This is a genomic window from Pseudomonas sp. NPDC089918, from assembly GCF_050280605.1.
Taxonomy (GTDB): domain Bacteria; phylum Pseudomonadota; class Gammaproteobacteria; order Pseudomonadales; family Pseudomonadaceae; genus Aquipseudomonas.
In genome coordinates this window covers 1-55,347 of sequence record NZ_JBNNVP010000005.1, presented here as the reverse complement: position 1 = coordinate 55,347, position 55,347 = coordinate 1, and the positions used below count along the sequence as shown (strand labels likewise).

57 protein-coding genes and 2 pseudogenes (1 of these 59 only partly in view) are annotated in these 55,347 nt (G+C 58.9%); 30 read left to right on the top strand and 29 right to left on the bottom strand.

The window, feature by feature from the left end:
* The 9 genes from ACQKPC_RS05435 to ACQKPC_RS05395 form a co-directional block, all read right to left on the bottom strand.
* Positions 1 to 1,260, bottom strand: the 5' portion of a protein-coding gene (locus ACQKPC_RS05435) for an isocyanide synthase family protein (RefSeq protein ID WP_427623473.1). It extends 501 nt beyond the left edge of the window; 1,260 of the gene's 1,761 nt are visible here — the first part of the coding sequence; the start codon lies at positions 1,258 to 1,260; the stop codon falls past the left edge of the window.
* A gap of 27 nt (positions 1,261 to 1,287) precedes the next feature.
* A complete protein-coding gene (locus tag ACQKPC_RS05430) occupies positions 1,288 to 2,004 on the bottom strand; it encodes an HAD family hydrolase (RefSeq protein ID WP_427623472.1) in 717 nt (238 codons plus the stop codon).
* Positions 2,004 to 2,999, bottom strand: a complete 996-nt coding sequence (locus ACQKPC_RS05425) for an L-tyrosine/L-tryptophan isonitrile synthase family protein (protein WP_427623471.1) — start codon at positions 2,997 to 2,999, stop codon at positions 2,004 to 2,006. The genes ACQKPC_RS05430 and ACQKPC_RS05425 overlap by 1 nt, the downstream gene beginning before the upstream one ends.
* 180 nt (positions 3,000 to 3,179) lie before the next feature.
* Complete coding sequence (locus tag ACQKPC_RS05420; protein ID WP_427623470.1) at positions 3,180 to 3,647, bottom strand: GNAT family N-acetyltransferase; 468 nt, start codon at positions 3,645 to 3,647, stop codon at positions 3,180 to 3,182.
* Between the two features lie 251 nt (positions 3,648 to 3,898).
* The gene (locus tag ACQKPC_RS05415) at positions 3,899 to 4,345 is read right to left on the bottom strand and encodes an NUDIX hydrolase (protein ID WP_427623469.1); all 447 of its coding nucleotides are present in this window, start codon (positions 4,343 to 4,345) and stop codon (positions 3,899 to 3,901) included.
* Positions 4,346 to 4,460: 115 nt separating this feature from the next.
* Positions 4,461 to 5,009 (bottom strand): cupin domain-containing protein, encoded by a 549-nt coding sequence (locus tag ACQKPC_RS05410; RefSeq protein WP_427623468.1) that lies wholly within the window; start codon positions 5,007 to 5,009, stop codon positions 4,461 to 4,463.
* Between the two features lie 441 nt (positions 5,010 to 5,450).
* Complete coding sequence (locus ACQKPC_RS05405; RefSeq protein ID WP_427623467.1) at positions 5,451 to 6,749, bottom strand: NAD(P)/FAD-dependent oxidoreductase; 1,299 nt, start codon at positions 6,747 to 6,749, stop codon at positions 5,451 to 5,453.
* Positions 6,750 to 6,801: 52 nt separating this feature from the next.
* Positions 6,802 to 8,292, bottom strand: a complete 1,491-nt coding sequence (locus ACQKPC_RS05400) for an aldehyde dehydrogenase (RefSeq protein WP_427623465.1) — start codon at positions 8,290 to 8,292, stop codon at positions 6,802 to 6,804.
* Between the two features lie 262 nt (positions 8,293 to 8,554).
* Entirely contained in the window at positions 8,555 to 9,931 is a 1,377-nt protein-coding gene (locus tag ACQKPC_RS05395) for a glutamine synthetase family protein (RefSeq protein ID WP_192343521.1), read from the bottom strand.
* A gap of 280 nt (positions 9,932 to 10,211) precedes the next feature.
* Here ACQKPC_RS05395 and ACQKPC_RS05390 point away from each other — a divergent pair, with 280 nt between their 5' ends.
* The 5 genes from ACQKPC_RS05390 to ACQKPC_RS05370 all read left to right on the top strand — a co-directional run bounded on the left by ACQKPC_RS05390 (position 10,212) and on the right by ACQKPC_RS05370 (position 15,709).
* Complete coding sequence (locus ACQKPC_RS05390) at positions 10,212 to 10,973, top strand: gamma-glutamyl-gamma-aminobutyrate hydrolase family protein (RefSeq protein WP_427623464.1); 762 nt, start codon at positions 10,212 to 10,214, stop codon at positions 10,971 to 10,973.
* A 440-nt stretch (positions 10,974 to 11,413) separates the two neighbouring features.
* Positions 11,414 to 12,556, top strand: coding sequence for a polyamine ABC transporter ATP-binding protein (potA, locus tag ACQKPC_RS05385; RefSeq protein ID WP_008068177.1), 1,143 nt, complete (start codon positions 11,414 to 11,416; stop codon positions 12,554 to 12,556).
* A 29-nt stretch (positions 12,557 to 12,585) separates the two neighbouring features.
* Positions 12,586 to 13,467, top strand: a complete 882-nt coding sequence (locus ACQKPC_RS05380) for an ABC transporter permease subunit (RefSeq protein WP_427623619.1) — start codon at positions 12,586 to 12,588, stop codon at positions 13,465 to 13,467.
* On the top strand, positions 13,464 to 14,348 hold the full coding sequence (locus ACQKPC_RS05375) for an ABC transporter permease subunit (RefSeq protein ID WP_427623462.1): 885 nt from the start codon (positions 13,464 to 13,466) through the stop codon (positions 14,346 to 14,348). Before ACQKPC_RS05380 ends, ACQKPC_RS05375 begins: the two co-directional genes overlap by 4 nt.
* A 263-nt stretch (positions 14,349 to 14,611) precedes the next feature.
* Positions 14,612 to 15,709 carry a polyamine ABC transporter substrate-binding protein gene (locus ACQKPC_RS05370; protein ID WP_427623461.1) on the top strand — a complete coding sequence of 366 codons (1,098 nt, stop codon included), beginning with the start codon at positions 14,612 to 14,614 and terminating at the stop codon, positions 15,707 to 15,709.
* Positions 15,710 to 16,049: 340 nt separating this feature from the next.
* Here ACQKPC_RS05370 and thpR read toward each other — a convergent pair whose 3' ends face one another.
* Positions 16,050 to 16,589 (bottom strand): RNA 2',3'-cyclic phosphodiesterase, encoded by a 540-nt coding sequence (thpR, locus tag ACQKPC_RS05365; protein ID WP_008011743.1) that lies wholly within the window; start codon positions 16,587 to 16,589, stop codon positions 16,050 to 16,052.
* Between the two features lie 126 nt (positions 16,590 to 16,715).
* On the opposite strand from thpR, the gene ACQKPC_RS05360 reads away from it, so the two are divergent.
* Positions 16,716 to 16,910: a hypothetical protein gene (locus tag ACQKPC_RS05360; protein ID WP_192343516.1), complete on the top strand. Its 195-nt coding sequence runs from the start codon at positions 16,716 to 16,718 to the stop codon at positions 16,908 to 16,910.
* Between the two features lie 14 nt (positions 16,911 to 16,924).
* Here ACQKPC_RS05360 and ACQKPC_RS05355 read toward each other — a convergent pair whose 3' ends face one another.
* Positions 16,925 to 17,278, bottom strand: coding sequence for a DUF1428 domain-containing protein (locus tag ACQKPC_RS05355; RefSeq protein WP_008068166.1), 354 nt, complete (start codon positions 17,276 to 17,278; stop codon positions 16,925 to 16,927).
* 17 nt (positions 17,279 to 17,295) lie between these two features.
* Positions 17,296 to 18,357: a hypothetical protein gene (locus tag ACQKPC_RS05350; protein WP_063343311.1), complete on the bottom strand. Its 1,062-nt coding sequence runs from the start codon at positions 18,355 to 18,357 to the stop codon at positions 17,296 to 17,298.
* Between the two features lie 466 nt (positions 18,358 to 18,823).
* Here ACQKPC_RS05350 and ACQKPC_RS05345 point away from each other — a divergent pair, with 466 nt between their 5' ends.
* Positions 18,824 to 19,093 (top strand): hypothetical protein, encoded by a 270-nt coding sequence (locus ACQKPC_RS05345; RefSeq protein WP_008068154.1) that lies wholly within the window; start codon positions 18,824 to 18,826, stop codon positions 19,091 to 19,093.
* 27 nt (positions 19,094 to 19,120) lie between these two features.
* On the opposite strand, the gene ACQKPC_RS05340 is transcribed toward ACQKPC_RS05345, so the two are convergent.
* The 8 genes from ACQKPC_RS05340 to ACQKPC_RS05305 all read right to left on the bottom strand — a co-directional run bounded on the left by ACQKPC_RS05340 (position 19,121) and on the right by ACQKPC_RS05305 (position 28,293).
* On the bottom strand, positions 19,121 to 19,297 hold the full coding sequence (locus ACQKPC_RS05340) for a hypothetical protein (RefSeq protein ID WP_427623459.1): 177 nt from the start codon (positions 19,295 to 19,297) through the stop codon (positions 19,121 to 19,123).
* A 423-nt stretch (positions 19,298 to 19,720) separates the two neighbouring features.
* Complete coding sequence (locus tag ACQKPC_RS05335) at positions 19,721 to 20,353, bottom strand: glutamine cyclotransferase (protein WP_427623458.1); 633 nt, start codon at positions 20,351 to 20,353, stop codon at positions 19,721 to 19,723.
* A 50-nt stretch (positions 20,354 to 20,403) separates the two neighbouring features.
* On the bottom strand, positions 20,404 to 21,624 hold the full coding sequence (locus tag ACQKPC_RS05330) for a helix-turn-helix domain-containing protein (RefSeq protein ID WP_427623457.1): 1,221 nt from the start codon (positions 21,622 to 21,624) through the stop codon (positions 20,404 to 20,406).
* Positions 21,625 to 21,720: 96 nt separating this feature from the next.
* Positions 21,721 to 22,524: a TonB family protein gene (locus ACQKPC_RS05325; protein WP_427623455.1), complete on the bottom strand. Its 804-nt coding sequence runs from the start codon at positions 22,522 to 22,524 to the stop codon at positions 21,721 to 21,723.
* Complete coding sequence (tolR, locus tag ACQKPC_RS05320) at positions 22,521 to 22,967, bottom strand: protein TolR (RefSeq protein ID WP_052963043.1); 447 nt, start codon at positions 22,965 to 22,967, stop codon at positions 22,521 to 22,523. The genes ACQKPC_RS05325 and tolR overlap by 4 nt, the downstream gene beginning before the upstream one ends.
* A gap of 13 nt (positions 22,968 to 22,980) precedes the next feature.
* A complete protein-coding gene (gene tolQ, locus ACQKPC_RS05315) occupies positions 22,981 to 23,691 on the bottom strand; it encodes a protein TolQ (RefSeq protein WP_427623453.1) in 711 nt (236 codons plus the stop codon).
* A gap of 96 nt (positions 23,692 to 23,787) precedes the next feature.
* Entirely contained in the window at positions 23,788 to 25,701 is a 1,914-nt protein-coding gene (locus ACQKPC_RS05310) for a phytase (protein WP_427623452.1), read from the bottom strand.
* Positions 25,702 to 25,764: 63 nt separating this feature from the next.
* Positions 25,765 to 28,293 (bottom strand): TonB-dependent receptor, encoded by a 2,529-nt coding sequence (locus ACQKPC_RS05305; RefSeq protein WP_427623451.1) that lies wholly within the window; start codon positions 28,291 to 28,293, stop codon positions 25,765 to 25,767.
* Positions 28,294 to 28,732: 439 nt separating this feature from the next.
* Between ACQKPC_RS05305 and ACQKPC_RS05300 the strand changes: the two genes are divergently transcribed.
* A complete protein-coding gene (locus ACQKPC_RS05300) occupies positions 28,733 to 29,647 on the top strand; it encodes a GGDEF domain-containing protein (protein ID WP_427623450.1) in 915 nt (304 codons plus the stop codon).
* A gap of 9 nt (positions 29,648 to 29,656) precedes the next feature.
* The gene (locus tag ACQKPC_RS05295; RefSeq protein ID WP_427623448.1) at positions 29,657 to 30,694 is read left to right on the top strand and encodes an AraC family transcriptional regulator ligand-binding domain-containing protein; all 1,038 of its coding nucleotides are present in this window, start codon (positions 29,657 to 29,659) and stop codon (positions 30,692 to 30,694) included.
* A gap of 41 nt (positions 30,695 to 30,735) precedes the next feature.
* On the opposite strand, the gene ACQKPC_RS05290 is transcribed toward ACQKPC_RS05295, so the two are convergent.
* Positions 30,736 to 31,590, bottom strand: a complete 855-nt coding sequence (locus ACQKPC_RS05290) for a LysR substrate-binding domain-containing protein (protein ID WP_427623447.1) — start codon at positions 31,588 to 31,590, stop codon at positions 30,736 to 30,738.
* A 94-nt stretch (positions 31,591 to 31,684) separates the two neighbouring features.
* Here ACQKPC_RS05290 and ACQKPC_RS05285 point away from each other — a divergent pair, with 94 nt between their 5' ends.
* A complete protein-coding gene (locus ACQKPC_RS05285) occupies positions 31,685 to 32,326 on the top strand; it encodes an FMN-dependent NADH-azoreductase (protein WP_427623446.1) in 642 nt (213 codons plus the stop codon).
* Between the two features lie 101 nt (positions 32,327 to 32,427).
* A complete protein-coding gene (locus ACQKPC_RS05280) occupies positions 32,428 to 32,808 on the top strand; it encodes a RidA family protein (RefSeq protein WP_008011788.1) in 381 nt (126 codons plus the stop codon).
* Positions 32,809 to 32,917: 109 nt separating this feature from the next.
* On the opposite strand, the gene ACQKPC_RS05275 is transcribed toward ACQKPC_RS05280, so the two are convergent.
* A complete protein-coding gene (locus ACQKPC_RS05275; protein WP_177409358.1) occupies positions 32,918 to 33,931 on the bottom strand; it encodes a GlxA family transcriptional regulator in 1,014 nt (337 codons plus the stop codon).
* A 243-nt stretch (positions 33,932 to 34,174) separates the two neighbouring features.
* Between ACQKPC_RS05275 and ACQKPC_RS05270 the strand changes: the two genes are divergently transcribed.
* Positions 34,175 to 34,396, top strand: a complete 222-nt coding sequence (locus ACQKPC_RS05270) for a hypothetical protein (RefSeq protein ID WP_427623445.1) — start codon at positions 34,175 to 34,177, stop codon at positions 34,394 to 34,396.
* A gap of 50 nt (positions 34,397 to 34,446) precedes the next feature.
* On the opposite strand, the gene ACQKPC_RS05265 is transcribed toward ACQKPC_RS05270, so the two are convergent.
* The gene (locus tag ACQKPC_RS05265; RefSeq protein ID WP_008073172.1) at positions 34,447 to 34,899 is read right to left on the bottom strand and encodes an Lrp/AsnC family transcriptional regulator; all 453 of its coding nucleotides are present in this window, start codon (positions 34,897 to 34,899) and stop codon (positions 34,447 to 34,449) included.
* A 188-nt stretch (positions 34,900 to 35,087) separates the two neighbouring features.
* On the opposite strand from ACQKPC_RS05265, the gene ACQKPC_RS05260 reads away from it, so the two are divergent.
* From ACQKPC_RS05260 to ACQKPC_RS05225, 8 genes are all read left to right on the top strand, one after another.
* Entirely contained in the window at positions 35,088 to 35,705 is a 618-nt protein-coding gene (locus ACQKPC_RS05260; RefSeq protein ID WP_427623443.1) for a LysE family translocator, read from the top strand.
* Positions 35,706 to 35,733: 28 nt separating this feature from the next.
* Complete coding sequence (gene panB, locus ACQKPC_RS05255) at positions 35,734 to 36,576, top strand: 3-methyl-2-oxobutanoate hydroxymethyltransferase (RefSeq protein ID WP_427623442.1); 843 nt, start codon at positions 35,734 to 35,736, stop codon at positions 36,574 to 36,576.
* A gap of 21 nt (positions 36,577 to 36,597) precedes the next feature.
* Entirely contained in the window at positions 36,598 to 37,083 is a 486-nt protein-coding gene (locus ACQKPC_RS05250) for a MaoC family dehydratase (RefSeq protein ID WP_427623441.1), read from the top strand.
* Positions 37,084 to 37,232: 149 nt separating this feature from the next.
* A complete protein-coding gene (locus ACQKPC_RS05245) occupies positions 37,233 to 38,084 on the top strand; it encodes a putative selenate ABC transporter substrate-binding protein (protein ID WP_427623440.1) in 852 nt (283 codons plus the stop codon).
* Positions 38,081 to 38,881, top strand: coding sequence for a phosphonate ABC transporter ATP-binding protein (locus ACQKPC_RS05240; RefSeq protein ID WP_427623439.1), 801 nt, complete (start codon positions 38,081 to 38,083; stop codon positions 38,879 to 38,881). Before ACQKPC_RS05245 ends, ACQKPC_RS05240 begins: the two co-directional genes overlap by 4 nt.
* Positions 38,875 to 39,702, top strand: coding sequence for a phosphonate ABC transporter, permease protein PhnE (gene phnE / locus ACQKPC_RS05235; RefSeq protein WP_427623437.1), 828 nt, complete (start codon positions 38,875 to 38,877; stop codon positions 39,700 to 39,702). Before ACQKPC_RS05240 ends, phnE (ACQKPC_RS05235) begins: the two co-directional genes overlap by 7 nt.
* On the top strand, positions 39,699 to 40,466 hold the full coding sequence (phnE, locus tag ACQKPC_RS05230; RefSeq protein ID WP_427623436.1) for a phosphonate ABC transporter, permease protein PhnE: 768 nt from the start codon (positions 39,699 to 39,701) through the stop codon (positions 40,464 to 40,466). The genes phnE (ACQKPC_RS05235) and phnE (ACQKPC_RS05230) overlap by 4 nt, the downstream gene beginning before the upstream one ends.
* Before the next feature lie 576 nt (positions 40,467 to 41,042).
* Positions 41,043 to 42,404: a hypothetical protein gene (locus tag ACQKPC_RS05225; RefSeq protein WP_427623435.1), complete on the top strand. Its 1,362-nt coding sequence runs from the start codon at positions 41,043 to 41,045 to the stop codon at positions 42,402 to 42,404.
* A gap of 143 nt (positions 42,405 to 42,547) precedes the next feature.
* Here the strand turns inward: ACQKPC_RS05225 and ACQKPC_RS05220 are convergent, their stop codons facing one another.
* Positions 42,548 to 43,420, bottom strand: coding sequence for a DNA/RNA non-specific endonuclease (locus ACQKPC_RS05220; RefSeq protein WP_427623433.1), 873 nt, complete (start codon positions 43,418 to 43,420; stop codon positions 42,548 to 42,550).
* Between the two features lie 313 nt (positions 43,421 to 43,733).
* On the opposite strand from ACQKPC_RS05220, the gene ACQKPC_RS05215 reads away from it, so the two are divergent.
* On the top strand, positions 43,734 to 44,135 hold the full coding sequence (locus ACQKPC_RS05215; protein WP_008073195.1) for a hypothetical protein: 402 nt from the start codon (positions 43,734 to 43,736) through the stop codon (positions 44,133 to 44,135).
* 212 nt (positions 44,136 to 44,347) lie between these two features.
* Positions 44,348 to 44,629, top strand: a complete 282-nt coding sequence (locus ACQKPC_RS05210) for a DUF3303 domain-containing protein (RefSeq protein WP_427623432.1) — start codon at positions 44,348 to 44,350, stop codon at positions 44,627 to 44,629.
* Between the two features lie 182 nt (positions 44,630 to 44,811).
* Here the strand turns inward: ACQKPC_RS05210 and ligD are convergent, their stop codons facing one another.
* Positions 44,812 to 47,436: a DNA ligase D gene (ligD, locus tag ACQKPC_RS05205; RefSeq protein ID WP_427623431.1), complete on the bottom strand. Its 2,625-nt coding sequence runs from the start codon at positions 47,434 to 47,436 to the stop codon at positions 44,812 to 44,814.
* Between the two features lie 180 nt (positions 47,437 to 47,616).
* Between ligD and ACQKPC_RS05200 the strand changes: the two genes are divergently transcribed.
* On the top strand, positions 47,617 to 48,066 hold the full coding sequence (locus tag ACQKPC_RS05200) for a cupin domain-containing protein (RefSeq protein ID WP_427623430.1): 450 nt from the start codon (positions 47,617 to 47,619) through the stop codon (positions 48,064 to 48,066).
* 120 nt (positions 48,067 to 48,186) lie between these two features.
* On the opposite strand, the gene ACQKPC_RS05195 is transcribed toward ACQKPC_RS05200, so the two are convergent.
* Positions 48,187 to 48,909 carry a tellurite resistance TerB family protein gene (locus ACQKPC_RS05195; protein ID WP_427623617.1) on the bottom strand — a complete coding sequence of 241 codons (723 nt, stop codon included), beginning with the start codon at positions 48,907 to 48,909 and terminating at the stop codon, positions 48,187 to 48,189.
* 237 nt (positions 48,910 to 49,146) lie between these two features.
* Here ACQKPC_RS05195 and ACQKPC_RS05190 point away from each other — a divergent pair, with 237 nt between their 5' ends.
* Complete coding sequence (locus ACQKPC_RS05190) at positions 49,147 to 49,557, top strand: hypothetical protein (RefSeq protein ID WP_123499625.1); 411 nt, start codon at positions 49,147 to 49,149, stop codon at positions 49,555 to 49,557.
* 93 nt (positions 49,558 to 49,650) lie between these two features.
* Entirely contained in the window at positions 49,651 to 50,184 is a 534-nt protein-coding gene (locus ACQKPC_RS05185; RefSeq protein ID WP_427623429.1) for a DinB family protein, read from the top strand.
* A gap of 44 nt (positions 50,185 to 50,228) precedes the next feature.
* Here the strand turns inward: ACQKPC_RS05185 and ACQKPC_RS05180 are convergent, their stop codons facing one another.
* Positions 50,229 to 50,750 (bottom strand): hypothetical protein, encoded by a 522-nt coding sequence (locus ACQKPC_RS05180; protein ID WP_427623428.1) that lies wholly within the window; start codon positions 50,748 to 50,750, stop codon positions 50,229 to 50,231.
* 35 nt (positions 50,751 to 50,785) lie between these two features.
* On the opposite strand from ACQKPC_RS05180, the pseudogene ACQKPC_RS05175 reads away from it, so the two are divergent.
* Positions 50,786 to 50,963: pseudogene (locus tag ACQKPC_RS05175) on the top strand (transposase domain-containing protein); the annotation flags it as partial.
* Between the two features lie 171 nt (positions 50,964 to 51,134).
* On the opposite strand, the pseudogene ACQKPC_RS05170 reads toward ACQKPC_RS05175, so the two are convergent.
* A pseudogene (locus ACQKPC_RS05170) lies at positions 51,135 to 51,535 on the bottom strand (DUF5329 domain-containing protein).
* A gap of 126 nt (positions 51,536 to 51,661) precedes the next feature.
* Positions 51,662 to 51,979, bottom strand: a complete 318-nt coding sequence (locus ACQKPC_RS05165) for a hypothetical protein (RefSeq protein WP_427623426.1) — start codon at positions 51,977 to 51,979, stop codon at positions 51,662 to 51,664.
* Positions 51,980 to 52,223: 244 nt separating this feature from the next.
* On the opposite strand from ACQKPC_RS05165, the gene ACQKPC_RS05160 reads away from it, so the two are divergent.
* From ACQKPC_RS05160 to ACQKPC_RS05145, 4 genes are all read left to right on the top strand, one after another.
* Positions 52,224 to 52,595 carry a VOC family protein gene (locus tag ACQKPC_RS05160; RefSeq protein WP_427623425.1) on the top strand — a complete coding sequence of 124 codons (372 nt, stop codon included), beginning with the start codon at positions 52,224 to 52,226 and terminating at the stop codon, positions 52,593 to 52,595.
* Between the two features lie 215 nt (positions 52,596 to 52,810).
* Entirely contained in the window at positions 52,811 to 53,533 is a 723-nt protein-coding gene (gene pcsA / locus ACQKPC_RS05155; RefSeq protein WP_032830527.1) for a phosphatidylcholine synthase, read from the top strand.
* Between the two features lie 11 nt (positions 53,534 to 53,544).
* Complete coding sequence (locus ACQKPC_RS05150) at positions 53,545 to 53,931, top strand: DUF488 domain-containing protein (protein ID WP_007896000.1); 387 nt, start codon at positions 53,545 to 53,547, stop codon at positions 53,929 to 53,931.
* 292 nt (positions 53,932 to 54,223) lie between these two features.
* Positions 54,224 to 55,150 (top strand): universal stress protein, encoded by a 927-nt coding sequence (locus ACQKPC_RS05145; protein WP_427623424.1) that lies wholly within the window; start codon positions 54,224 to 54,226, stop codon positions 55,148 to 55,150.
* The last annotated feature ends 197 nt before the right edge of the window (positions 55,151 to 55,347 follow it).

Sequence of the window (55,347 nt, the reverse complement as noted above, 5' to 3'; positions counted from 1 at the left end):
GTCGCTGTCGGGCAGCATGTTCAGGTCCCAGTGCAACGGTGTTTTCTCCAGCGAGTGCACCACGCCTTGGGGTTTGTCCGCAGGCTTGACCACGTGCACGGCGCCGAAGGCCCATTCGTACAGCGTGCCAAAGCGTTCGCAGCTGCGAGCAAAACTGTCCTGGTCGTCGAAGCGGCAGCCCTTGAGGCAGACGAAACCGAAGGTTTCCACCAGTGCTTCCAGCAGGCCCGTGGACAGTCGTTCGAAACCCAACCCCAACGGGTCTCGCACCACCAGGCCAAACAGCGGCAGTTTTTGCAGTTCGTATTCGAAGCCTTTGGCCTGCGGGTTTTCTGTTTGGTGGTAGAGCCACGGGCGACCTTGCCAGGTGACCAGCACATGGTGGTCGAGGTCGACCTGGGCGCGGGCGCGAAGGGTTTGGCTGCCATCGAGGTTGCACACCGGTACGGCGTGCCAGGGGCTGTCGACACGGGTCAGCCCTTCGGCCAGGCCGAAGGTGAATTTGGGCCCGGCATTGCTGTATTGATGGACCGACAAGCGAATGTCATCGCCGAAGAAACGATCCACTGCCGCATTCAATGTCTGCCCGCGAAACATCATTTGGTAGGCTTTGAAGTTGATTTGCTGCAGATACTCGTCCTCGCTCTGCCCCTCTTCACGGCACAGACGCAGGTCGTTGTAGAGGTGACTGCAGAGGTGGTCATGCGCCTGGCTGAGGGATTCATCGTGCCGGCTCTGCTCGATCAGATCCCCAAGGTTTTTCCAGGGCAGACGGGCCTGCTTGATCAGGCTGGCGCGAACCGACTCGGCACTTTGAGCCTGAGGGAACAGGTCTTCCATGCTGATCCACTGAATCGTATGGGTGGTGCACAGTTCACGCAAAGCCCGGTTGTAGGTCTCGCGAACGTCGTCGGCCACCCCGACGATGTCGTTGAAGGTCGTTCCGTCACTGAGGATCGAGACCACACAACCCGGTGCGTGCAGCGCGGCGATGGCTTGGCCGAGCTGGTCGAGGCGCTCGATGGCGATGACCTCGCCGTAGTCCGGCAACACGCCGAATGTCTGGTCAGTGGCGTTTGGCGACTTGCAGGGAAAGCCTGGCAGTACCAGACGTACCGGCAGGCGCTGATCGAAGCAATGCCCCAAACGTAGCGTGAGATGCGCTCTGCCTTGTGTGTCGAAACAATCATCCGTGCCTTTGAGCAGATAACCCGCGAGCAAATCGCTGACGGCAGCGATCCATGCGTCTCTATGTTCCATAGAACAACTTCCTTGAGAATGTGTGTATCAATAGGATTTAACGGTGTCGCCATGCTCGGTGAATGCATGCGCCGTACCGCAGACTTGCTGCAGAATGCGCAGCAATCCGGCCGGCTGTTCGCAGCAGAAGTTCGGGGCCAGCGCCTGCAAGTCAGGTGTCAGACCATAGCCCCAGGTGACCGCCGCCGAGTACATGCCTGCAGCACGGGCGGTCTTCAAATCGATCTCGGTGTCACCGACGAACAAGCAGTGTTGCGGATCAACCGACAACCGTCGGGCGGCTTCCCATGCCACCTCCGGCTGAGGTTTGAGCGCCCTGCCCGTGCGGTGCCCCAGAATCGTCCCGAAGGCATTCTGCGGAAGCAGCGCATCGGCTACTTGCCGGGCCATTTCCTCGGTCTTGTTGGTCACGATTGCCAGCGGCACTTGTAACTGGCGACAACCTTCAAGCAAGGCAAGCACACCGCTGAAGGGCCGGGAAAATTGAACAAGGTTGTTTTGATACAGCGCCACATAACGCTGGTGCAGCGCGGCCGCATCGGCAATGCCAAACCCCGTGGCGACCTGCTCGATCATCGCTGTGACCCCACCGCCGATATAACCCCGCACCGTCTCCGCTGTCTGCGCCGGGCAACCGTGTTCGAGCAACACCTGGTTCAGGCACCAGGTGATGTCAGGCAAGGTGTCGACCAGGGTCCCATCCAAATCGAAGAGTACGGCTTCGACCCGCAACCGAGACGCCATTATTGAGCACTGGCGTAGTGACAAGGACGCCCCTTGCGGAACACCAAGCGGTGGTAACGCTCATCGACATTGCTGCGTTTTTCGAGGGTGACCACACCCCGTCGCTTGATAGCCACCGAATGCCAGGGTGTGCGCCACAGGTCGCTGGTTGGCACCAACCGGATACCGATTTTCGTCGACACCGCCAGTTGCGGGTGAATCGACAGGCGCAGGCAATGCGGGTAGCGCGCCTGTAACAGCGCACTCCAGGCTTCACTGCGCTGGATCACCCGCTGCGAGGCCGGTTTGGCGATTTTCTTCACCGCATTAAGGCTCATGCCGGCGAATACCTTGAGCCCCGAGTAATCCTCGGAAAGGAAGCGATGGATACCGCAGTACATCAACATCATGTGCGGCTCATCCTTGAAACGCTGCTGCAACAAGACCAAGGACTGGCCGTGCTCGATCATCATCTCCTCACGCATGGCGTCCAGACAATCAAGCGGAGGATAGGCATCCCGGAGATCGAAATGGGCGAACGTGCCGGGATAGTGCTGTTCGGCGTAGTCCTGGATAGCGTCGGTGTAGGCTTTGACGTCCGCATCGGGAACATGCACCAGGTCAGAGAACACATAGCCATCGGAGCAGATATGAATCAGCGCCCCTAGTGCGTAGATCTGCTGGATCTCATTGCACAGGCGATGTAACTCGTCGATGGCATGATGTTCGGCAAGATCGGGCAGATGGCTGAGGGTTTTCTTGCGGCTGGGCGACTTGCCGGGAAAGGCCGGCAAGACCATTTCGACCTTGCGACCGCTCTCGACTGCTTGCATGACCCTGGTCAGATGGGGTTCCAGCACCTGCAACGAAAGCTCGTGATCCTGCCCCGGGGCAAGGCTACGACGTCGAAACAGGCATTCGAGAATTTGCTGGGCAATGTTCATGTGCGCGTTGTTCTGACGCTCGAGCACCAGCTGACCGCACACCTGTTGAGCAACGGTGTTTGAACCCTGCATAGACAATCCCTTGTGTGGTGAATAACGGCCATTTTTTGACCGTCAGCAGATATTCCTTACCTGCGGGCGGCTAAATTCCTACAAGTCGTTACGACTGTCAATCGTGGCAATCAGGAATATTGCGGGCTGCACGAGCCCCTCCGGGTCTGCCGCCGGTGAAGCTATCAACCAATGCCAAGCCTACAAAAGTGCTTTCACCATCGGCACACAAGCCAGCTGAAGCCCGGAGGGCGAATGGTAAATAGCTGGTTCGTGACCAACGAAACCGCAGCGCCGGTAAAAATCAGCGGCGTTTAAAGTGGCGTCCAGATTGACTTCCCTCAGCCCCAAATTCCGCGCCAGGCATTCAAGGTAGTCCAAGACTCTCAAGCCAATGCCACGTTGCATGAAGCTCGGGAGCACAAAGAGTGCGCCGATTTCACTCTTCTCCAGATCAAGCATTCCTGTCGCCACCGGCTCACCCTGAATACAGCCCAGATAAAAGTGTTTATTCATCAGGTCGCTATACCCGTCCTTGGCCGCTCCTGCCGTCCAGGCCAGCATTTGCTCCGTGGTATAGGCACCGACGCATTGATGCCGTATCGCTTGAAGGCGAATGTCGAACGCCGTTTGGGCATCGCTGTGCGTGGCGCGTCTAATCTCAAACATTTCATTCTCCATTGGCAATCGGTAGACGGAGAACTAAAAAGCCCCGTCCATTTCTGGCGGGGCCTTGGGTAACTACGTCAAATCCTGTGAACGCGTGACCTCACGGCCCGCCAGAGGCGGTCATGGAGGAGCACATCATGTTCATGCGGGGGATGCAGGTCATGGGTCGATAGTGTTTTGGATGATCCGGGTTGTCAATTTTGAGGGGGAAGTAAATGTGAGAGTCATCCGGCCGTACTGGATGACGGAAATCAGTCCAGCAGCGCGACCTTCTTCAGTAGCTCGTACAGCCCAACAGGAACCAGCGGCGTATCGCCAGTAATACTGTCGAGCGGCAGCCACTTCGCAATAAAGGCAGCACCATCGCTTTCTTGAGCGTTCAAGTGGGGCCGTTCATAGACGCTGGTATCCACGAATTTTGCATCGTAGACCTGCACGATTTCGTGCCCGGGCGTGCCGGCATACGTGAAGATGTTTTCGAGCGTGCCGAGCAGGCGAACATCGGTGATGGATAAACCGAGTTCTTCATCGACTTCACGTATTACGGCTTGGGCGCTGGTCTCGCCAAACTCGATTCCGCCACCGATTGGGCGCATGAATGGCTTTCCAGTAACGGGGTCGTACGCTTCGTTGACCAGTATCTTGCCATCGTGATGGAAGATGCAGAGTGCAAGAGGGCGGATGCGGTGTGCGGTCATTAGGTGAAGCCCATTTGCTTTGATCAAACCCTGTAGCAGGTGCTTCCATTTGGCATGGGTAGTGACCGCGGACGCAGCCTTCGGCAGCTGCTACAGGGTAGTGTCCGTTTTGATATCAGAAGTTGGCTGGAGTGTTGGCGCTGATGATTTCAGCTTCATCCTGGCCGATATTGCGAAACTTGTGAGGCAGCGTTGTCGGGAAGTAATAGCCGTCGCCAGCGTTGAGCACACTGATCTGCCCATCCACGGTCAGCTCAACCGTGCCACGGGTTACAAGCCCACACTCCTCCCCTTCAGCATGCACGATGGGTTCTTCCCCCGAACTCGCCCCAGGCGCGTACTGCTCCCGCAACAAGCGCATCTGCCGACTCGGTACCGAAGCGCCGATCAGCAACAACCGCAGCCCATGACGCCCGAGATCCGGCTGTTCATTGGCGCGGAACACGTATTGGTGCTCGCGGGGCGGTTGGTCGAAGGTGAAGAAGTCCGCCAAGGACATGGGGATGCCTTCGAGCAGTTTTTTCAGGGAGCTGACGGAGGGACTGACGCGATTCTGTTCGATCAGGGAGATGGTGGCATTGGTGACGCCGCTACGCCGGGCCAGCTCGCGCTGGGACAGTTTGTAGCTTTCGCGTACTAATTTGAGTCGTGAGCCCGTGTCCATGACAGCCTTATGCGAAGAATACTTAAGGGGTAATGGGGGTGGGTGGCGGGCGACTGGTGGCCGCGGATCACGCCGTTTCCCGTCCCGGAACCGTGGAAGGCGGGTATTAAATCACGTTTGTTGGTGTTGCTCAGCAGGTTCGATAAACGGCTATGAAAAAAGCCGGCGGGCCCCTGATGCCGGTCGGTCAGGTGCGGGAATTGTGGGGGCGGGGTGCTCGCGATGGCGGTGTGTCAGGCAGCATTGATGGCGGCTGATAGGGCCTCATCGCGAGCAGGCTCGCTCCCACAGTGGTCGGTGTTGTTCGCAAAATTTGTGTATGTCGTCAGTTCCCTTGTGGGAGCGAGCCTGCTCGCGATGGCGGAGTGTCAGTCGACAGAGATGCTGACTGTGCGGCCGCCTTCGCGAGCAAGCTCGGCTCCTACAGGGATTGCGTCTGGCTTAGATACCAAACCGGTCGCGCAGCGCGTAATACGCGGCGCCCATGGCGGTGAGCGGGGCCTGGAAGGTGCGGCCGCCGAGCATGGGCATGTGCGGCAGGGAGGCGAAGGCGTCGAAGCGTTCGGCGTCGCCGCGGATCATTTCCGAGATGAGTTTGCCGGCCAGGTGCGAGCAGGTGACGCCGTGACCGCTGTAGCCTTGCATGTAGTAGGCATTTTTCTCGATGCGGCCGAATTGCGGCATGCGGGACATGGTCAGCAGGAAGTTGCCGGTCCAGCGGTAGTCGATTTTCACGTCCTTGAGTTGCGGGAAAGTCTTGAGGATTTTTGGTTTGATCAGTTGCTCGATGTCGTCCGGCTCGCGGGCGCCGTAGACCACGCCGCCACCGTACAGCAGGCGGTTGTCGGCGGTGAGGCGGTAGTAGTCGAGCAGGTAGTTGCAGTCTTCGACGCAGTAGTTGTTGGTGATCAGGCTGCGGGCGACTTTTTCGGACAGCGGCTCAGTGACGACGATTTGCGAACCGCACGGCATGCTTTTGCGCGTGACGCGGTTGTCGAGGTCTTGAGGCAGATAGGCGTTGCCGGCGATCAGCAGGTACTTGGCCCGCACCACGCCTTTGGCGGTGCGCACGGTAATCGGCTCGCCGTAGGTGATTTCCACGGCGGCGGATTGTTCGTAAATTTTGCCGCCCAGGCTGATGATCGCGGCGGCTTCGCCGAGGGCCAGGTTCAGCGGGTGGATGTGGCCGCCCTGCATGTCGAGCAGGCCGCCGACGTAGTTGTCGCAACCCACTTCGCGCTTGATGTCAGCGGCGTCGAGCATTCTCAGATTCTTGTTGCCATAGCGCTCCCAACTGCTCTTTTGCTCGGCCAGGCCGTTGAGTTGCTTTTTGTTCAGCGCCGCGAAGATGCCGCCGGGGCGGTAGTCGCATTTGATGTCGTACTCTTTGATGCGCGAACGGATGATATCGGCGCCTTCAAAGATCATGCTGCCGAGCACTTCGGCGGTTTTGTCGCCGTAACGCTCTTCAATGACATCGACGTCGCGGCTATACGAATTGACCAGTTGGCCGCCGTTGCGACCGCTGGCGCCGAAGCCGACTTTGGCGGCTTCCAGTACGGTCACGCTGTAACCCGCTTCGCTGAGGAACAGCGCCGAGGACAAACCGGTGTAGCCGGCGCCGATCACGCAGACGTCGCAGTCCACTGCTTGTTCCAGCACCGGGAAGTCACCGGTGAAGTTGCGGGTGGCGGCGTAGTAGCTGTTTACATGCTTTTGTTTAACAGAGTCTTGTTTCATAGGTTTCTCCGATGGCCGCAAACGCTCGCCTGCGACCGCCGCTGTAAAGGTGTTAGAGCTTGATCCAGGTCGCTTTGAGTTCGGTGTATTTGTCGAACGCGTGCAGCGATTTGTCCCGACCGTTACCCGACTGCTTGAACCCGCCGAACGGCGCGGTCATGTCGCCGCCGTCGTACTGGTTGACCCAGACGCTGCCGGCGCGCAAACCACGGGCGAAGCTGTGGGCCTTGCTGAGGTTGCTGGTCCATACGCCGGCTGCCAGACCGAAGATGCTGTCGTTGGCGATCTGCAGCGCTTCTTCAGCGGTGTCGAAGGTGATCAGCGACAGCACCGGGCCGAAGATTTCTTCCCGGGCGATGGTCATGGCGTTGGTCACGCCGTCGAAAATCGCCGGTTCCACGTACAGGCCACCGGTGTCTGCGAGGGTACGATTGCCGCCGGCAATCAGTTGCGCGCCCTGGTCTTTGCCGATCTGGATGTAGCGCAGCACGTTGTCCAGTTGGCGCTGATCGACGACCGCGCCGACGGTGGTTTCAGGATCGAGGGCGTGGCCTGGTTTCCAGGCTTGCAGAGCTTCCACCAGCAGCGGAATGAATTGCTCGCGAATCGAGCGTTCCACCAGCAGACGTGAGCCAGCGGTGCAGACTTCGCCCTGGTTGAAGGCAATCGCACCAGCGGCTGCTTGTGCTGCCGCACGCAAGTCCGGCGCATCGGCGAACACCACGTTCGGGCTCTTGCCGCCCGCCTCCAGCCAGACGCGTTTCATGTTGCTTTGCCCGGCGTAGATCAGCAGTTGCTTGGCAATCGCGGTGGAGCCGGTGAAGGCCAGCACGTCGACGTCCATGTGCAACGCCAGCGCCTTGCCGACGGTGTGACCGAAGCCTGGCAGGACGTTGAACACGCCTTTGGGGATGCCAGCCTCCAGAGCAAGCTGCGCGATGCGGATCGCCGTCAGTGGTGACTTTTCCGAAGGCTTGAGGATGAACGAATTGCCTGCCGCCAGGGCCGGGGCGAACTTCCAGCTGGCCATGATCAACGGGAAATTCCACGGCACGATGGCGGCGACCACGCCTGTCGGTTCGCGGGTGATGAGGCCGAGTTGGTCGTGCGGTGTGGCGGCGACTTCGTCGTAGATTTTATCGATGGCTTCGGCGCTCCAGCGGATCGCGTTGGCGGTCGCCGGGATGTCGATGGCCATGGAATCGCTGATCGGTTTGCCCATGTCGAGGGTTTCGAGCAGCGCCAGTTCTTCCTGATTTTGCAGAATCAGATCAGCGAAACGAATCAGGACGCGCTTGCGCTCGGCCGGGGGCAGTTTGGCCCAGATGCCGGATTCGAATGTGCGGCGTGCAACCTGCACGGCGGCATTGGCGTCGGCTTCGTCGGTGCTGGCGATGTTCGCCAGGAAGCGGCCGTCGACCGGGCTGATGCACTCGAAGGTGTCGCCGCTGAGCGCCGGGCAGTATTGGCCGTCGATGAATGCGCGGCCTTCTAGTGTGAGGGACTGGAAGCGTTGTTCCCAGTCGCTGCGAGTGTTTGTCATGGTTGTGACTCTACGCAGAGGAATATGTAGTCGCCGGACTAAAGCCGACCAATTAACGATCAGAAAACCACGATTTCCTGTGGGAGCGATCTGTGGCGAGGGGGCTTGCCCCCGTTGGGCTGCGAAGCAGCCCTAAAATCTCAGATGCACCAAAGATCTTTGTGAGTGCTACGCACTCAAACGGGGGCAAACCCCCTCGCCACAGGTCGCTCCCACAGTTGATGGGTGGTGTATGCAGAGAATGCGTACACCATTTAGCTCATCAAACCGTATGCAAGTACCAGTTGTACTCAAGGTCGGAGATGGAGTTTTCGAACTCGGCCAGCTCGCTTTCCTTGCACGCCACGAACACGTCGATGTACAGCGGGTCGATGTAGCGCGCCATGACTTCGCTGTCGTCCAGCTCACGCAAAGCATCGCGCAGGTTGTTTGGCAGGCTTTGCTCGTTCTGCTCGTAGCTGTTGCCTTCGACCGGGGCGCCAGGTTCGATTTCGTTGGTCAGGCCGTGGTGAATACCGGCCAGTACCGACGCCATCAGCAAGTACGGGTTGGCGTCGGCGCCGGCTACGCGGTGCTCGATGCGCACGGCATCCGCCGAACCGGTGGGCACACGTACCGCAACGGTACGGTTGTCGATGCCCCAGCTTGGCGAGTTCGGCACGTAGAACTGCGCGCCGAAACGGCGGTACGAGTTGACGTTCGGGCAGAGGAACGCCATCTGCGCCGGCAGGGTCTCGAGCACACCGCCGATCGCGTGACGCAGTGCGGCGTTCTGCTCGGGATCCTCGCTGGCAAAGATGTTGTTGCCTTCTTTGTCGAGAATCGAAATGTGCACGTGCAAACCATTGCCCGCCTGGCCCGGATACGGCTTGGCCATGAAGGTGGTGTCCATCTCGTGGTCGTAGGCGATGTTCTTCACCAGACGTTTGAGCAACACAGCGTAGTCGCAGGCCTTTATAGGGTCGTTGACGTGATGCAGGTTCACTTCGAATTGCGCCGGGGCGCTTTCCTTGACGATGGCGTCAGCGGGAATGCCCTGCTCTTTCGCGCCTTCGAGGATGTCTTGCAGGCAGTCGACGTATTCGTCCAGATCATCGATCAGATACACCTGGGTCGAGTGCGGACGTTTGCCGGACACCGGCGAGCGTGGCGACTGCGGACGACCGTTCACGTTGTCCTGGTCGATCAGATAGAACTCCAGTTCGAACGCTGCGCAAATGGTCAGGCCCATGTCATCGAACTTGCTCACCACCTGACGCAGCACTTCGCGAGGGTCAGCGAAGAATGGCTGGCCTTCAAGTTCGTGCATGGTCATTAACAGCTGCGCGGTGGGGCGCTTCTGCCAGGGTTCGATGCTGAGGGTATTGGGGATGGGAAAGCAGATTCGATCCGAGTCGCCGATGTCCAGACCCAGGCCGGTGCTTTCCACCGTAGAACCGTTGATGTCCAGAGCAAACAGTGACGCCGGGAGGTTAATGCCTTTTTCGTAAACCTTATGAAGACTGGTGCGTTCGATGCGCTTGCCGCGCACCACACCGTTCATATCCGCAATCAGAAGGTCGACGTACAAAACCTCAGGATATTTCTTAAGGAATGCGTTTGCTTCGTTGAGTTGAACGGCACGCAGAGGGACCGACATGATGCACCTATTAGCTGTTAATTATTATGTTCACTACCCTTTCACGAGCCCAGTCAATCCGAAAGGCAAAGTGAAGTCAATAGCGAACACTTGGCCTTTCAACCTTTATTTTCTGGCCTTTTTTGGACACATGAGTGCCAGATTAGTCTTGCGAACCGCGTAAACCCTGAAGATCGGACGTGTAGCGTTTAGAATTTTTTACATGAGAGTTGTTAATTAAAATCAACAAGGCTAAGCTCCGGAAAAGCTCGTTCAAGTGTGAAACTTCGAGGTGATAAAAATGGCATTCAAGCCATTGATCGGCGTTACTGCGTGCATCAAACAGATTGGCCTGCACCCCTACCACGTCAGCGGCGACAAGTATTTGCGTGCTGTCAGCGTCGCGGCTTTGGGGTTGCCAGTGGTCATTCCTTCCTTAGGCGATCTGACCGAAATCGATGACCTGCTCGCGCAACTCGACGGTCTGCTGCTGACCGGCTCGCCGTCGAATGTGGAGCCCTTCCACTATCAAGGCCCGGCCAGTGCCCCCGGTACGGATCACGATCCGCAACGGGACGCCACCACCCTGCCCTTACTGCGCGCAGCCATCGCCGCCGGTGTTCCGGTGCTCGGCATCTGCCGGGGTTTTCAGGAAATGAACGTGGCGTTCGGCGGCAGCCTGCATCAGAAGGTGCACGAACTGCCCGGCATGCTCGATCACCGGGAAGCGGATCATCCGGATTTGGCCGTGCAGTACGCACCGGCCCATGCGGTGAATGTGCAACCGGGCGGTGTGTTCGAAGTGCTGGACCTGCCGCAGGTGTTTCAGGTGAATTCGATTCACAGCCAGGGCATCGACCGACTCGCTCCCGGTCTGCGTGCTGAGGCTGTCGCGCCGGATGGTTTGATCGAGGCGATTTCGGTCGAACACAGCAAGGCCTTCGCTGTCGGCGTGCAATGGCACCCGGAATGGCAGGTGCTTTCGAATCCCCCCTACTTGAGTATTTTCCAGGCGTTTGGCGACGCATGCCGGCAACGGGCGGCGCTGCGTAATACGCGCTGACTTCAAAAAGCATTCAACGATTTAACTGCCCCCGTGAGTCTGGCGGGCGTGCCTTTGCGCGCCGGTCGCTCACGTAATAGATGAACCGCAATAACAACAAGTACGACCAGGCAGCCAGGATGGCGGTGCCGAATAAGCCCGGCCGGTACGGGCCAGTGATTCAAATGCAAATCCCCTTGTGGGAGCGGGCTTGTGTGGCGAGGGGGCTTGCCCCCGTTCGATTGCGAAGCAATCGTAAATCGGTCACCGCTTTCTGATTCAAGATCGCGGCGACTGATTCAGGGGCGCTTCGCACCCCAACGGGGGCAAGCCCCCTCGCCACACAAGCCTCGCTCCTAAAGGGGGTCGCGTTATGACTGGCACCGCACGGCTTGGGCTTGCAATCAACTACTAAGTCAGGCCGCGTTGGCCCGACGACTGAAACCTGTTGGGAGTTTCATATGGCAAACGCCTCCAGCATCTACAGGAAGGCTCTTGAAGGTCACCAGGCACCGAAAAAGGTGTTGGTGAAAGTCGACCGCGTCACTAAGAAATTCGACGAAACCACCGCCGTGGACGATGTGTCCCTGGAGATCCATCAAGGCGAAATCTTCGCCCTGCTCGGCGGTTCAGGTTCGGGTAAATCGACGCTGCTGCGCATGCTCGCCGGCTTCGAGCGCCCGACCGAAGGGCGGATTCTGCTCGACGGTGTCGACATCACCGACATGCCGCCGTACGAACGGCCGATCAACATGATGTTCCAGTCCTACGCGCTGTTCCCGCACATGACGGTGGCGCAGAACATCGCCTTCGGCCTCAAGCAGGACCGTTTGCCCGCCAGCGAAATCGACGCCCGTGTCGAAGAAATGCTGCGGCTGGTGCACATGACCCAATACGCCAAGCGCAAACCGCATCAGTTGTCTGGCGGCCAACGTCAACGCGTGGCGTTGGCCCGCTCTCTGGCCAAGCGGCCGAAGCTGTTGCTGCTCGACGAACCGATGGGCGCGCTGGATAAAAAGCTGCGCTCGCAGATGCAACTGGAATTGGTGGAGATCATCGAGCGGGTCGGCGTCACCTGCGTGATGGTGACCCACGATCAGGAAGAAGCCATGACCATGGCCGAACGCATCGCGATCATGCACCTGGGCTGGATCGCCCAGATCGGCAGCCCGGTCGACATCTATGAAGCGCCGGTCAGCCGCATGGTCTGCGAATTCATCGGCAACGTGAATGCCTTCGACGGTACCGTGGTCGAGGATCTGGAAGGTCACGCGATCATTCACAGCCCGGACCTTGCGCAGAAGATTTACGTCGGCCACGGCGTGAGCACGTCGGTGCAGGACAAGTCGATCACCTATGCGATCCGCCCGGAAAAAATGCTGGTCAGCACCCTCAAGCCCGAGACTCGCTATAACTGGTCCGAAGGCAAGGTGCATGACATCGCCTACCTCGGCGGCCACTCGGTGTTTTACGTGGAACTGCCCGGCGGCAAGATCGTCCAGTCGTTTATGGCCAACGCCGAACGCCGTGGCGCACGCCCGACCTGGGACGATCAGGTCTACGTGTGGTGGGAAGACGACAGCGGCGTGGTACTGCGCTCATGAGAACCTTCAATCAGCAGTTCCTGCGCCTGGTGCCCAGCGGTCGCAAACTGGTCATCGGCATTCCGTTCCTGTGGCTGTGCCTGTTTTTCCTGTTGCCGTTCTTCCTGGTGATGAAGATCAGCTTCTCGGAAGCGGCCCTGGCCATTCCTCCCTACTCCGAGATTTACACCTTCGCCGAGCAGAAATTCCAGCTGCTGCTGAACATCGGCAATTACTCGCTGCTGACCGAAGATGAGTTGTACATCTCGGCTTACTTCGGCTCGTTGAAGGTCGCGTTTTTAAGCACGCTGATGTGCCTGGTGATCGGTTTTCCGATGGCCTACGCGATCACCAAGGCCAGCAAGGAAACGCAGAACGTTCTGCTGTTGTTGATCATGATGCCGACCTGGACCGCGATCCTGATTCGCGTCTATGCGTGGATGGGCATTCTCAGCAACAACGGTTTGCTCAACGCGTTCCTGATGTGGACCGGGCTCACGTCGCAGCCGATCGAGATCCTCAATACCAACACGGCGGTGTACATCGGCGTGGTCTATGCCTACCTGCCATTCATGGTGTTGCCGCTGTACGCCAACCTGGTCAAACACGATCAGAGCTTGCTGGAAGCCGCGTCGGACCTGGGTTCGAGCAACTTCAACAACTTCTGGAAAATCACCGTGCCGCTGGCCAAGAACGGGATCATAGCCGGGTGCATGCTGGTGTTCATTCCGGTGGTCGGTGAGTTCGTGATTCCGGAACTGTTGGGGGGCCCGGAGACCCTGATGATCGGCCGGGTGCTGTGGCAAGAGTTCTTCAACAACCGCGACTGGCCGGTGGCATCTGCCTTGGCGGTGGTGATGCTGGCGATTCTGATTGTGCCGATTCTGCTGTTCAACCGCAGCCAGGCCAAAGAGATGGAGGGACGGGGATGAAACGCTTCGGATTTTCAAAGTTCATGCTGATTTTCGGCCTGTCGTTTATCTACCTGCCGATGCTGATTCTGGTGATCTACTCGTTCAACGCCTCGAAACTGGTGACGGTGTGGGGCGGCTGGTCGGTGAAGTGGTACGTCGGCCTGCTCAACAACACGCAACTGATGGGCTCGGTGGTGCGCTCGCTGGAAATCGCCTGCTACACCGCGATTGCCGCCGTGGCGCTGGGCACCCTCGCCGCTTTCGTGCTCACCCGTGTGACACGTTTCAAGGGCCGTACGCTGTTTGGTGGTCTGGTGACGGCGCCGTTGGTGATGCCGGAAGTGATCACCGGTCTGTCGCTGTTGTTGCTGTTCGTGGCCATGGCGCAGTTGATCGGCTGGCCGCAAGAACGTGGCCTTGTCACGATCTGGATCGCCCACACCACGTTCTGCGCAGCGTATGTGGCGGTGGTCGTTTCAGCGCGTTTGCGTGAGCTGGACCTGTCGATTGAAGAAGCGGCCATGGACCTGGGCGCGCGGCCGTTCAAGGTGTTCTTTTTGATCACCATCCCGATGATCGCACCGTCACTGGCGGCGGGCGGCATGATGTCGTTTGCCTTGTCGCTGGATGATCTGGTGTTGGCGAGTTTCGTCTCTGGCCCAGGCTCGACGACGTTGCCGATGGAAGTGTTCTCGGCGGTGCGCCTGGGCGTGAAGCCTGAGATCAATGCCGTGGCCAGTCTGATTCTGCTGGCGGTGTCGATCGTCACGTTCATGGTCTGGTACTTCAGCCGTAAGGCCGAAGCCACTCGCAAGCGGGCGATCCAGGAAGCCATGGACCAGACCGCCAGCGAGTCGTGGCAGCAGCCGAAAAAACAGCGGGTCGAAGCGACGGCTTAGTGCTGTTGAGTTAAATGAAGTGAACACAAAACCTGTGGTGAGGGGCTTGTTGTGGTGAGGGGGCTTGCCCCCGTTGGGTCGCGAAGCGGCCCCCAAACCTGCAACCGAGGTGTATCAAGCACACCGAATTCGCTGGTTTACGACTGCTTCGCAGCCGAACGGGGGCAAGCCCCCTCGCCACAGCAAGCCCTTAGTCACAGTTTTTGTATTCACTGCACTTTTGCTTTGCGTATTTGAACAAAAAAGAAAATGGAGTTGTACCAATGAAAATGTTTGGCAGGACTCTGCTGACACTGTCCTTATTGGGCGCGATGGCTACCGGTGCCCAGGCCAATGACAAGGTATTGCGCGTCTACAACTGGTCGGATTACATCGCCCCGGACACCGTCAAGAAGTTCGAAGACGAGACCGGCATTCGCGTGACCTACGATGTGTTCGACAGTAATGAAACCCTTGAGGCACGCTTGCTGGCCGGTAAATCCGGCTACGACATCGTGGTGCCCTCCAACAGTTTCCTGGCCAAGCAGATCAAGGCTGGCGTCTATCAGCCGCTGGACAAATCGAAGCTGCCGAACTGGAAAAACCTCAACCCGGTGCTGCTGAAAAACGCCTCTGCCAGCGACCCTGACAATGGCCACGCTTTCCCGTACATGTGGGGTTCGATCGGCATCGGTTACAACCCCGCCAAGGTCAAGGAAGTGCTGGGCACCGATGCGCCGGTGAATTCCTGGGACTTGCTGTTCAAACCGGAAAACGCCGCGAAGTTGAAAGCCTGCGGCATCAGCTTCCTTGATTCACCGACAGAAATGCTCCCGGCCGCCCTGCACTATCTGGGCTACCCGGTGAACGCTCAGGACAAGGCGCAGATCGCCGAAGCCGAAGCGCTGTTCATGAAGATTCGCCCGTCGGTGGCATATTTCCATTCGTCGAAGTACATCTCCGACCTGGCCAACGGCAACATCTGCGTAGCGGTCGGTTACTCCGGCGATGTGCTGCAAGCCAAGGCCCGTGCCAAGGAAGCTGGCGACAAGGTGAAGATCGAATACAGCATCCCGAAAGAAGGCGCCGGCAGCTTTTACGACATGGTTGCCATCCCACGGGACGCGGCCAACGTCGACAACGCCTACCTGTTCATGAACTTCCTGATGCGCCCGGACATCATCGCCGAAGTCACCAACAACATCGGCTACAGCAACGCCAACGCAGCAGCCACGCCATTGGTGGATGAAGCCATTCGCGATGACCCGGGTTCGTATCCGCCGCAAGCGGTGATGGCGACGTTGTATGCGATTCCAGATATGCCGATCGGTATTCAGCGGGTGATGACCCGGGGCTGGACGCGGGTGAAGCTGGGTAAGTGATTAAAAATCGAACACAAAATATCTGACTACCACGGACCAAAATGTGGGAGCGGGCTTGCTCGCGAAGAGGCCATCACATCCAACATCAATCTGATCGTCCCCACGCTCTGCGTGGGAATGCCTCCACGGACGCTCCGCGTTCGGCTCTGGAAGGGACGCGGAGCGTCCCGGGCTGCATTCCCACGCAGAGCGTGGGAACGATCAGTGGCAAGGTTTCAACCATTTTCCGTTCACGCAGCGCCTTACCACCGCTGCACTCCTCTCAGAAGAACGGCTTCACCTGGCTTCCTCGGTTAAGGTGAATTTCGGGCGCCCTCGGGCGCCTTTTTTTGGTGTGGGGTCATGCACAAACCAGCGGCCATTCGGCCAGCGCCCGGTACCGCCCTTTATGGGATTCGAACAAGGTAAAGCGGTCAGCACGCAGGAAAAACTCTGGCGGCGTCGCAGATTCAGGGACCGGCGCCCGGTAGTCGCGCATCAGGGTCAAATGCGGGCGAAATTCTCGCCGGGTGTCTTCAAAGCCAAACGGCAACATGGCCTGCTCCAGCGCATACACCAACCGTAGCAACTCCGGTGCTGCCTGCTCGGGCGCCAGCAACAGAACCCCGGAGCGACGCCAGACTTCCAGACGATCAAGCACAACCGTCAACGGCATGCCGGGCATCTGGACATTGGCGGCGGCCTCGCAGACGCCCGCTATCTGCGCCATCCCCACCGTGCCGAGAAACAGCAGCGTCAGATGAAAGTTTTCCGCCGGCACCGGGCGTCCGATGTTGAGCCCCAGCGCGCTGCGCCATTGGGCGATGGCCCGGCGTTGTTCGGGGGCGCAGTTGAGGGCGAAGAACAGCCGTTTGAACGGCTCACGGGATTCATCGCTCATGTCTGCCACCTCAAGGCTTCGGAGTCCCTTTGATTTTACAAAGGGATACCACGCCAGCAAGTGCATTTCTGGCACCACCCGGCAGGCGCGTTATAGTTGAAGCAACCGAATCGACGGGAGGGCGCCATGCGTCAGGTCATCAGCAAAGAGCCATGGTGGGCTGTGCCACCCAAGCCCGGCCAGGATGAATCCGAGCTGGAATGGGGTTGGCTGGTTCACTACAACGAAGGCGAGCCGCGCTTCGAGTTCATCAAGGAGCGGCCGTCGGACAGCCAGATTCGTAACCGCAAGAGTTGCAGGACCACCCCGACGCCGGAGTGATCCTGCGACGATGTTCAGGCTTTGACGAGCATCTCGAAACCGCCAAAAATCGCCCGCTGGCCGTCGAACGGCATCGGATTGACGTCCGGCTGCATCCGCGGATCGCTCATGAGTTTCGCCATCCCGGCATCACGGGTGGCCTTGTCCGGCCAGACGATCCAGGAAAACACCACGGTTTCGTCTTCCTTGAGTTTTACTGCCATGGGAAATGAGGTCAGTTTGCCATCGGGCACGTCATCGCCCCAGCATTCGGCGAGGCTGAGTGCGCCGCTTTCCTTGAAAATTTCGGCAGCGGATTGTGCGTGTTGCTTGAATTTTTCGCGGTTGGCGGTGGGTACTGCAGCGACGAAGCCATCAACGTAAGCCATGATCGTTCTCCTTCGGGTTATGGGGTGATCTGCTGGGTAGTCGAATCAACGTGGCTAAAATCGACAGTTCCTGCATCCAGACCGACCGACGGTTCAACGGTCTCCTCCAGGCTGCCCTCGATCTGCCTGGCCATGTACAGCGTTCCGGCCATGACGCCGGTTGCGGGGTTATCCACCAGCTTCACCCATGCCTTGTCGAACGAATTGCCCAGGCTGCTGCGGATCAACGCTTCGCTATCGGGCCGGTCGTTGGCCTGGATAATTGCGCGCACCCCCGCCACCCCCACGGAGATCAGCGCACCGGCCGCCTTCCCCGCCATTGCCGCCACCGCACTGGCCGCCCCTCGCGGGGCCATTTCGGCTTGTATTCGCTTACTGGCACGCTTGGCTACCGGCGCCATGCCAGCGTCCGTCGAGGCGATGCCCTTCTCGCCGCCCGCCGTGTGGATCTTCTCGATCAACGCCAGATAGGCCGGCAATTTGCTCAGTTCGGCATGCACCACCTGATATAGCGAAGCGTCACGGGCAGGCGGCGGGCCCAGTGAAATGGCCGGAATTTTCTGGATGCGACCGTTGAGCTGCGCCATTGGCACGCCATGACGTTTGGAAATAACTTCGAGCTGCTGCCCCATCAATTGCACATAAAACTCTGTCGCCTGGCCGAGGATCGCGTCGGGATCGATCTCCACCGCCACCGGTTCCAGCACGCGCCGGTGATATTGCTCCAGCAGATAGGCCGCCAGGCGTTTGGTCGCCGCATCCTGCTCGTCTCCGGCATTGATGGCGTACCAGCTGACCTTCATCGACAGCCATTCCTGGGTCCAGTAGCTGCTGAACCACGGAATGAAGACTTCTTCGGTTTGCTGATAAACCCGCGTGCGCCAGTGCTCCATGGACCCGCGGGCATAGACCCTGGCCTGTTCGGTGGCCTGTTGCGAAGCGGCGACAATCTCCCGGTCCACCTGCTGCCAGGTGCTCTGGGACACCACCACCGGCACCACGATTACCGGGGCAGGCGTGGGCGTGGCGCATCCCGCCAATATCACCAACACAGCGACGATCAGCGAACGCAGGTTCAAGATCGCGGGGTCCTACAGACTGCGTCGAACGGAGTGTCCGACGCTAAACAGCGTACTGATTTGAGTATAGGTCGGGGGCGGGCGTGGCGAGGGAGCTTGCTCCCGCTGGGGCGCGGAGCGGCCCTGAAACCTGCCACCGCAGTGGTTCAGATATAACGCAGTGTCTTTTATTGCGACTGCTTCGCAGCCGAGCGGGAGCAAGCTCCCTCGCCACAATGGATCACTTGGATCCCTAATCCCCTGCGCAGATCACCATCATCATTCACATCAATATTCACCATCGCCGCGAATGCCTTCCGCAAAAAAACCATCAGGTGCAGGATCAATCTCATCCCTATCTAAACCCCGCACCGGAGGGGCAAATCATGTTGATCCATCTCCTGACCTGCCTGGCCCTGACGGCCGTTACCCTGACCTTGTTTTCCCGCTTCGTGCTGGATATCGGTCAAACCGAGGAACCGAAATCATGATTCATTCCGTCAGCCTCGCCGTGAGCTTCCCGGTGTTCGGCAGCAACTATTATTCGCAGCAGGTCGTGTCTCGCAAAGCAGTCGCGCTGGTGTTCGACGAGCACTTCGAGGCCTTGCTAATGCCGGCAGCGGCCAACCACTTCAGTAACGAAGTGGTCGGGCTCAACGATCAGTTCCGCTTTTTGAATGATGTGCTGGTTGAGCATCTACTGGAGACTGAAATGGCTCAGCATCCGTCGCGGGCGGGACAAGCGTTCACCTTCTGACACGCAGGGTGATGCTGTGATGGCTGGTCAGCGTGGGCCGCCACCGGGACCACCACCGAAACCTCCATGATGGCCACCACCACCACCACCACCACCACCACCACCACCACCACCACCACCCGGCGGGAAGAACATCCAGCAGCCCGACAGGGACGACAACAAAGCGAATACCAACGCCACTTTTACAACTCTGTTCAACATCATTACTTCACTCTCTGTTTAGGCGAGAAAAACAACCTTTCTCGCCCTTTCAGACAGTGTTGACCGGGCTTTGAGCACCGTTTCAATGTAAAGAATGGGTAATGGTTGTATCGAAAATGACTCATATTCCACAGCGATTTCAGGGGCCGGCGTTATAGGCTATTTCCGACTGCCCCTCTGCGGCACAGCCCCAAACCTTTCTCAAACTGCGACAGACACGCCCGCTGCCTCTGCAAGAATTCTGATACAAAGCCGGGTGCTCACCGGTCGCCGCTCTCAAGAATTCGATCAGCAGACATGGAAAACTCACTCTGGAGTAGTGGTTGTAGGGCTGTCCATCGCGACGAACCCCTCAACTTTTTCCGCGCAGGCGAAGTTGTTCCATTCGCGCACCGCGGTACGACCCGAAACTTGCGCCGTAAAGGCTTATTCAGGCCGGCGCACCGCCCTCACCTTCCCGCTGTTGCCGCCGCCACAGAAAAACCGGTCGTGGCCATCGAACTCAAGTCCCGAGACCCCGACGCCAGCCGGCATCTGGACGCTCTCCAACACCTCGCCCGTAGCCGGGTCGACTCGCCGCAGCTCACTCTCGTCACCCTCCCAGGTGCCGTGCCACAGATCGCCCTCGACCCAGGTCACCCCGGTGACAAAGCGGTTGGATTCGAGCGTGCGCAGCACTGCCCCGGTCTGGGGGTCGACCTGATGGATCTTGCGCTCGCGATACTCCCCCACCCAGAGTGTCCCTTCGGCCCATGCAAGCCCCGAGTCGCCACCGCCGCCGGGCGCGGGGATGGTGGAGAGCACACGCCCGGTCTGTGGGTCGATTTTCTGGATACGATCCTCGGCGATCTGAAACAGGTGCTGACCGTCGAAGGCTGTACCGGCATGGGCGGCGACATCGAGCGAGCGCAGCGTTTTGCCGCTCGCAGGATCCAGGGCGTTGAGTTTGTCGCCGGAGGCAAACCAGACCTGCCGGCCGTCATGGGTGACGCCGTGCACGCTGTCGACGCCTGGGAAAGGACCGTATTCACGGATGATTTCGGCTGTTGAATGTTTCATGTCTTGCTCCTCGTTCACTGACTGCATTCACTGGGTTGGTGAAGTGGATGCTAGTCATTGGGCAGCAACCCTGTGAGTAACAATACCGTCGCGAATCCCGGAACCTGCGGGGTCATCCAGCGACGGGCCCGGCCATGACCGAACGACTGCACCTTGCCCGCAACCGCCAGCGTGTCGAGGGCTCGTTGCACGGTGCGCTGACTGGCGCCAAGCGCCAACGCCAGGGCCGAACTCGACCATGATTCGCCGTCAGCGAGGAAGGCGAGCAGTGTCGCATGCTGCTCTTCGACAGGCCGCGCCAGCACCACGACGTCACGCGCATCCTGCGGCACCAACGCAAACCCTCGCGGGGTCGCGACGACATCGGCGATCAGGTGCAGCGCCGCGCGCAGCCGCCCGAGTTCGACGCGCAACCGCGCGCGATGGGAGTCATCCGCGAACTTCATCCGAAAGGCGCGCGCAATCAGCGTCTCCCTTGGCACGTCGGCGGGCCACGCTTCGCCCAACGCCCGGGCGAGCGCGAAGAGCACCGGCCGCCGGGCGAGTGAAACCGCCGAGCCTGCATCGCGCACGACATACCGGCAGGCGTCCACGACCAACTTAGGGGATGCCAATAACGCTTCAATCTCATCGAGCAGCAGCGGCTGTTCCTGGCCGCCGACAATCAGCCGCGCCGCCGGTGTGTCGAGGATGCGGGCGGCGCTTTCGACCTCGGCCGTCAACGCGGGGATAGCGGCATGTTGTGCGGCACGCTCGGCCCGTTCGAGTGCAGCGCGCGCCGTTTTTGTTTGCAGGCGACGCATCGCAATGCCTGCCACGACCAGTTCGTAGGCTGCCCTCGATGCGGGCGGTAACGGTGTCGGATCGAGTTCGGCGAGCCGGTGCTCAGCCTCGTCGAGGTGCCCGATCAACAGCAAGCGGCGGATTTCGAGGTACCGCGCATGGGCGGCGTTGACCCAGTCGCCGTGCGCCTGAAGCGTCGCCTGCGCGGCGTCGAGAGCCTTGGTTGGCCAGTTCAGGTCCAGCGAGGCGAGCGCGATCTCGGCCTCGGCGACGACACATCGCGCCCGGGCCAACGCCTCTTTCGGCCCGAAAGCACGTGCGGCGCTGCGCACCAGCGCCTTCGCTCGCACCAGATCCCCCAGCTGCGCCATCGCGATGCCGCGAAGCGCGAGCGCAGGTGCATCGTCGCGCAAGGCGATACGGTTCAGCGCGCCGAGGGGGTCACCTGCCGCGAGCGCACGCGCCGCCGCCGTGATCAGCGAATCCATCTGAAGCGCACCACCTGTCACCCCCACCGTCCGATGCCCGCTGATCAGTCTATCTCACGACCGCTTAGCCGCACGCCGATCCGCCATGGGAGCCGCTTACTTGATCCGGTAGTGGAAGGTATTGCGCACGGCCGGCACCGCAACCGCGTGGCCGTCGACGATTCTCGGCTGGTAACGGAAGGTGTTGGCGGCGGCCAACGATGGACGCATGAATAACGGATGGCAGCCGTCCAGCACCTTGGGGTTCTCGATGTTGCCTTGGGGATTGACGGTGTATTCCACGGTGCAATCGCCTTCGATGTTTTTATCCAGCGCCCGTTGCGGATAGTCCGGCGCTTCCTTGCTCAGAGGGAGGTATTGGCGGCTGTCGGCGGCCATTTTGGCGGCCTGCTGACGCGCGCGTTCGGCGGCCAGGCGCGATTGTTCGGCGCGATGTGCCTGTTGCGCCTGCTCTTGGGCCTGGCGTTGCTGTTCGAGGTCATGGGTGCGCTTTTCTGTTTCCTGGCGCTGGCGTTGTTGCTCAGCCTGGAGCTCGCGTTTTTTGTCTTCGACGCGTTTGCGCGCAAGAACGGCCTGTTCAAGTTTTTGCGCCTGGATCTGTGGATCGACAGCAGGTTTGACGGGTTGGATGGGCGCCTCGGCAACCGGCTCCGGCGTCGGCGTCGCTACCGGTTCGGGCGCCTGAGGCTGCGGCGCCGGTGGCAGCATCACCAGTTGCGTCCTCAACACCGCAGGCTGTTCGACCGGTGGTTTCTCCAGCGACCAGCCGTGCACCAACAATGCCAGCACAATGGCATGCAGCCCTACCGCCAGGCTCGCCGCCAGACTGTTTTTCCAGAACCCGCTGCGAGCAGCGTCCCGCAGCGTCATGGATGGACTGGGCATGATCATCGCCGTCATTGCGGGGCCTCGGTCACCAGCCCGAGGTTGCTCACACCACCCTGCTGCAGTGCCGCCATGGCCGCGACCACGCTGCCGTAACCGGCGTCCTTGTCGGCGCGAATGTAAACCTGAGTGTCACGGCGTTCGGCAACAATCTGCGCGACCTTGGCGCGCATCTCGTCAAGCGCCACTGCACTGTCGGTCTGGTGCTGCGTATCCAGTTCACCGCCCAGGTTCCAGTAATAACCACCCTCGGCCTTCACCGACAGGGTAAGGATTTGCTGGCGGGTATCGGTGGCCAACGCTTCACTGGCGACCTTGGGTAGTTCGATCTTTACGCCCTGGGTCAGCATCGGCGCGGTGACCATGAAAATCACCAGCAGCACCAGCATCACGTCGATGTAGGGCACCACGTTCATTTCGGCCTTGGGCCCGTGCTTGCGTTGCGGTCGGACGAGCATCTGCATTCTCCTCTCAGGCTGCGACGGCCAGATTCATCGGCGTGCCATGCAAGGTGCGATGCAAGCGCACCTGCAGTTCATTGCCAAAGGCGTAGTAGCGGGTCAGCAGGGTTTGGCTGCGCGCCGAAAAGCGGTTGTAGGCGATCACTGCCGGAATAGCGGCAAACAGGCCGATGGCCGTGGCGATCAGCGCTTCGGCGATGCCCGGGGCCACGGTGGACAGCGTCGCCTGCTGCACCTGGGACAGGCCGAGGAAGGAGTTCATGATCCCCCACACCGTGCCGAACAGGCCGATATAAGGGCTGACGGAACCGACCGTGGCGAGGAACTGCAAGCCCTTCTCCAGGCGAACTTCTTGCTCGCTGATGGCCACGTACAACGCCCGCTCAACGCCTTCGAGCACCACATCGGCCGTGTTGCCCGAGTGCTGCTTGAGATGGCTGAACTCCTGAAACCCGGCGTGAAAAATCGGCTCGACACCGGCTTCGCTGTCAGTGCTCTGTGCGGTTTCGCGGTACAGCGGTAACAGGTCCGCCGTGCTGCGAAAGCGTTGCATGAAGCCGTTCAGCTGCCGCTCGCGACGTTGCAGCACGCCGCTGCGCTGGATGATCAGGTACCAACTGAGCACTGACGCCAGCAACAGGATGAGCATGACGGCTTTGACCAGCAGGCTGGCGTCACTGATCAGGCCCCAGATGGTCATGTGTTCCAGTGTCGCTTGCATGGTGAAACTCCTTGTCTGGCGCTCCCGGGCCGTCGATGCGCGACGGCCGTTGAGCTATTCGATGAAATAGTGATGACAGGTTGATGACTGGCTGGGTCAGGGCAATTTCAACGCTTTGGTGACCTCGGCCCAGGGCACGAATTTGAAGTTCTGGGTTTGCTCGGGCATGCGTTTGCGTCCGTCCTGCACCACCAGCATGCCGTGGCTCCAGGGCCCGCCAAGGTTGGCCGAAGTGACTTCCAGGCCATCGGTTTCCGAAGCGCCATCAATGCCCGCCGCCGCGTTCAGCCCGACGCGAAATGCGCCGCGAGACGCGAACGGCGGCTCGGCATCGAGCACCACATAGCTGTCGTTGCCCTGGCTGGAGATCACCAGATAGTCCTGCGCCGCGCTTTGATAGAGCGCCAGTCCTTCCACATCCGCCTGCAACTGCGCACCGACCTTGATCACGCTGCTGAGCGTCGCTGGCTGATCGGCGCGGGCGTCCACCGCCCAGACGCCGACATCCTCTTCACCGAGAAACAGGCGCTGTCGCTGGTCGTCGGCAACGCAGCCTTCGGGCTGGCTGTCGACCTTGAACTGGCGCACCAGATCACCCTGTACGCGGCCGTTCGGCGCGCTCAGGCGGTATTGCAGGAAGGTGCCGTCCTTGCCGTTGGCGATCGCGTAGATTTCGCCGCTGGCCGGTTGAAACAGGCAGATGCCGTAGATGTCTTTGAGCGGCGTGGGGATCTCCCCGGCTTCGCGCAACTCACCGCTGGTGCGGTCGATGCTGAACAGGCTGAGGCTGTTGTGATCGCGATTGCTCGCCACCGCGAGGTCGACGGTCTGCTGACCGAGCTTGAAATTCGGCCGTATATCGACGTTGTTCAGTCGCCCCACCGGCAATTCCTGCAGCAATTTGCCTTGCAGGTCGTACGCCATCAGCCCCTGCTTTTTATTGGTGCCCAGCACCCGACTCAGGGCGGGTTGCTGCGGATGAATCCAGATCGCCGGATCATCCGCGGCATCGCCCTGGCGCCCCACCGGGTCGCTTTGGCTGATTGCTTTTACGTTCACCAGCACCGGCGCCAAGGGCACCGATGTAGCCTTCCAGTCGAGTTCACCCTGATACAGACGGCCGTCGTCATCGTCGCGCAGCAGTACTTGCAAGCCTTTAGCCGTCGGGCGCAGGGCGAGATTTTCCGGTTCCTTCAAGTCTGGCAGTACCAGTGTGGCCTGAGCCGTCCAGCGTTCGCCCTGCTGCTGATAGAGATGCAGCTGCGCGGCTTTCGGGTCGAGTGCAACGATGCCACCCGGCACCAGGGCCATCGCACCCGCTGCCTGTTTGATCTCGCCGAACGGTTCGCGCATGGCCACCGGTGTGCGCGTTACATCCGCTTCGGCATGCGCCGGGTAGGCCCACCAACCGACGTTTTCCTCATTGACCACCAACTGATTGGCCGCGTCGTCGACCTGGCAGAACTGTGCCGATGGCGGCAATGGCAGACCGCGCACCCGTTGCGGTTGCGGGTTCAAAGTGGCGCCATTGCCCACCAGCCATTGCTCACCCTTGCCCTCCTCGCCCACCAGAAACAGGAACAGGTTGCCGGCTTCGTCGCGGTACAGGCACAAACCGTTCACCGGGTAATCCCGCGTCGGCAGATACACCGGTTGCCCCCAACTGCGCTTGGCCGGATCGAGGCTGACCAGCACCGCTTGTTGACGGGCGTTGTCGAGGCTGGCCACCAAGACGTGTTGGCCGGCGGTGCGGCTGTCCAGGCTACTGAACGATCCCTTCAAACGCGCCAGCTCTTTGCCTTGCGCGTCGAGCAGCAGCAAGCCGTCACGCTCGCTGGCGGCCAGGCGTTCAGGGCCGAGGTCGGCGGATAAAAACGCCACCGCGTCGACCGACAGGTTCGGCGCCCAGGGTGTGAGGCGCAGGTTCGGCGCGGCCGCCATGGCCTGGCCGATGGTCAAGCTGATCAGTGTGGCCAGCAGACCGTGTTTGGGTAACCACGAAATACTCATGAACAGGCAAAGTCCTTGTCGTGCATCCATCACGGCGGCAGCACCGGGCTGCCGCCCCGGGGCTTAGAAGTGGGTGAAGGTCAGGCCGAGCTTGTAGGTCGGGCCGTATTCTTCGTATTGGCCGTTGTAGGAGCGGTTGCCGGTGTAGACGAAGTACGGCTCGTCGGTGAGGTTCTGCGCCTCGAAGCTGACTTGCAGGTTTTTGGTCAGCGAATAGCGCGCGCTGAAATCGACGAAGGTCTGGGCATCGACGTGCAGGTCGTGGGCTTTGTCGTTGATCGAGGCCAGCTCAAAGAGGTAATCGGACTTGTAGTTGGCCGACAGACGCAGGCTCAACTTGTCGTCTTCCCAACCGAGCATCAGGTTGCCGACGGTGTCGGACTGATTGGGCAAATCGATGCTGCGCTTGCGGTTGATCCCGCTGGCGGCGTCGAAGCCTTCGATTTCCGCATCGGAGCGGCTGAAGGTGGTGTTGGCGCCGAGCAGCAGACCGTTCCAGGGCGCTGGCAGCCAGTCGAATTTCTGCGAGTAGGCCAGTTCCAGGCCATAGAGTTTGGCGCTGTCGCCGTTGGCAAACGTGTGAGCCTCGGAGAAATCGGCCCAGGCGCCGGTGCCGGCCAGGTCGGTGTTGTAGACGAAATTCTTGATGTCTTTGTAGAACACAAACGCCGAGACCGTGCCGGCATGGCCCATGTAGTGCTCGATGCCCAGGTCGAGGTTGCTGGATTCCAGCGGCTTGAGGTCCGGGTTGCCAAAGCTCGCCTCATCATCGTCGATGACAAAACCCGGCGCCAGTTGGCCGAACGTCGGGCGCACCACGGACTTGGTCCAGGCCGCGCGCACCTGAGTGTTCTTGTCCAGTTGATAGCGCGCATGCAGGCCCGGCAACCAGTGGTGATAACGGCGTTTGGTCTCGGTGGACTGGAACTCGCCATCCGTGGCGCCCGTGCCCTTGGCTTCGAACTCGGTGCCTTCGTAGCGCATGCCGGCAATGAAACGCCAGTCATCGATATCGATGGTGTTCATCAGGTAGCCGGCGTTGATGTCTTCGCTGATCTTGAAGTCGTTGACCCGCGATTCGGTCTCGTCGTAGAAGTCCGCCTGATTCAGGCCTCCGATCAACTGCTTGATGGCGCTGCCACTGATGCCCGGGCCGAACTGGCCGAGGCGGTAATCGACGGTGCCTTTCTGGAATCGGCTGAGGTTGAGCTGTTCATCGCTGAAACCCAGATCATCGAAATCTTCATACACCCAGGCATCAAGGTTGTTGTCTTTGTTGCGGTGGCTGACCTTGCCGCCGAATTTGACCTGGGACGCATAGCCGCTGAGGTCGTAGTCGCGGGCCAGGTCCAGACGCAGGTTTTTCTCGGTGTCGGTGGTTTTCTGTTTTTCCCAATCGACCTTGTCGAGGCTGAAGTTGCTCGGGTTGTAGAAGCCCTGACCGATGATGGGCCGCGGCTTGTCGTTATCGTAGAAACCGCTGTCGGCAAAATCGTCGGTACCGTTGAACGCGGCGTTGGCGATGTGGCCCGGGCTGTCTTCGCTGGAGCGGCTGTAGCCGGCCTGGCCGCTGAGGGTCCAGAGGCCGAACATACGCTCGCCGCCCAATACGTAGGACTGGATTTCCTGGGTCTCTTCCCGCTGTTTGAGTTTGCGGGAGCCTTCGGCATCGCCCAACTCCCCCGCCGCCAGCGGGTCGGCGAATTCGAGGCTGGTGGAATTGCGCGTCTCGCTGTCCTTGTAGCGGCTGTACAGGGTGCGCAGGTAATAGCTGCTGAAATCGTCGGGTTTGTAATCGAAGTTCAGGCCCCCACCAGCGCGTTCACGGCTGATGTCGTAATCGCGTTGCTCGAACTCCTGCAATTTGGCGCCTTGCTCGAAGTCCCAGGCGCCGCCGGTTTCGACGTTGTCCGAGCCGAAGTCGCGCTTCTGCCAGCTCAGCGCCGCAGCGACGCCGAAGTTGTCGATGCCGTCGCCAAGGCTGAAGCGATCACTGACGGCGCCGGAAAATTTCGGGCTGGTCTGGTGGGTGTTTTTGTCGTAACTGGCTTCGCTGCTGCCGGTGTAGAACAGCCCTTTGTGATCGAAGGCCGAGAGGCTTTTCACATCCACGGTGCCGCCCAGGGAGTTGGCGTCCATGTCCGGGGTCAGGGTTTTGATTACCGACAAGGACTGCACCAGCTCCGAGGGCAATACATCGAGGGCCACGGCCCGGCGCTCGCTTTCCGGCGAGGGTACCAGCGTGCCGTTGATGGTCACGCTGTTCAGATCCGGTCCGAGGCCGCGCACGCTGACAAACCGCCCTTCCCCCTGGTCGCGCTCGACGCTGACTCCCGGCAGGCGCTGCACCGCTTCGGCGACGTTTTCGTCCGGCAACTGCGCCACGCCATCGGCATGCACCACGCTCTTGATGCTGTCGGAACTGCGCTGTTCCTTGAGCGCCTGATCGATGCTCGCCGCCTGGCCCACCACTTCGACGTGTTCGGTGTTCGCCACGGTTTCGGCGGCGCTCAGGCGTTCACTGGCGATCGCCATGGCCAGGGCGGTGAGCGTGAAACCGACCACTCCTGCGGTGCTGCTGCGCTTGTACATGAATGTCCTCCCCCAAGAGTCCGTTAACGCCAGGCAAAGGGCCCGGCAACTGGGAGGGCACGCTAGGGACGGGGGATGACGGTTCTGTGACAGGGGGTGGCGGAAGGTGCGGTAAACCGGGGTTTTGCCGGGTTTCGGTGAAGGAAGTGAGCTGAAATGACTTTGTTTGCATCCGATCGACACCGACTCTGTGGCGAGGGAGCTTGCTCCCGCTCGGTCGCGCAGCGGCCGCATGAGTTTTACCTGACCCACTGAAGTTGGGGAGCGCTGCGCACTCCAGCGGGAGCAAGCTCCCTCGCCACAGGTCTTCACTCGCCAGAAAATCTCGCAGGACCGTGAGCTGATTCGACCTCCAGCCTGGCTCACACCCCCGTCACCCGACTGTCACAAACATCTGCTGTGCTGGCGCGCATTGCTTCTTCGCCAAAGGATCGCGGCCATGTTCTCAGTGCTCAAACCCCACCGTTGGAAACTCGCCCTGCTGCTGTTGGCCGCCAACCTGGGGTTGCTCCTGCATCTGGCCTGCGGCGAGGTGAAACCGGTCAGCGAATGGGTCTGGCTGGACATCGTCGGTGAAGGCGGTTCGGCGCTGCTGGCGTTGGTCTGGTTGGGGTTGGTACTCAAGAGTCGGCCAGCCGGGCGCGTCACCAATTACCTGGCGCTGGGTTTGAGCGGGATCTTTTTTTCCTGGTGGATCGACAGTCTCGACGAGTTCATCCGCCTGCCTGACAGCATCACCTGGGATCACTGGCTCGAGTCCGGGCCGATGCCGGTCGGCATGATCCTGCTGACCATCGGCATCTATCACTGGCACCGCGAACAACTGGCGATCAGCGCGCAGATGGAGAAACGCGAGCGGCTGTTCCGCGAGCATCGGTTATTCGACAAACTCACGCCGTTGGGCGGCGCCGATTACCTCAAGCGTCAACTGGCCGGCAGCCTTGAGGAAAGTCACGGCCAACAACAGCCGTTGTCGTTGTTGGCGCTGGACCTGGACAACTTCTCGGCCATCAATCAGGCCTTCGGGCATGCCGAAGGCGACGCCGTGTTGCAAGCGGTCAGTCATTTGCTGCTGCTCAACCTGCGGCGCCAGGACTTGCTCTGCCGTCTGGCCGGCGACCGTTTCGTGGTGCTGCTGCCCAATACCGGCGAGAGCCAGGCAAGGTTGCTGGCGCTGGAACTGCAACAAGCGGTGCAGGGCCTGGCGCACAAAACCCGGCAGCATGGCGAACGCTTGCAATTGTCGGCGAGCACGGCGGTGGTGATGGCGCTGAACGAGTCGCCGGACGCCCTGCTCAAGCGCCTTAACCTGGCACTGGCCCGGGCCAAGCAGCCTCTGGCAAGAACGGCCTGAGGCCCGGCCATGACCCTGAAAACCACGTGGTACGAAACCGACAGCCGCTTCATTCCCGGGCATTATCAGCCGGCAACCCTGATCGATCTGGCGCTGTCCCGGGACATCGACAGCCATCGTCTGCTGCGCGGCACCGGGCTGTTTCATGAAGACATTCTGGCTGGCCAGACCCGCCTCAGCCCCCAGCAGTTTCTCGCATTGATCGGTAATAGCCGACGTCTGCTGGATGCCGACGACAGCAGTTTTCTGTTCGGTCAGCGCCTGCTGCCCGGCCACTACGGCGCCGCCAGCCACGCCCTGCGCCATGCACAAAACCTGCACCAGGCACTCGACACCCTGGTGCAGCAACAGGCGCTGCTCAGCCCGTTAATGACGCCGCGGTTGGTGCTGGATGAAAAACACGCCTATCTCTATTGGCTGGACAGTTGCGGGGCCGGCGAGCAATGGCGTTTTCTGCTGGAAGCGAGCATGACCTCGCTGGTGGCCATGAGTCGCGCGCTGAGCGGCCAGCGTCTGCCGTGGGAGTGCAGTTTCAGCCATGCCGAGCCCCGTTATGTCGAGCAATATTGGGTGCATTTGGGCGAGCACACTCAGTTCAACCGACCTCTGGACCTGATGCGCATCCCCCGGGAATTTCTCGCCCAGCGATGGCCCGATGCGTCGGCCACTGCTGGTCAGGTCGCCCGTCAGGAAGCTCAGGGGCAACTGGAGCAGTTGGGCTGCACGTCGAGCTTTCTCGACTGCCTGTACCGCTATTTGCAGCGCCACGTGCGCCACACCCCAAGCCTGGAACAAGCCGCCCAGGCCTTCGCCATGAGCCCTGCCACCCTCAAGCGCAAACTGCAAAAACACGACACCGGTTTCCAGCAGCAGGTAGATTTGGTGCGCAAGCACGTGGCCCTGTACCTGTACCAGATCAAGGGGTTCAGCAACGAAGCCGTGGCCGAGTACCTGAGCTTTAACGATGCGGCAAATTTTCGTCGCTCGTTCAAGCGCTGGACCGGCAGTACACCCAATTTGATCCGTCAGTTGTTCAATCCCGGCTGAAGCGTTATGCGATCGGACCGATCGTCGCCTCGAAATGACGGTCAAGCCCTTCGCGTGGAGCAATACTCCACAATGAGCTGAGAGAGCGCCGCCACAATCGCCTGATCCGCTTCAGCAGAGGCAAACAATCGAAACTGCGCATCCGGCAAATCCGGCAATCCTTGCTCCGCCCCCAGAGCCGCCAGTCCCTGCCCCAATTGACTGACCGTCATGGGCGCCACCGCGAAACCAGCCAACGCCGCCGCCCGCAGCCCGGACGTGCTGGTGCATGACATCGCCGTACGTTGGGCGATCCCCGCCTGAGCCAGCCGCCTCAGCGCGATCTCACGATAAGGACAGGGCTCAGGAAACAGCGCCAGCGGTAACGGTGTCGGTAACTGAGTGACGGGTTGCGCCGACCAGGCCCACACCAGCGGTTCTTGCCACAGCAGCAACCCCGCTTCGCTGGTTTCGCACAGAGAACCGATGACCAGCTCAAGATCGCCTTGCTTCATCAGGTTCAGCAACGTGCCAGGAATGCCCACCTGCACGTCGATTTCCATGCCCGGGTACTGCGCCGCGAAATCCTGAAAAGCCCGCAGCAATCGCGGTTCGACAAAATCCTCCGACACCCCGATCCGCACCCGTCCGTGAAACGGCGTGCGCGTCAGTTGCGCCCAGGCATCACGGTTCAGCGCGAGGATCGTCCGCGCATAAGCGATCAGGCGCTCGCCATCGGGCGTCAATTGCTGGGAACGGGTCGTACGCGTCAACAGCGGTTTGCCGACCTGTTCTTCCAGTCGCCGCAAATGACCACTGACCGCAGACTGGGTCAGGTGCAGCTTTTCGGCTGCGCGACTGAAACCGTCTTCATCGACGACGGTGACGAATGTTTTTAACAACAGCACATCGAACATAGTTCTATTCGTGATTAATGGCCTGTTTATTCACGATTTATATTCCAAATAAAACTATGTTGCAATGATTCAACTTCCCCGCCCGAGACACGCCATGACCACCCTTCTGCATATCGAATGTTCCCCGCGCAAACAACGGTCAGCCTCCCTTGAAGTCGCCCGCGGCTTTATTGCGCGCTATCAAGAAAACACCCCGGACACCGAGATCATCACCCTCGATCTTTGGAATATGGTTTTGCCGGAGTTCGACGAGCTGGCAATGGACGCCAAATACGCCGGGCTCAATGGCACGCCCTTGACCCCGGCGCAGCAAGACGCCTGGAACACCTTGAAAGACCTGGCCGGGTTCCTGCACCGCGCAGACGTCCTGGTGATGTCCGTGCCACTGTGGAATTTCAGCATTCCGTACAAGCTCAAACACTTCATCGATCTGGTGTCGCAGAAAGACATTTTATTCAGCTTCGACCCGGAACGCGGTCTGGAAGGCATGCTGCACAACAAAACCGCCGTGGTGATGTACGCCCGCGGCCTGGATTTTTCGGCGCAGTCGATCACGCCAGCGGAGCGCTTCGACTTTCAGAAGCCCTACGTGGAAGCCTGGCTGCAATTTATCGGCGTGAGCGATGTGCACTCGGTGATTGTCGAGAAAACCATCCTGGGGGAAGACGTTGACCTGAGTGCGCGCAAGGCCGCGACTCAGCAGGCCATGAAGCTGGCAGATAGTCTCGTGCTATAAACTGACCGCGGTACGTTAAATCGTAATGAGAAGGCTGCGTTCGCCCGTAGCAGCTGCCCCATACACAACCGCCTTTCACCACCTCAAGCAAGAGAACCCTCATGGCAAATCGCGACATCACCTTTCTCCCCGACCCAGACCCGGAATCCATCTCCTCCGATGTCGCCGGTTTCGGCGGCCTGTTGGTCTCCACTCAAATCCCCACCCGTGCCGACGGCAGTCTGGAACTGGGTGGCATCGCCGAGCAGAGTGAATGCACTCTGCAAGCGCTCAAGGTAGCGTTGGAGCTTGCCGGCAGTTCCATGGACCGGGTGCTGCATCTGACCATCTACCTCACTGACATGGCCGATCGCGCCGCCTTCAACGAAGTCTACAAGCGCTTCTTCGCCAAGCCCTGGCCGGTTCGCGCCGCCGTTGGCGTGGCCTCATTGGCGGTCGAAGGGATGCGCGTGGAAGTTACCGCAATGGCGGCCAAGCGCTGAGTCTGCGGACTTGTCCGGTGGCCCAGCTCCAGCGAGCGGTCGCCACCGGGCCATTCCCGACGGCAGGTTTTGCGCCGTCGGGCGATCCTCACCGGGACTCAAAAAGCGGCTATTTGACCAGCCGTTTTTCCTTGGAAGGCCTATAGCCGAAGTACGAGCTATAGCATTTGCTGAAATGACTGGGCGACACAAAGCCACAGGCAACCAGCACGTCTACCTGGGACAGCTCTGTGTGCTGGAGGAGTCGACGCGCTTCGGTGATGCGCAGCTCCATGTAATATCGCTGCGGCGTTGTCCCGAGTTGCTCCTTGAACAAGCGTTCGAGTTGTCGCCGGGAACGGCCGGCGTAAACCGCCAATTGCTCCAACTCCAGAGGCTCTTCGAGGTTGGCGTCCATCAGCTTGACCACCTCTCGCAATGGCGCGCTCACACAAATATTTTCAGCCGGTTTGATGCGCCGGTAGCGAGACTCCTCGAAAGCAAGAATGTCCTCGATCCCCTCGACCAGGGCTTTATCGTGCAGTTCCTTGATCCAGTCCAACGCCATATGGAATGCCCCAGAGGGACTGGACGCGGTGAGCCGGTCTCGATCAATCACATAGGGCTCACTGGTGACGTGCGTCGCCTTGGAGATTTCCGCGAGTGCGGGGCGATGTTCGGGGTGAATGGCGCAACGGTATCCATCGAGCAAGCCTGCGCTGCCCAGGAACCATGCACCATTCCACAACCCGGCCAGACTGACACCCTGATCTGCCGCCGCTCGCAACAGGCTGATGAACTCATCAGTCGCCTTCAGTTCTGTCCTGTAGCCGCCGCAAATGACTAGCAGGTCCAGGTTGTGAATGGCTGAAGAATCGATACGTGCATCCGGCCGAATGACCAGGCCCAAATCGCTGATGACCTCCCCCTCATTCAAGCCGAACGTTCGGGAAGAGAACAACCCGGGGCGCAGCAGATTCGCGGTAACAATCGTATCCAGCGCTTGCGTGAACGCGGGCAGCGAGAAATGCTCGAGCAGCAAAAAGCCTGCCCGAGTCATTCGAGCAGGCTCGCCAGGGTTTTCATTCAGATAGCGGAGGTTTTTCCCCTTCATGCCTCCGCTGAATTGACGTCGTTCGATCAATGTTCGACCCACTCGGTTACGTTAGCCAATCTGTCATTTGGTGCGCTTATAAGGCGTCATGCTACCTGCACAAGCTCACAAAGCCCTAGGGGTCGTTCTCAATTAGTGCGCAAAAGCGAACAAAAAAAACGACAGATGGCAATGGCTGAAAACGGCAAGCATTGAACCGCGTCATAAGGCTGAAAAACCCGAACTCCTTCCATACCGCTGAATCCAATTTATAGGCCAATGGAGGTAAGCGAAATGAACAATGATGACCGTGTGAATGACGACGAATCAGAAACGACCTCGAACGTCCCGCCTACCGATACGTCTGGCAAACCCGACGATGTGGTCGAAAGCGAGCTTGAGGACAGCGACAGTGACGCCGAAGGTGTGAATCAAACTCACACTCAGGAGCTGGAGGCTGAAGAGCTCAGGCGAAAAATAGCGGAGATAGAACGCAAGGTGGCGGACGGTAATTAGCGAAGGGGCGAGGCCTTCGGATCGCCTGTCGACGATGAAACTTGCTCAAGTCACAGAGGAAGCGAACGGTCTTGAATGACTCGTTTCATCACCAGGGTGGAAGTCAGGCGCTGAACGTTAGGCAACGTGGAAAGGCGCTCATCGTAAAGCTGCTGGAACGCTGGCAGATCTCCGGTGACGACATGGAGAAGGTAGTCCGGCTCTCCAAAAAGCCTTTGAGCCTCCACTATCTGGGGGATCGCCTGAAGCGCTACCTCGAATGCTTCAACCGCCCGGCGATCGCCCTCGCGAAGCGTCGCAAACACCATTGCCGAAAAGTTAAGGCCGAGCGCGGCGGGAGCGAGCTGTGCGCGATAACCCAGAATCACGCCTGATTCCTCCAGGGCACGCACCCGACGATGGCATGGGGACAGGCTAAGACCTACCCGCTCTGCCAGCTCAGTCACCGACAGGCGCCCGTCCGCCTGAAGCTCGGCAAGAATTTTCAGATCAATCCTGTCCATATAGAAGAATCTCCCTAAAAGCGATATCCAGACTGGAATAATAGAGAAAATATTCTAGCCGGTTTCAATTATTCTTTCCGTGAACTTTATGGCTGATCGTCCGTACTTTTTGAAAAAAGTCGGACCGACTCTCAATGTCTGCGAGATAGAAACATGCAAGTACCCGTTGAAATAAGAAGGTGGCGAATATGACCCTTAGTGTTCTCGCCGCATTCTGGGCTGTGTCGTTTTTGTTTGTGATTACACCGGGGGCGGATTGGGCGTACGCGATATCGGCGGGGTTGTTTGGGCGTGTCGTGATGCCCGCCGTGGCCGGGCTGTTGATCGGGCATTTAGTCGCCACGCTAGTCGTGGCGGCCGGTGTCGGCGGACTTGTTGCGAGCAACCCCATTGCCCTTTCGGTGCTTACCGTGGGCGGTGCTGGGTATCTGCTATGGCTGGGCATCAACATGCTTGTGCATCCCTCGGTTCCTCGCGCGGGACAAGTCCAGGAATCCGCCTCCTGGGCGCGCTGGACCTTTAAAGGGCTTTGCGTGAGCGGCCTCAATCCCAAGGTCTTTCTGCTGTTCCTGGCGTTATTGCCTCAATTCACTGACCCGACAGCCTCTTGGCCGGTGCCGATGCAGATCATCGCGTTAGGCCTTCTCCACGCGTTCAGTTGTGGCGTGGTCTATCTGCTGGTGGGTTTTGGCTCTCGAGTCGTGTTGCAGGCACGTCCCGTAGCGGCTCAAGTGGTCAGTCGGCTCTCGGGTGCGGTAATGATCATTATCGCGGTGCTGTTGTTTATCGATCAGATTTTGCGCTGATCGTTTATTCATCTCGGAGGAAAAGATAATGAGTGACACCTTCTCGCCTTACGGCAACAACGAAGTGTCGAATGTGAAATCACGTATCCGGATTCCTCATCTGCAACAGATGAAAGTGCGGGGTCAGAAATGGGCGATGCTGACTGCCTACGACATGTACACGGCCACGATTTTCGAAGAGGCCGGCATTCCTGTTCTGCTGGTGGGCGACTCGGCATCCAACAACGTCTACGGTTATGAATCCACGCTCCCCGTCACGGTTGACGAGCTTATTCCACTGGTACGCGCCGTCACCCGATCAACCCGTAGACCTTTGGTGATTGCCGACCTGCCCTTCGGCTCCTACCAGGCCTCTGCCGAGCAGTGTTTCCACACCGCCGTGCGCTTCATGAAGGAAGGTGGCGCCCATGCGGTGAAAATCGAGGGTGACGTTGAGATGCTGCCGCAAGTCGAGAAACTCACCCGCTCGGGGATTCCGGTAATGGCTCACATCGGCTTTACCCCGCAAGCCGAGCATCAACTCGGTGGCTATCGTGTTCAAGGACGAGGTGACAATGCGCAGCGACTGATCGAGAGTGCCCGCGCCTTCGAGACCGCCGGCGCCTTCGCGCTGCTCATTGAAATGGTGCCCGCTGAAGTCGCTGCACGCATCACTGCCGCCGTTTCGATTCCTACCGTCGGCATTGGCGCCGGCAACGGTTGTGACGCTCAAGTATTGGTTTGGCAGGACATGGCGGGGTTGCGCACCGGGCCTCTGCCCAGGTTTGTCAAACAATACGCCGACATGCGGGGCGTGCTACTCGGGGCCGCGCGCGACTTCACCGGCGATGTGCAAGCGGGCGACTTTCCAGGGACCGAGCATTCCTTCTAGTCGACAGTACAAGGGACTTCAATGAAAAGCTTCAGACAGCGTGCAGCCGAAGGGCTTCAAACAGGTGACAGCTTCACCCTCTCCCGCTGCTTCACGCAGGAAGATATCCAGCACTTCGCGCAGATCTCCCGCGACTACAATCCGGTGCATCTCGATGCGCGTTTCGCCGAAGCCCGACGCTTTAAAGCGCCGGTTTCTCATGGCCTGCTGACGGCCAGCCTGATGACTGAAATCGGCGGCCAGATTGGCTGGCTGGCCTCAGCGATGACATTCCACTTCAAGCGCCCCGTTTATCCAGGGGATACCGTCACTTGCCATTGGCTCATCAAGGACATCGATGAAAAAGGTCGTGCGACGGCGGTTGTCACGATGACCAACGAGGACGGCATTACCGTGCTGGAAGGAGAAACCAGCGGCGTTTTGCCTGGCCCGCAGGAGCGGGAAATCATGAGGCAGATGCTGGCCGAGGGTGATTCCACAAACAGTGTTGTGCGCTCCGATAAATGATTGCTTTGGGTTGTGGACTCAACCGGTCGATACAACAGATTGCAATTGGGCCAAAACCGGTCAATATCGCTCCCTTTCGTCTACCCTCACAAAGCGCCAGGCCTGCCTGGCGCCTCGACATTCTTTCGTTAATACACCGGAGATTTTCCATGCTCAAGCGTACCCTGGCATTGGCCGTCAGCTTGATCCTGCCTTTTTGCACCCTGTTGGCGCAGGCCGCCGATACGCTGAAAGTCAGCGCGATTCCCGATGAAGCCCCTACCGAACTGCTGCGAAAGTTCAAGCCGCTTGGCGCCTATCTGGAACAACAGTTGGGCATGAAGGTCGAGTTCGTGCCCGTGAGCGACTATCCGGCCGTGGTCGAGGCGCTGGCCACCGACCGAATCGACCTGGCCTGGCTGGGCGGCTTCACGTTCGTGCAGGCACGCCTGAAAACCGGCAATGCGATTCCGCTGGTACAGCGTGAACAGGACGCCCAATTCACCAGCAAATTCATCACCGCCGACCCTGCCGTCAAGTCCCTCGCCGATCTCAAGGGCAAGACCTTTGCCTTTGGCTCGGTGTCCTCCACATCGGGCAGTCTTATGCCGCGCTACTTTATGCTCAAGGACGGCATCAAGCCTGAAACCTACTTCAGCCGCGTCGGCTACTCCGGTGCCCATGACGCCACTGTCGCCTGGGTCCAGGCCGGCAAAGTGGACGCCGGGGTACTGAACGCCAGCGTGTGGGAAAAACTGGTCGCCGCCGGTAAGGTCGACACCACCAAGGTCAAAGTGTTTGCGACCACTCCGGCCTACTTCGACTACAACTGGACGGTGCGCGGGACCCTCGATCCAGCGCTGGCGGCCAAGATTAAGGCAGCCTTCTTGGCCCTCGATCCGGCGAAGCCTGCGGACAAGGGGATTCTGGATCTGCAGGCCGCCAGCCGATTCATCGAAACCAAGCCTGAGAACTACAAAGGCATCGAGGAAGCCGCACGCGCCGCCGAACTGCTCAAATGACATTGCATCTGACCCAGGTCAGCCTTACCCACGCCAACGGCGTCCAGGCGCTACGTGGCGTGGACCTGCACATCGGTGCAAGCGAACAGGTCGCCATCATCGGCCCGTCTGGCGCGGGCAAGTCCAGCCTGCTCAACCTGCTGGCCACTGCCCTGCGACCGGGCAACGGCGAGCTGCAGGTGCTCGGCGAGCGAGCCTGGCAGCTTTCTGCCCGTCAGCGTCAGCGTCTGCGCGCGCGCATCGGCCTGATCCATCAAGCGCCCCCGCTGCCACCGCGCCAGCGTGTGATCACCGCGGTTCTGGCCGGAAAGCTGGGTCAGTGGGGTCTGGGCAAGAGCCTGCTGAACCTGCTGCATCCACTGGATATTCCGGGCGCACGCGCGGCATTGGCCAGGCTGGACCTGAGTGACAAGTTGTTCGCGCAATGCCAGCAATTGTCCGGTGGACAGCTGCAACGCGTGGGCATTGCCCGCGTGTTGTACCAAGCGCCTGAGGTGTTGCTGGCCGATGAGCCGGTATCGGCCATGGACCCCATATTGGCCCAGCACACGCTTTCGGTGCTCTGCAGCCATGCCCGGCAGCACAACGTCACCCTGGTCGCCAGCCTGCATGCTGTGGAGCTGGCCCTGGCGCACTTTTCGCGCATCATCGGCTTGCGTGATGGACAGATCCTGTTCGACCTTCAGGCCAGCGAAGTCGACCGTGAGTTGCTCGACAAGCTTTACGCCAACGAACAACTGCTATCACCACCGATTTTTGCTCCGGCGCCCTTGAGTGTGCAGATTCCCCGATGCTGACCCGTGATACCCGAGATCCGGCCACCCGGCCCCGCCTGCTGCTCACCTTACTGGCCCTTGCCCTGCTGTGGCCGGGCATCCACTTCAGCGAATTGGACCTCAGCGTACTGGTGGCGAGTGACAGTCAGAGCGAGATGGGCCGGTTTGTCTCAGCCTTCTGGCCACCGGCCCATGGCGAAGAGTTCATTGAGCTGTTGTTGCAAGCCACCCTGCAGACCCTGGCCATCGCCACGGCCGGCATGGCCCTGGCGTTGCTGTTGGCAGTCCCCGCCAGCCTGCTGGCCAGTCGTGCTTTGTCGCTGTCTGCGGCCTCCCGTGCCGGCCACCCGAGCTATTGGGGCCAACTGCTGCGTTGGCCGATACGCGGTTTACTGATCTTCCTGCGCAGCGTGCCGGAAATCGTCTGGGCCCTGCTGTTCGTGCGCGCCGTCGGCCTCGGCCCGACTGCCGGGGTACTGGCCATTGCCATTACCTACAGCGGCATGTTGGGCAAGGTCTATGCGGAAATTTTCGAGTCGGTCGACCAGCGCCCGGCCCACGCGCTACTGCAATCGGGTAGCGGTCGGATCGCAGCCTTCTGCTACGGGATCCTGCCCAATGTCGCTGCGGAGCTGCTGTCGTACACGGTGTACCGCTGGGAATGCGCAATCCGCGCCTCGGTGGTGATGGGCTTTGTCGGTGCCGGCGGTCTGGGCCAGCAAATGGATCTGTCGTTGCGCATGTTCGCCGGCGGTGAAGTGGCCAGTTTGTTACTGACCTTCCTCGTGCTGGTGCTGCTCGCCGATCAACTCAGCCGTCTGCTGCGCTGGAGGCTGGCATGAATCGCCTGATCAATCTGGCACTGCTGCTCTGCATCGGCGCAGCGGTGATCGCCTCGTTCATCTACCTGGGCATCGACCTCGGCGAACTGGGCGGCACCGGAAACCTGAAACAGATGGGCGCTTATGCGCAGCGCTTTCTCAGCCCGGACCTGAGCCCCGGCCATCTGCAAGCAATCGGCCACGGCGCGTTGGAAACCATTGCCATGTCTGCCCTTGGCACCCTGCTCGCGGCGGTATTCGGTCTGCTATTGGCATTGCCCGCGGCCGGACGCTTCGGCTGGCCATTGCAGAGTGCATCGCGCCTGGTGCTCAACGCCTTGCGCGCGGTTCCGGAACTGGTGTGGGCCGCGCTGATGGTCCTTGCCGCTGGTCTGGGCCCCAATGCCGGTACCCTGGCGCTAGCCCTGCACACCACCGGCGTGCTCGGCCGACTGTTCGCCGAAGCGCTGGAAAACACCCCACCGGAACCCGCCGAAGCCATCCGCTTGCAGGGCGGCAACGCTGTATGGGCTTTCTGTTACGGCACCCTGCCCAACCTGTTGCCCCAGCTACTGGCCTACGTCCTGTACCGCTGGGAAAACAATATCCGCATGGCCAGCGTGCTCGGCTTCGTCGGCGCCGGTGGTTTGGGGCAAATGCTCTATGTCAGCCTCAGCCTGTTCCAGGAAGCTCAAGCCAGCACGGTTATTCTGGCCATGCTGCTACTGGTATTCGCCGTCGATACATTGAGCAACTGGAGCCGTCAACGGTGGGTCAAAGCCTGACTGCTTCAGATGCATCTGCAAGGTGCCCGGCAATCGTTCAGTGGGTCTTCGAAGCTATGCAAACCCGAGGAACGACAGGATAACCACGACGATCACAACGACCCCGACGATGTAGATGATGTTGTTCATGAAGGCCACCTCTCAACCTGGACAGGACTGCGACACGAGGGTGCTACAAATACAAAGTACTGCACCTTTGCGCGCAATTCCATTCGGAACACACATAGGCCCCGCTCTCACCGAAACCTTGGTTTGACGCCGGGGAAAAGGACGACGGATTCGTTTTCCCTGAACGTCAGCCCGGGGGATTTCGGCCAGTCACGACAGCCTGGGCCAAACGCGGCCTCCCAAAACCAAAGGGTGCACTCAGTTTCCCCGACCACCTATTGATCGCGGTCTGTCATCGGCTGGTGGTGCTGAGGTGTTGGGCGTGAAATATAGGCCTATGATTTATAGGGACTTTTAAAAAAAGTCGGAATCGGTAGCGCAGAGTTATCTAGAGACTTCTATTATTTCGTTATCGCCGAATCCGGTCTAATCACTGTTATACGTTAGCGACAAAGCCAGGAGAGTAACATGTCGATAAAAAAAAGAACGGCCTTACTCCTGCTGGCTTTTAGCTTTTTCGGAGTTACAAGTTGTGCCAACATAAGAAACTATTCAGAAATCTCAAGCGAAAGAGACAAGAGCATTGTTTCTGATATTGACTATTATGACTTTGCATACAATGTAGATGTTATTGTGCTTCCTGCAGAAATAAAAAACAAAGAAAATGTAAATATTGACAATGGCTTTTCAGGTGAATTACAGATTTCAAATTGGGGGAATACTATCAAGAATGCGACCCAGAAAGAAATTCATGACAGTGATCGCTTTATCGAATTTGGACATTACAGTGGGCGCATTGAAATAAGCACAGAAGTATCTTCAGTATCTGTAAGCAACACCTGGGGTGGAGTCCGAACGAAGTGCAACGTTGTTTACACATATAAAGATTTAGTGGCAGGAAAAACACTCTCCAAGCATGATAGCGCCATTGAAGTAATGACACTCTCCCCCACCCTACCAAAATCAAGTAATAGTGTTGTTTACAGCTTTGATCAACTTACATACGCCATTGCTCGCGAGGCGATTATTGGCCTCATTCGGTTGCCGCCCATTGCTGATATTCAGCTAACACAGAAGCAAGTGAAATTTTACAACTCGAACATAAAAAGAAAATCCAACCAAATTATCAGCTACGTTCCAATTGACAATCTTGTTCGAAAGAATAAAAAGGAACTGGACTCTGCTTTTTCAACGACTAAGAAAGTGCAAAAAAGTAGAAATAAATTGGCGAATAAAAACAAATCAAAAGTTAGAGTAGAGACCGTCTCTGCTCCCGCTGCCCCCACCCTGAAATCTAACACAGCTAGTGATACACCCACCGCAAACACCGCTAAATCGAGTGAAAACTCTGTCAATCAGAACTCAAGCCAGGTTACGACTGAAACCAAAAAGGACGATAGAAGTTTAGGTGGCATTGCTGGTTCACCGGAGCGCTTGAAGGATGGCACCGTTAAAAACGACGAACCCAGTTATGACGGCAGTGGATATATAACCACGCCGGGGCACTATCAACCTCAAAACGAGGTATCGGCGGAACAAGAAAAAGCAATGGATGCATGGATCAAGGAGGAAAACGCAAAGTTACTGGGAGCGACTCGCGATGCCGCTTCACCTCCCGGGCACACAACCATACCACGACTCTATCAACCTCAAATCAAGGTATCGGAAGAGCAGGAAAGAGCAATGGACGAATGGTTGAAAGAGGAAAAAGCAAGGTTACAGGGAGCGACTGACAATGCCGCTTCACGTACCGGGTACACAACCATACCGCGACTCTATCAACCTCAAAACAAGGTAGAGGCAGAGCAAGAAAGAGCAATGGATGAATGAAAGGGCAATAAAGCAAACTCCGCAGCCAACGCCAAAGAGTGCGGACCGGAAAATCGCAGCAACTTTTGAACCGTTGCTATTTATCCGTAAATGAAACACCCCATCGGTTGCCTCCAGCCTTTGGGGTGCAATTCATCAAGCCATCAAGAGCGCCCTACGGAACCTGTGACCGGTAGATTCCCCAGCAGTTTGAGCCCGGTACTCTTCACGAAAGCGTCATAGTCCATCGGTCTCTCGATACGGGTTTCAGCGTTGGGCAGTACGTAGGCCCAGGCACGCTTGGACGATGCGTCGTAAACCAGCTTGAACAGGCGGGTCGGCACCCAGACCTTGTTGTCGCCGATAGTGGTGTGGCCTGAATCAAAGAGCGGGCCGGTAAAGACAAAAACATTGCCATCGGCTCGCTTGGCAAACTTTCTGACATCGGACTCGACCTTACTCCAGATCTTCCGATTATTGGTTGGGTCCTGCGGCACCATGTTCGACAGTGCAAAGGATTGAGCCATTGCGTTGGGATTCGGAGCATCGGCTGCCGGGGATTGATGGCCGCGGTCCACGGCCGGATGTTGGCTACGGTAGTCGCTCAACTCTGCCCGCCCACTCTTGGGGATGCGTGGGTCCGGGTAGAACTGGTTAGTGCGCTCCTCGCCTTTGGCATCCTGCAGCTGCGCGGCATTAAGGCGTTCGACCACGACCAACGGCGTCTTGCTGGTTTGCGAGTACAGCACCGCAAAGTTATCGGAACACAGGGCCAAGGGTTTCATGGTTGCAGGCACAGTGGCCGTGTTGATCGGTTTCGCAGCCGGGAACAGCTCTGCGCAGCCGTCAAACGATGCCTGTTTCTGTTTGTTCGAATAGAGGCCCAGGGCCGCGTTCTGGCTGATCGAGCCCGAGCGGGATACTTGCTCCTGATGCTGGGTGGGCGGCTTGATGAGATCCAGCAGACTGCGGGCTTCTGCCCCGGTCGAGAGCAAAACAAGGGCCGACAGCCCAACTGCAATTTTGCGTAGGTGCATGCTTTAAATCTTCGAATTGGATTGAGGGGTAAACGTACGGCGAGTCCCGATTCACGGAACCAGGTGGAGGCGGTTGCTGATTATATTGCGGCGAGCATGCTTTCACTGTCCTTGATCAAAATGTCGATGCGGATCCGGTCGGTTCGCGCGGGATTTATTGACCATCACAAGTCACTTTAGTGCTGAGCAGCGTTTACATTCGACTCGTCGATGCTCTTCGAAGAAGCGATCGGCAGAGGAATGTAGACATCGCGCTCAACGGCACAACGACCCCATGGGCAAACCCGACCATAGCGCTCTATGATTGAACCCCATGACGACCTCTCTTCCGATCCGCCAACCCTGCCCGCCCGGTGCCTGCATCTGCGAGCGTGAGCCGTTGCTGGAAACCCCCGGCGCGGATCTGCGCATCCTGAGCCTGACCCGATCGGAGGAAAAGCGCTTGGTCGAGCGCCTGGAAAATCTCCAGAGCCTCGGCGATCTGGAGCGGCTGCAACGCCGGATGTACGAGCAATTGGGTCTGCGCGTCGAGATCGTCCCGGGCTTCAATGAAGTGCGCACCATGCGCGGCATCAACATCACCCTCGGCGAACTGCCGGGCCTGTGCCGCAAAACCCGTCAGTCGATTCCGGCGGCGATTCGTCGAGGGCTGGAGAAGCGCCCGGAGATTGCCTACGAGCTGCTCAATGCCAACGACTTGTTGCGTGATGCCTGATTGTTCTCGCTGTTATCCCGATATGTTCGTTTCAAATGTCCTGAAAGAGGATCAGCGGTCGTACGCGAAATGCGGGCCGCTGCTATGCCTTCTCATGGGAGCAAGCGTTTCAGGCCAGCCAGGATGGAACTGGAAACACAGCCGTGACCGTGGCCTCGGCGCCAGCCAGGTGCGCGAAGATAAAGGTGCCAATCCGTAGCAGGAGGTGGCAGATGTTATTCATCGTCCGTTGGTCCATCAGTCCGCAACAGCGTAATAGCGCAATCGAACGTTTTCTCAAGACCGGTGGCGCGCCACCCGCAGGCGTCAAGATGCTGGGGCGCTGGCATGCCGTCGGTGGCTCGAGTGGTTTTGGCATTGCAGAGGCCAGTGATCCGGTGTCGATTCAGAAGTGGGTGCTGGAATGGAGCGACCTCATGAGCATGGAAGTCCACGCCGCATTGACCGATGAACAGGTGGCGCCGCTGCTGGCTGCCGCAGTCGGCAAGCAATAGTCGTTGTGGTGAGGGGGCTTGCCTGTGGTGAGGGAGCTTGCCTGTGGCGAGGGGGCTTGCCCCCGTTGGGCTGCGAAGCAGCCCCAAAATCTCTGATACACCAAAGTTTTGTGAGTGCTACACACTCAAACGGGGCGATGCGGCGTTCCGACAAGCCCCCTCGCCACTTTCCTTCTGATTCACTATTTTTTCATCCCCACCCGCCGCCGCATGTCGGCGGTTATCGTCTGTCGGGTTTTCTTCAGGTCGGCCCAGGGTTCGTCACCGATGTCGGCCAGACGTTCATGCACGTTGTGCACGTTCCATTGATTGCCGCCCTTGAGCTGCGCCACCTCCTCGCGAAAGATCGGCACCGACACCGGCAACCCTTCGCGGGTGCGCACGGCATACGCGCAAATAGTGGTGGCGCCCAGACCGTTGCGCAGGTAGTCGATGAAGATACGCCCGATACGGTTTTTCGGTCCGGACACCGCAGAAAAGCGGTCCGGCAGTAATTTGGCCATGTGGCTGACGATCGCGTGGCTGAAGTCCTTGACCTCGTCCCAGCCGTGTTTGCGGGTCAGCGGCACGATCAGGTGAATCCCCTTGCCGCCGCTGGTTTTGAGAAACGCCTTGAGCCCCAGTTCATCCAGCACCGTGAGGGTTAGCTGGGTCGCTTCGATCATGCTTTTCCAGGGCAGCGCCGGATCTGGGTCGAGATCAAGGACGAACCGATCGGGTTTATCCAGATCGACTGACGTGGCGTTCCAGGTGTGCAGTTCCACCGTGCTCATCTGCACCGCGCCGATCAGCGCTTTGGCGTTATTGATGATCATCACCGGTTGGCCCGTCAGTTCCTTGTCCAGGGTAACAATCCCCGGAATGGCCAGGCGTTCGGCGTTCTTCTGAAAGAACAGTTCGCCGGCGATGCCGTCCGGCGCGCGCACCAGCGCCACCGGCCGGTCCTTGAGTTGCGGCAGTATCCATTCGGCGACGCTGGCGTAGTACTCCGCCAGTTGCATCTTGGTCGTGCCGCTGCTGGCGTCGATCACCCGGTCCGGGTGCGTGATGCGCACCTTGCCGCTGGCCAGGCCGATCTGCGACGGCGCGACAGTCGACTGGGCGGTTTTTGGCTCCGCGGCGTCAGGTTTCTCAGCGGTGGATTTGTTCTTCGCTGTGGATTTTGGCGCGGCAGTTTTTGAGGCTGAAGTGTTCACGGCTTTCGGCAGCTCCTCGGTAATTTCTTCGGCAGGCTTGTCATCGCGCAAACCATGGAACACGGCGTGGCGCACCGAGCCGTCCTTGGTCATTTCGGCAAAGGCCACTTCCGCCAATAAAGTGGGTTTAAGCCAATGCACACCCTTGGCTTCAAAACCGCCAGGCGGATTGACCACCGACGGCTTTTTCGTCTGCAGCGGTTTCAATTGTTCGTAAATGCGCTTGAGAGCCGCCTCGTTGAAGCCGGTGCCAACCTTGCCGGCATAACGCAATTCACCGCTGTCGTGGTCGTGCAACCCCAGCAACAACGCGCCAAAAGCACTGCGCGCGCCTTTGGGGTCGGTGAAGCCGACCACGACGAATTCCTGCCGGTGCTTGCACTTGAGTTTGATCCAGTCACGGGTGCGCCGAGACACGTAAGGCGAACCCAGGCGCTTGCCGATCAGCCCTTCCATCTGCATTTCGCAGGCGCTGTTGAGCAAAGCCTCCGGGGATTCGCCGAAGGAGTCGGAGAATCGCAATAGCGGGTTTTCATTGAGTTTGAGCACAGTCGCCAGCGCCGCCCTGCGCTCCTCGACGGGTACTTCACGCAGGTCCACGCCATTGAGGTAGGGCAAATCGAACAGGTAGTAAACGATGCTGGCGCTACTGCCGGAATCGAACGCGTTTTGCAGCGCCTGGAAATCCGGAACGCCCTGCTCGTTGGCCACCACCATTTCGCCGTCGAGCCAGGCCGACTCCAGGCCAAGCGCTGCCAGTGCCTCGGCTTGCCCGGGCAGTTTATGGGTCCAGTCGTGACCGTTGCGGGTGAAAAGTTTGACCTCGTCGTGGTCGATGCGCGCCATGACCCGGTAGCCGTCGAACTTGATCTCATAGCTCCATTCGCCGCTCGGCGCGGATTCGACCAGCGTTGCCAGTTCGGGTTTGAGCAACTCCGGCAGCTTGGCTTTGCGCGCGCCCGTCAGTTGTGGTGACTTTTCCTTGCGCGCCTTGGCCGGGGCGTTTTTGATCGGTTTGGTTTTTTCAGCGCCGTGCTTTTTTTCCAGAATGGTGCGGTCGCTGAGCACGCTGTCCGGCTCGGCGGCAACCACGTCGTATTCGCTGTCGGGCCTGGCGGCGCTGTCCTGATGTTTGATCAGAAACCATTGTTCCTGCTTGCCCGGCATGTGCGTGCGCACGAGGTTCCACAGGCCACCGAGCTTTTCTCCTTTCAGCTCGAATTTCAGCCGGCCCTTGGTGTACGCCGTGGCCGGATCGTCCTGGGGAATCCACACCCCACGGTCCCAGACGATCACATCGCCGGCGCCGTAATGTCCTTCGGGAATGGTGCCCTCGAACGTGGCGTATTCCAGCGGATGGTCTTCGACATGGATGGCCAGGCGCTTGACCTTGGGGTCCAGCGACGGCCCTTTGGGCACGGCCCAACTTTTCAGCGCGCCGTCGAGTTCCAGGCGAAAGTCATAGTGCAGGTGCGAGGCGTCATGCTTCTGAATGCAGTACTGCAACGCATGGTCCTTCGCCGTTTTTTTGCCCGAGCGTTTGACGGCAGCCGGTTCCGAGGTCGCCGAGAAATCGCGCATGCGGTTGTAATCGTCCAGGTTCTTGTTCATGGCTGATGCTCGTTGCCGAACGCTGAGTGGGCAGGTTCTACATCAGCAGAGCGACAGGCCCGGTAGAAAATTCCATCACCATTGGAATTGCCCGGACAGACGGGCCAGCGCTGCGGCACTTGCTCGCGGTGCAGTGAATATACTCAGCGGATGGGGGATTCATGCCTCGGAGAGCAAATCATGCGAACGGTTCACGTCATCGAAGCCGGGAAAACGCCCGCGCCGGCCAAAGTTGTTGGAGAGACAATCACTATTCTTGCCGGCGGCGATCTGACCAAACCCTTTGAAGTGCATATCCAGGAAGGTGTGCAGGGTGGCGGGCCACCGCTGCACTTTCACCCTTGGGACGAAGCGTTCTATGTCATCGACGGGCAGGTCGAAGTGACCGTCGCGGGTCAATCCACCACTCTCTCGACCGGAGGCTACGTGCACATCCCCGCGGGGGCGATCCATGCTTACAAGAACATCAGCCCCACCGCAAAAATCATCGGCGTGGTTTCCGATCCGCGTGGCGGCCTGCTCTTTGCGGCGCTGGATCAGCTCAAAGTGCCTGAAGACCTGCCTCGGATACCGGAGATATCTGAAGGCTTCGGCGTTACGTTTCTGCTGCCGAAATCACCCGCCGCATGATTAACGGATGCACACAATTTCCGTAGGCGCTGCCGCAGGCTGCGATCTTTTGATCTTTGGCTTTTCCGAAGTCGCTGAAAATCAAAAGATCGCAGGCTTCGCCAGCTCCTAGGTGAACGCTCAAGCCACGCCGCCCTTGGCCTGCTGCTCTAGATGTACCTGCAAGTCGGGATCGATCTTCAAGGCCGCAGCCAATTCATCCAGATAATTGCGTTCGGCGTCCTGCTGATCGTCCACCAACATCACGCTGGCCAGGTACATCTCGGCAGCCATGCCTGGGTCCTGGGCGGACTGCGCCACATCGGCGGCATCCAGCGGCCGGGCGACTTCGTCATCGAGCCATTGTTGTAGTTGCGGATCGTCGGTGTGGCGGCCGATTTCGGTGCTGATCATTTGTTTCTCGGCATCATCGATGCGGCCATCGGCCTTGGCGGCGGCGATCAGGGCACGAAGGATGGCGTGGCTGTGGTCTTCGATTTCCGGGCCCGACAACAAATCAACGGTGCGCGGCGCCTGTTGCGGTGCCGAGGCCTGGCTCCGTTGCCAGGCCTGATATGCCTGGAACGCCATCATCCCCAAAGAAGCCAACGCCGCGTAGTTGGTGCCGCCCGAGCGCGTTTGCGTCGAACCGCCCATGGGTGATCCGCCGCCCAGCAGACCACCGAGCAAACCACCCAAGCCCCCACCGCCCGCACCGGCACCCGCGCCGCGCCCTAACAGACCACCCAGCAACCCGCCAAGATCGCCCAAACCTCCTTGAGCTGACGCCCCACCACCACTTTGTTGCGACTGCGAGCCCTGGCCGGCCCGCAGTAATTGCTCAAGCAAATCGCTGGTGTTCATGACGAGGTCCTCATTAATGGGCAGAAACTCAGTCAGGCAACGATAGTCCTCGCCGGACACCTGCGCCATATAAGTACTCACCGGTGCAGCCGCGGAATCCCCCATGAACGCTATCGCTCAAATTTGAGCCAGGGGGTAGCTCACCCTGTGAGCTATTCCTAGCCGGAAGCCGTTACAATTAGGGTCAACGCTGGGCGTTCGCAACGCACTGAATTCATTTGAAGAAGGAAGCACTACGTGAAACGGAATTTCTCCCTGGCCCTTATCGTCCTGGCTGCAACTCTAGGAGGCTGCGCCGCCAATAAGCCGGCCAACGATCCATCCTTGATTGGTTCATGGAAAGGCCTGCGGGCAGAAAACGGCAAATGCCAGTTCCTATCCTGGAACAACAACTTCAAATCCGACGGTAGCTTCACCATCACCTTTTTCCGGGATGCCCAGCAGACCCAGCCGATTCAAACTGAACATGGCACCTGGTCTGCTGCCAATGGCAAGAACGAATTGAGAACCGATGGAGTGCGTTTGCCAGATGTCTACACCTACAAGTTGATCGATGCCGACACGGTGCATTACGTAAATGTGGCGTCAGACCCTTCCGGCGATTGCCAGGAAGACTATGACTTCACTGAGCGCCGCATTCGCGGTTAAGCATTGGGGGCCCTGAAACAACAAAGCCCACTGGACTGGGCCTAAGATGAGCACGGATCGCTCATCAAAACATCCACTCAAAGGACGAACACGATGAGCCGCGCCAGCCATATCTGCCTGATGGCGACCTATAACGAGTGGATGAACGCGAAGATCTATGCAGCAGCCAGGGGCTTGTCCGATGAAGAACTCTCAGCGGATAGAAAAGCATTCTTTGGTTCTATTCTTGGGACGTTGAACCACCTGGTGATCGGGGACAGAGTCTGGCTAAAGCGATTCGCCAATCACCCAACGAACCACTCTGCACTGGAGCCGATCAGGCACCTTCCCACCCCCGAAAGCCTCAGCCAACTCCTGTTCTCAAATATCCAAGAGCTCTCAGCACATCGAGGATGGCTCGATCAGATAATTGTCGAATGGTCTCGCTCAATGACAGAGTCGGATTTAGATCACACCCTCAATTACACAAGCATGAAGGGAATACCTGCCGACAGGAGCTTTTATGGCTTGGTCATGCATTTCTTCAACCACCAGACGCATCACCGCGGCCAAGTTACCACCTTGCTTTCACAAGCTGGTGTCGACGTAGGCGATACGGATCTGGTCGCTTTAGTTCCATGGCACTGAGCGTTCGGCGAAGTCACCTTGCCCAGGGTGACTTCGCCGAACGGCTAGTTTCGTACTTTCCATGCGTTTTTCCATTTAATCCCGTCTGTTGTGCGATAGCTACCACGCGAGGTGCAGCATCCTCCCGCCCCGAATGCTAATCGGCCAAAGCGGATTGTGATGGCAGCCTTTTCCACTGTGATTGACTGTGACGGTAGATGGCACGAGGAGAAAGGATAGAAGTCTGTCTCGAAAAGTTTAACTGCTTCAATACTTTTCGATTCCCCTTTGATTTCGTAGGCTGCACAGTTGTAGACCACTAAATGAAGGTTCCTTCCTGCCAATGTGCCCTTGTAAATCAGTTCTGGGGGAGCATTACGAAGTAAAAACTCTGCAGTACTTTCTGTGTCTTCGAGTTCTGCCCCTGCTGCCTTTACTGCTACAGACAGTAAGAGAATAGCCATCCCCAGCATGCAGGTAGGAAAAAAACATGTGCGCATAGAAAGTTTCTGATGCAGGGCATAAAGACAAAAATCCTTTGGATTTAGCGCTTTTCGATAGAAGGTCGCTGTAATTGAAGTGGTCACGACACGGCTTGTCTTTTCGGTGAAAAACATAAAATAGGCGGGCAACTGCAATTATGAGCGTGATCAAGTCGGCATGCTTGAATGGGCATGATCTGTACGCCTATCTGAAGGACACTCCTCACGCGGCTACCGACGCAGCGAGCAAGCGAGATCGGGCAACTGCTGCCGCATCAGTGGATGCCTGTCCGAGTGACACAAGGTGTGTACGCTTAGGTCAAGTTGAGCTTGCTGGTGTGAGGAGCTTTTCGAAATAGATGCGCTTGAAACCGTCCTCAGTGCCTTGCGCCACTTTTACATACCCGAGCCTGGGGTAAATCGAGAGGTTGTCGGTCATCATCTCATTGGTATAAAGATGCACTGCATCCTTCTCGTTTCGGGGCAGGTTCAATGGAGCTGGCGTTGCCTCTGTGCTCAGTCTTCAGCCAGGTACTCGTCGGTTGGACGCCCGTTGAGCAACGCACTTCATAGGCTTTGCCATTCATGCTGCTTTTAGAGGCAGCGAGATCAATGAAGTCTTCTGCACTGCTCACCAAATCCTTGCCTTCGAGATAATTCAGCTTCTTTTCGAGATGTGCCCGAGCCTCGGGTCCAGGGTATTCACTGCCATTGCGCACGAACTTACACTCACTGCGCTCCACAAAATCCAATAAACCCTTTATCTCTTGGTCTGCCTGAGGCGTGGTTTGAGCCTGTGCACCGCACGCCACTGCAAAAAGGCCGATAGAAGCTGTGATCAGCCATTGGCGGAAAATGGGTCGAGTCACCGCTACTTTCAAAATCCACATGATTCTTCCTCGTCCTGAAAGGCGTGACTGTAGCACCGAGCAGTCATTCACTAAAAAGTCCGACGCTGATCGGCATCTTTATTTGATGTGGGTGCGTCTAAGCGCAGGAAACGCCACCGGGCAAGTCTATTTGGATTCTGACGTCGGTTGTTTGGCTGCGATGCTCGGATCCGGTACTTCTTTCCAGCCCTTCTTCAAATAGACATCGGCGACAATTTTCCGGATAAAAAAGCAATATCCAATGGGCAGGCACACGACTGGTATACCCATCCAAGGTGGGCCCGCCATGACCCCCAAGCCAATTGCAATTACCCAGATCAATAGATGGGGCCAGAGTTGCGCAAAAAATAGATAGATAGGGCCAAGGAAAAAGATCGCTAAAACCTGGAATGCACCGACTTCCTCTGTCTCATTACTTTCTGGATTCTTAAAATAACGTGCCACGCCAATTCCCTTACAGAAGATTTCCACTTCTGTTGTATCTGCACAATCCGCTCAAGCTTGAGTACGTCACTCTGCGCCTTATGGTTGGCTTGTGCACCTATGGGTGTGCCTGAGGATCAGGCGAGTTCGATCCAGCCAAGGCCCGCCGAAGACGATGATCTCTGATGGCCTGCCCATTCACACTCCTGACAGAAACTGACACCGCCTCCTTTTATGCTGCCCCCACCTTAAATGGAGCAGCCCAATGATCACTCCCCGTTTTATTTTGCTTTACGTGGAAAACCCCGCCGTGAGTGCGCGGTTCTATGAGTTTCTGCTGGAGCGCAAGCCCGTGGAAGAGTCGCCAACCTTCGCGCTGTTTGTCCTGGAGGGCGGCTACAAACTGGGGCTCTGGTCACGGCATACCGCCGAACCGGCAGCACAAGCGACGGGCGGCGGGACCGAGCTGGCGTTCCCGGTGGAATCCGCCGAGCAGGTCGATGCACTGTTTGCCGATTGGAGCGCGCTCGGGCTGACCATGGCCCAACCGCCGACAGAACTCGACTTCGGTCGCACCTTCGTCGCGCTTGACCCGGATAACCATCGGCTGCGCGTGTTCCACCCCTCGTTGAGCTGATGTGTCCGTCCCGACATCGGTCGGGCACAGGCGTACAGTGCTTTAATTCGTGCCCCGGATATTTCCGGGGTATTTTTTTGCGCGGCGGCTAAGATTCATAGGTGGTGAACCTTATTCCCGAAAATCCGGTCGATACCTGCAACCCGACCCGGTTTGCCGACGCCCTCAACAAGAGGGTGATAACTGGCTTGCTTCACTTTCTGGAGAACGCCCCCGTGATATCCACTGTACACATTGCCAGGCTCAAAGCATGGGGCGCCCATGGTTTTACCGCCACTGGCGTGGTCACAGCCTTCCTTGCGACCCTCGCTTTGTTGGAGAATCAGCCGACCAATTGCCTGCTGTGGCTGGGCGTGGCGCTGATCGTCGACGGTCTGGACGGCGCGCTGGCACGCAAGGTCAATGTGCAGTCGGTGCTACCGAGTTTCGACGGATCGATCCTCGACCTGGTGATCGACTACCTGACGTACGTGTTTATCCCGGCACTGTTCATCTACCGTTACATCCCGTTGCCGGACTACACCCTGTTGCTGACCGTGTCGCTGATTCTGGTGTCGTCACTGTTTTGTTTCTGCAACGTCAACATGAAGAGCAAAGACAACTACTTCCAGGGCTTCCCCGCCGCGTGGAACGTGGTTGCGCTATGCCTCTACATCATCGACCCATCGCCGTGGATCACCCTGCTCACCGTCATCGGCCTGGCGCTGTTGACCGTGACCCGAATGAAATTCCTGCACCCGTTCCGCGTGCGCCGGTTCATGCCGATCAACATTGCCGTGACGGCCATCTGGCTGCTGTGCAGCTTGTCGCTGGTGGTCAACCACCCGGTCATCAATCCGCTGGTGATGGGTTTGTGGCTGCTGATGTCGGCGTACTTCCTGGGGATCTGCTTCTGGCGCACGGCGCTGGAGTGGTTCGACAGCTCGCGGCTCAAATAGGCACCGCGATCATGCCCATCCACATCGTCCAACTCGGCTCCCCCCGCACCGCGAATGAAGGGCTGCGTCTGGGCACGGTACGCCGCCCGCCCCGTGGTGTACCGAAGGCCGAATTTGCCAGCCGGGATTTTTACGACGTGTGGCAACCGCTGCTGTCCCCCAGCCCCGAGTTGGTGGCCGAAGCCAAAGCAGCTGAAGATGCCAAAGCCTGGGATGCTTTCAAGCGCAAGTTCAAGGCCGAGATGAACCATCCCGCACCCAGTCAGCTGCTCGACCTGCTGGCCGCCCTCTCCCATCAAACGTCTCTGGCCGTGGGGTGTTATTGCGAGGACGAGGCTCACTGCCACCGTTCCGTGTTACGGGAGTTGCTGGAGGCACGGGGCGCGAAGGTTGTATAGGGCGCACGACCCCCACCCCCCCTGTGGGAGCGAGCCTGCTCGCGATGACTGCATTCCAGTCAATGTAGATGTCGACTGACACTCCGCCATCGCGAGCAGGCTCGCTCCCACACTTTACCGAGTCAACCGTTACCTCAACGCGTACTCGCCCGCTTGCGGACGAGACTTTGATCATGGTCAATACTTAGAGGATTGAATGGCTATCGAATGACCACACGTCGAGCGCACTGTCGCTCTCCCATGTCAGCCCAGGGGGACCGTCGTCCGCTCGTTTACCCACGGGAGGTTTGTCATGTCTGGTCAAGCTCGTTTCATGCTGGTCGCCTCGCCCCTGATGGAACACAGCCCTGCCTTCGACCGGGCCGCAGCGCTGGCCAAAGCCGAAGATGCGGCCCTGCATATCGTGGCCTTCGACTATCTGGAAGGTCTGGCGACCGCCGGCTTGGTCAACGAAAAGGCCCTGGAGCAGATGCGTCTGGGCTATGTCGAGCGTCACCGCCAGTGGCTTGAGGAACAGGCTCGCCCCTTGCGCAAGATCGGTGTGCACGTCACCACGGAGGTGACTTGGGTCGAAAATCCGCTGGAGGAAATCCTGACTCACCTCAAAGAGCAGCCGATGGACGTGCTGATCAAGGCGCTGGAACATCAATCGCGGCTGTCGCGGCTGGTGTTTACCCCCCTCGACGTGCATTTGCTGCGCGAATGCCCGGTGCCGCTGCACTTCGTCAGCCATGCCAAGCATGCGTTGCCGCGCAAGATCGTTGCAGCGGTCGATCCGTTCCATCGCGATGATCACTACAAAAGCTTCAATGACCGAATTCTGCACGAAGCGTCAAAACTGGCGAGTGCCTGCAATGCCGAGCTCGACGTGGTCTACGCCTATGACCTTTCGTCGATCAGTTCGGACGAGTTCAGCTTCGAGAACGGTTCGGCGTTTTTTGCTTCGGACAAGGCCAAGACCCTGTTCGACTTCCAGGAGGATGCCTTCAACGATTTGGCCGCGCGCAACGGCATCGCGCCGGAGCAACGGCACATGATCATGGGCAGCCCGACCAAAGTGCTGACCCGATATGCCGATACCTATGACGTCGACGTGATTGTCATGGGCCGGGTCGGCCATCGCGGCATGGGCCGGTTGATCGGCAGCACGGTGGAGCATCTGCTGTACAAAATGCCGTGCAGTGTATGGGTGGTCTACACCGAGCGGCTGGATGAGTGATCGGGCTGGTCAGGTAGTCAATTCTGCACATCCCCTTGTGGGAGCGGGCTCTGTGGCGAGGGGGCTTGCCCCCGTTGGGTCGCGAAGCGGCCCTAAAAGCTTTGCGACTGCTTCGCAGCCGAACGGGGGCAAGCCCCCTCGCCACACAGCCCCCTCCCACAGGGGATTTGTGTTGTCGCTTCAACGCCGAGAGAGAG

Bases quoted from the DNA above. Each gene is read 5' to 3' on its own strand.
- ACQKPC_RS05430 (WP_427623472.1), bottom strand. From the start codon at position 2,004: ATGGCGTCTCGGTTGCGGGTCGAAGCCGTACTCTTCGATTTGGATGGG.
- ACQKPC_RS05425 (WP_427623471.1), bottom strand. From the start codon at position 2,999: ATGCAGGGTTCAAACACCGTTGCTCAACAGGTGTGCGGTCAGCTGGTG.
- ACQKPC_RS05420 (WP_427623470.1), bottom strand. From the start codon at position 3,647: ATGTTTGAGATTAGACGCGCCACGCACAGCGATGCCCAAACGGCGTTC.
- ACQKPC_RS05415 (WP_427623469.1), bottom strand. From the start codon at position 4,345: ATGACCGCACACCGCATCCGCCCTCTTGCACTCTGCATCTTCCATCAC.
- ACQKPC_RS05410 (WP_427623468.1), bottom strand. From the start codon at position 5,009: ATGGACACGGGCTCACGACTCAAATTAGTACGCGAAAGCTACAAACTG.
- ACQKPC_RS05405 (WP_427623467.1), bottom strand. From the start codon at position 6,749: ATGAAACAAGACTCTGTTAAACAAAAGCATGTAAACAGCTACTACGCC.
- ACQKPC_RS05400 (WP_427623465.1), bottom strand. From the start codon at position 8,292: ATGACAAACACTCGCAGCGACTGGGAACAACGCTTCCAGTCCCTCACA.
- ACQKPC_RS05395 (WP_192343521.1), bottom strand. From the start codon at position 9,931: ATGTCGGTCCCTCTGCGTGCCGTTCAACTCAACGAAGCAAACGCATTC.
- ACQKPC_RS05390 (WP_427623464.1), top strand. From the start codon at position 10,212: ATGGCATTCAAGCCATTGATCGGCGTTACTGCGTGCATCAAACAGATT.
- potA (WP_008068177.1), top strand. From the start codon at position 11,414: ATGGCAAACGCCTCCAGCATCTACAGGAAGGCTCTTGAAGGTCACCAG.
- ACQKPC_RS05375 (WP_427623462.1), top strand. From the start codon at position 13,464: ATGAAACGCTTCGGATTTTCAAAGTTCATGCTGATTTTCGGCCTGTCG.
- ACQKPC_RS05370 (WP_427623461.1), top strand. From the start codon at position 14,612: ATGAAAATGTTTGGCAGGACTCTGCTGACACTGTCCTTATTGGGCGCG.
- thpR (WP_008011743.1), bottom strand. From the start codon at position 16,589: ATGAGCGATGAATCCCGTGAGCCGTTCAAACGGCTGTTCTTCGCCCTC.
- ACQKPC_RS05360 (WP_192343516.1), top strand. From the start codon at position 16,716: ATGCGTCAGGTCATCAGCAAAGAGCCATGGTGGGCTGTGCCACCCAAG.
- ACQKPC_RS05355 (WP_008068166.1), bottom strand. From the start codon at position 17,278: ATGGCTTACGTTGATGGCTTCGTCGCTGCAGTACCCACCGCCAACCGC.
- ACQKPC_RS05345 (WP_008068154.1), top strand. From the start codon at position 18,824: ATGATTCATTCCGTCAGCCTCGCCGTGAGCTTCCCGGTGTTCGGCAGC.
- ACQKPC_RS05340 (WP_427623459.1), bottom strand. From the start codon at position 19,297: ATGATGTTGAACAGAGTTGTAAAAGTGGCGTTGGTATTCGCTTTGTTG.
- ACQKPC_RS05335 (WP_427623458.1), bottom strand. From the start codon at position 20,353: ATGAAACATTCAACAGCCGAAATCATCCGTGAATACGGTCCTTTCCCA.
- ACQKPC_RS05330 (WP_427623457.1), bottom strand. From the start codon at position 21,624: ATGGATTCGCTGATCACGGCGGCGGCGCGTGCGCTCGCGGCAGGTGAC.
- ACQKPC_RS05325 (WP_427623455.1), bottom strand. From the start codon at position 22,524: ATGACGGCGATGATCATGCCCAGTCCATCCATGACGCTGCGGGACGCT.
- tolR (WP_052963043.1), bottom strand. From the start codon at position 22,967: ATGCTCGTCCGACCGCAACGCAAGCACGGGCCCAAGGCCGAAATGAAC.
- tolQ (WP_427623453.1), bottom strand. From the start codon at position 23,691: ATGCAAGCGACACTGGAACACATGACCATCTGGGGCCTGATCAGTGAC.
- ACQKPC_RS05310 (WP_427623452.1), bottom strand. From the start codon at position 25,701: ATGAGTATTTCGTGGTTACCCAAACACGGTCTGCTGGCCACACTGATC.
- ACQKPC_RS05305 (WP_427623451.1), bottom strand. From the start codon at position 28,293: ATGTACAAGCGCAGCAGCACCGCAGGAGTGGTCGGTTTCACGCTCACC.
- ACQKPC_RS05300 (WP_427623450.1), top strand. From the start codon at position 28,733: ATGTTCTCAGTGCTCAAACCCCACCGTTGGAAACTCGCCCTGCTGCTG.
- ACQKPC_RS05295 (WP_427623448.1), top strand. From the start codon at position 29,657: ATGACCCTGAAAACCACGTGGTACGAAACCGACAGCCGCTTCATTCCC.
- ACQKPC_RS05290 (WP_427623447.1), bottom strand. From the start codon at position 31,590: ATGTTCGATGTGCTGTTGTTAAAAACATTCGTCACCGTCGTCGATGAA.
- ACQKPC_RS05285 (WP_427623446.1), top strand. From the start codon at position 31,685: ATGACCACCCTTCTGCATATCGAATGTTCCCCGCGCAAACAACGGTCA.
- ACQKPC_RS05280 (WP_008011788.1), top strand. From the start codon at position 32,428: ATGGCAAATCGCGACATCACCTTTCTCCCCGACCCAGACCCGGAATCC.
- ACQKPC_RS05270 (WP_427623445.1), top strand. From the start codon at position 34,175: ATGAACAATGATGACCGTGTGAATGACGACGAATCAGAAACGACCTCG.
- ACQKPC_RS05265 (WP_008073172.1), bottom strand. From the start codon at position 34,899: ATGGACAGGATTGATCTGAAAATTCTTGCCGAGCTTCAGGCGGACGGG.
- ACQKPC_RS05260 (WP_427623443.1), top strand. From the start codon at position 35,088: ATGACCCTTAGTGTTCTCGCCGCATTCTGGGCTGTGTCGTTTTTGTTT.
- panB (WP_427623442.1), top strand. From the start codon at position 35,734: ATGAGTGACACCTTCTCGCCTTACGGCAACAACGAAGTGTCGAATGTG.
- ACQKPC_RS05250 (WP_427623441.1), top strand. From the start codon at position 36,598: ATGAAAAGCTTCAGACAGCGTGCAGCCGAAGGGCTTCAAACAGGTGAC.
- ACQKPC_RS05245 (WP_427623440.1), top strand. From the start codon at position 37,233: ATGCTCAAGCGTACCCTGGCATTGGCCGTCAGCTTGATCCTGCCTTTT.
- ACQKPC_RS05240 (WP_427623439.1), top strand. From the start codon at position 38,081: ATGACATTGCATCTGACCCAGGTCAGCCTTACCCACGCCAACGGCGTC.
- phnE (WP_427623437.1), top strand. From the start codon at position 38,875: ATGCTGACCCGTGATACCCGAGATCCGGCCACCCGGCCCCGCCTGCTG.
- phnE (WP_427623436.1), top strand. From the start codon at position 39,699: ATGAATCGCCTGATCAATCTGGCACTGCTGCTCTGCATCGGCGCAGCG.
- ACQKPC_RS05225 (WP_427623435.1), top strand. From the start codon at position 41,043: ATGTCGATAAAAAAAAGAACGGCCTTACTCCTGCTGGCTTTTAGCTTT.
- ACQKPC_RS05220 (WP_427623433.1), bottom strand. From the start codon at position 43,420: ATGCACCTACGCAAAATTGCAGTTGGGCTGTCGGCCCTTGTTTTGCTC.
- ACQKPC_RS05215 (WP_008073195.1), top strand. From the start codon at position 43,734: ATGACGACCTCTCTTCCGATCCGCCAACCCTGCCCGCCCGGTGCCTGC.
- ACQKPC_RS05210 (WP_427623432.1), top strand. From the start codon at position 44,348: ATGTTATTCATCGTCCGTTGGTCCATCAGTCCGCAACAGCGTAATAGC.
- ligD (WP_427623431.1), bottom strand. From the start codon at position 47,436: ATGAACAAGAACCTGGACGATTACAACCGCATGCGCGATTTCTCGGCG.
- ACQKPC_RS05200 (WP_427623430.1), top strand. From the start codon at position 47,617: ATGCGAACGGTTCACGTCATCGAAGCCGGGAAAACGCCCGCGCCGGCC.
- ACQKPC_RS05195 (WP_427623617.1), bottom strand. From the start codon at position 48,909: ATGAACACCAGCGATTTGCTTGAGCAATTACTGCGGGCCGGCCAGGGC.
- ACQKPC_RS05185 (WP_427623429.1), top strand. From the start codon at position 49,651: ATGAGCCGCGCCAGCCATATCTGCCTGATGGCGACCTATAACGAGTGG.
- ACQKPC_RS05160 (WP_427623425.1), top strand. From the start codon at position 52,224: ATGATCACTCCCCGTTTTATTTTGCTTTACGTGGAAAACCCCGCCGTG.
- ACQKPC_RS05150 (WP_007896000.1), top strand. From the start codon at position 53,545: ATGCCCATCCACATCGTCCAACTCGGCTCCCCCCGCACCGCGAATGAA.
- ACQKPC_RS05145 (WP_427623424.1), top strand. From the start codon at position 54,224: ATGTCTGGTCAAGCTCGTTTCATGCTGGTCGCCTCGCCCCTGATGGAA.